Annotated in this window: 69 protein-coding genes; 10 read left to right on the plus strand and 59 right to left on the minus strand. The window is 33.6% G+C overall.

Annotation, left to right across the window (positions count from 1 at the left end):
* Positions 1 to 417: 417 nt before the first annotated feature.
* The 6 genes from L987_RS09030 to L987_RS09055 all read right to left on the minus strand — a co-directional run bounded on the left by L987_RS09030 (position 418) and on the right by L987_RS09055 (position 6,388).
* Positions 418 to 1,482, minus strand: a complete 1,065-nt coding sequence (locus tag L987_RS09030) for a P-loop NTPase (RefSeq protein ID WP_002482667.1) — start codon at positions 1,480 to 1,482, stop codon at positions 418 to 420.
* A 242-nt stretch (positions 1,483 to 1,724) separates the two neighbouring features.
* Positions 1,725 to 2,183, minus strand: coding sequence for a SepA family multidrug efflux transporter (locus tag L987_RS09035; RefSeq protein WP_011302632.1), 459 nt, complete (start codon positions 2,181 to 2,183; stop codon positions 1,725 to 1,727).
* 186 nt (positions 2,184 to 2,369) lie between these two features.
* Positions 2,370 to 3,707, minus strand: coding sequence for a multidrug efflux MFS transporter SdrM (gene sdrM / locus L987_RS09040; RefSeq protein ID WP_002482666.1), 1,338 nt, complete (start codon positions 3,705 to 3,707; stop codon positions 2,370 to 2,372).
* Between the two features lie 174 nt (positions 3,708 to 3,881).
* Positions 3,882 to 4,565, minus strand: a complete 684-nt coding sequence (gene trhA / locus L987_RS09045; protein WP_011302631.1) for a PAQR family membrane homeostasis protein TrhA — start codon at positions 4,563 to 4,565, stop codon at positions 3,882 to 3,884.
* A 16-nt stretch (positions 4,566 to 4,581) separates the two neighbouring features.
* Positions 4,582 to 5,769, minus strand: a complete 1,188-nt coding sequence (locus tag L987_RS09050) for a UTP--glucose-1-phosphate uridylyltransferase (RefSeq protein ID WP_011302630.1) — start codon at positions 5,767 to 5,769, stop codon at positions 4,582 to 4,584.
* Between the two features lie 115 nt (positions 5,770 to 5,884).
* Positions 5,885 to 6,388: a metal-dependent hydrolase gene (locus tag L987_RS09055; RefSeq protein ID WP_047504348.1), complete on the minus strand. Its 504-nt coding sequence runs from the start codon at positions 6,386 to 6,388 to the stop codon at positions 5,885 to 5,887.
* 175 nt (positions 6,389 to 6,563) lie between these two features.
* Between L987_RS09055 and L987_RS09060 the strand changes: the two genes are divergently transcribed.
* Both L987_RS09060 and L987_RS09065 read left to right on the plus strand, forming a co-directional pair.
* Positions 6,564 to 6,824, plus strand: coding sequence for a SunI/YnzG family protein (locus L987_RS09060; RefSeq protein WP_002482662.1), 261 nt, complete (start codon positions 6,564 to 6,566; stop codon positions 6,822 to 6,824).
* 248 nt (positions 6,825 to 7,072) lie between these two features.
* Complete coding sequence (locus L987_RS09065; protein ID WP_011302628.1) at positions 7,073 to 7,387, plus strand: heme oxygenase; 315 nt, start codon at positions 7,073 to 7,075, stop codon at positions 7,385 to 7,387.
* A 168-nt stretch (positions 7,388 to 7,555) separates the two neighbouring features.
* Here the strand turns inward: L987_RS09065 and L987_RS09070 are convergent, their stop codons facing one another.
* The 7 genes from L987_RS09070 to L987_RS09100 form a co-directional block, all read right to left on the minus strand.
* On the minus strand, positions 7,556 to 8,929 hold the full coding sequence (locus L987_RS09070; RefSeq protein WP_011302627.1) for a YjiH family protein: 1,374 nt from the start codon (positions 8,927 to 8,929) through the stop codon (positions 7,556 to 7,558).
* Positions 8,930 to 9,145: 216 nt separating this feature from the next.
* Positions 9,146 to 10,108: a FecCD family ABC transporter permease gene (locus L987_RS09075; RefSeq protein WP_011302626.1), complete on the minus strand. Its 963-nt coding sequence runs from the start codon at positions 10,106 to 10,108 to the stop codon at positions 9,146 to 9,148.
* A complete protein-coding gene (locus L987_RS09080; protein ID WP_011302625.1) occupies positions 10,105 to 11,139 on the minus strand; it encodes a FecCD family ABC transporter permease in 1,035 nt (344 codons plus the stop codon). Before L987_RS09080 ends, L987_RS09075 begins: the two co-directional genes overlap by 4 nt.
* Positions 11,140 to 11,151: 12 nt before the next feature.
* Positions 11,152 to 12,162: an ABC transporter substrate-binding protein gene (locus L987_RS09085; RefSeq protein ID WP_047504350.1), complete on the minus strand. Its 1,011-nt coding sequence runs from the start codon at positions 12,160 to 12,162 to the stop codon at positions 11,152 to 11,154.
* A gap of 94 nt (positions 12,163 to 12,256) precedes the next feature.
* Positions 12,257 to 13,318, minus strand: a complete 1,062-nt coding sequence (locus tag L987_RS09090) for an alanine/ornithine racemase family PLP-dependent enzyme (protein WP_011302623.1) — start codon at positions 13,316 to 13,318, stop codon at positions 12,257 to 12,259.
* A 3-nt stretch (positions 13,319 to 13,321) separates the two neighbouring features.
* Complete coding sequence (locus L987_RS09095) at positions 13,322 to 15,079, minus strand: IucA/IucC family protein (RefSeq protein ID WP_047504354.1); 1,758 nt, start codon at positions 15,077 to 15,079, stop codon at positions 13,322 to 13,324.
* Entirely contained in the window at positions 15,076 to 16,251 is a 1,176-nt protein-coding gene (locus L987_RS09100; RefSeq protein ID WP_047504357.1) for an MFS transporter, read from the minus strand. Before L987_RS09100 ends, L987_RS09095 begins: the two co-directional genes overlap by 4 nt.
* Before the next feature lie 102 nt (positions 16,252 to 16,353).
* On the opposite strand from L987_RS09100, the gene L987_RS09105 reads away from it, so the two are divergent.
* Positions 16,354 to 18,309 (plus strand): IucA/IucC family protein, encoded by a 1,956-nt coding sequence (locus L987_RS09105; RefSeq protein WP_047504360.1) that lies wholly within the window; start codon positions 16,354 to 16,356, stop codon positions 18,307 to 18,309.
* A 103-nt stretch (positions 18,310 to 18,412) separates the two neighbouring features.
* Here L987_RS09105 and L987_RS09110 read toward each other — a convergent pair whose 3' ends face one another.
* The 6 genes from L987_RS09110 to L987_RS09135 form a co-directional block, all read right to left on the minus strand.
* Positions 18,413 to 18,913 (minus strand): Asp23/Gls24 family envelope stress response protein, encoded by a 501-nt coding sequence (locus L987_RS09110; RefSeq protein WP_011302619.1) that lies wholly within the window; start codon positions 18,911 to 18,913, stop codon positions 18,413 to 18,415.
* A gap of 128 nt (positions 18,914 to 19,041) precedes the next feature.
* Positions 19,042 to 19,281, minus strand: coding sequence for a DUF2273 domain-containing protein (locus L987_RS09115; protein WP_011302618.1), 240 nt, complete (start codon positions 19,279 to 19,281; stop codon positions 19,042 to 19,044).
* A gap of 12 nt (positions 19,282 to 19,293) precedes the next feature.
* Positions 19,294 to 19,830, minus strand: a complete 537-nt coding sequence (gene amaP, locus L987_RS09120; RefSeq protein ID WP_011302617.1) for an alkaline shock response membrane anchor protein AmaP — start codon at positions 19,828 to 19,830, stop codon at positions 19,294 to 19,296.
* Positions 19,831 to 19,974: 144 nt separating this feature from the next.
* The gene (locus tag L987_RS09125; RefSeq protein ID WP_047504363.1) at positions 19,975 to 21,549 is read right to left on the minus strand and encodes a BCCT family transporter; all 1,575 of its coding nucleotides are present in this window, start codon (positions 21,547 to 21,549) and stop codon (positions 19,975 to 19,977) included.
* Positions 21,550 to 21,770: 221 nt separating this feature from the next.
* Positions 21,771 to 22,778: a zinc-binding alcohol dehydrogenase family protein gene (locus L987_RS09130; RefSeq protein ID WP_011302615.1), complete on the minus strand. Its 1,008-nt coding sequence runs from the start codon at positions 22,776 to 22,778 to the stop codon at positions 21,771 to 21,773.
* 20 nt (positions 22,779 to 22,798) lie between these two features.
* Positions 22,799 to 23,806, minus strand: coding sequence for an NADP-dependent oxidoreductase (locus L987_RS09135; RefSeq protein ID WP_011302614.1), 1,008 nt, complete (start codon positions 23,804 to 23,806; stop codon positions 22,799 to 22,801).
* Positions 23,807 to 23,955: 149 nt separating this feature from the next.
* Between L987_RS09135 and L987_RS09140 the strand changes: the two genes are divergently transcribed.
* Positions 23,956 to 24,948: an LLM class flavin-dependent oxidoreductase gene (locus L987_RS09140; protein WP_011302613.1), complete on the plus strand. Its 993-nt coding sequence runs from the start codon at positions 23,956 to 23,958 to the stop codon at positions 24,946 to 24,948.
* 50 nt (positions 24,949 to 24,998) lie between these two features.
* On the opposite strand, the gene L987_RS09145 is transcribed toward L987_RS09140, so the two are convergent.
* The 36 genes from L987_RS09145 to rpsJ all read right to left on the minus strand — a co-directional run bounded on the left by L987_RS09145 (position 24,999) and on the right by rpsJ (position 44,750).
* Positions 24,999 to 25,862: an alpha/beta hydrolase gene (locus L987_RS09145; protein ID WP_011302612.1), complete on the minus strand. Its 864-nt coding sequence runs from the start codon at positions 25,860 to 25,862 to the stop codon at positions 24,999 to 25,001.
* 217 nt (positions 25,863 to 26,079) lie between these two features.
* On the minus strand, positions 26,080 to 26,472 hold the full coding sequence (gene rpsI, locus L987_RS09150; RefSeq protein ID WP_002482644.1) for a 30S ribosomal protein S9: 393 nt from the start codon (positions 26,470 to 26,472) through the stop codon (positions 26,080 to 26,082).
* A gap of 19 nt (positions 26,473 to 26,491) precedes the next feature.
* Positions 26,492 to 26,929: a 50S ribosomal protein L13 gene (gene rplM / locus L987_RS09155; RefSeq protein WP_047504367.1), complete on the minus strand. Its 438-nt coding sequence runs from the start codon at positions 26,927 to 26,929 to the stop codon at positions 26,492 to 26,494.
* A gap of 204 nt (positions 26,930 to 27,133) precedes the next feature.
* Positions 27,134 to 27,937: a tRNA pseudouridine(38-40) synthase TruA gene (gene truA, locus L987_RS09160; RefSeq protein ID WP_011302610.1), complete on the minus strand. Its 804-nt coding sequence runs from the start codon at positions 27,935 to 27,937 to the stop codon at positions 27,134 to 27,136.
* A 6-nt stretch (positions 27,938 to 27,943) separates the two neighbouring features.
* Entirely contained in the window at positions 27,944 to 28,750 is an 807-nt protein-coding gene (locus L987_RS09165; protein WP_011302609.1) for an energy-coupling factor transporter transmembrane component T family protein, read from the minus strand.
* Entirely contained in the window at positions 28,740 to 29,603 is an 864-nt protein-coding gene (locus L987_RS09170; protein ID WP_011302608.1) for an energy-coupling factor transporter ATPase, read from the minus strand. The genes L987_RS09165 and L987_RS09170 overlap by 11 nt, the downstream gene beginning before the upstream one ends.
* Positions 29,600 to 30,409, minus strand: coding sequence for an energy-coupling factor transporter ATPase (locus L987_RS09175; protein ID WP_011302607.1), 810 nt, complete (start codon positions 30,407 to 30,409; stop codon positions 29,600 to 29,602). Before L987_RS09175 ends, L987_RS09170 begins: the two co-directional genes overlap by 4 nt.
* Positions 30,410 to 30,842: 433 nt before the next feature.
* On the minus strand, positions 30,843 to 31,211 hold the full coding sequence (gene rplQ, locus L987_RS09180) for a 50S ribosomal protein L17 (protein WP_002482638.1): 369 nt from the start codon (positions 31,209 to 31,211) through the stop codon (positions 30,843 to 30,845).
* Between the two features lie 18 nt (positions 31,212 to 31,229).
* Entirely contained in the window at positions 31,230 to 32,174 is a 945-nt protein-coding gene (locus tag L987_RS09185; RefSeq protein WP_011302606.1) for a DNA-directed RNA polymerase subunit alpha, read from the minus strand.
* A gap of 75 nt (positions 32,175 to 32,249) precedes the next feature.
* Positions 32,250 to 32,639, minus strand: coding sequence for a 30S ribosomal protein S11 (gene rpsK, locus L987_RS09190; protein ID WP_002482636.1), 390 nt, complete (start codon positions 32,637 to 32,639; stop codon positions 32,250 to 32,252).
* Between the two features lie 23 nt (positions 32,640 to 32,662).
* Positions 32,663 to 33,028, minus strand: coding sequence for a 30S ribosomal protein S13 (gene rpsM, locus L987_RS09195; RefSeq protein ID WP_011302605.1), 366 nt, complete (start codon positions 33,026 to 33,028; stop codon positions 32,663 to 32,665).
* 21 nt (positions 33,029 to 33,049) lie between these two features.
* Positions 33,050 to 33,163, minus strand: coding sequence for a 50S ribosomal protein L36 (gene rpmJ, locus L987_RS09200; RefSeq protein WP_002482634.1), 114 nt, complete (start codon positions 33,161 to 33,163; stop codon positions 33,050 to 33,052).
* 31 nt (positions 33,164 to 33,194) lie between these two features.
* The gene (infA, locus tag L987_RS09205) at positions 33,195 to 33,413 is read right to left on the minus strand and encodes a translation initiation factor IF-1 (RefSeq protein WP_001118443.1); all 219 of its coding nucleotides are present in this window, start codon (positions 33,411 to 33,413) and stop codon (positions 33,195 to 33,197) included.
* Between the two features lie 171 nt (positions 33,414 to 33,584).
* Positions 33,585 to 34,235: an adenylate kinase gene (locus L987_RS09210; protein ID WP_011302604.1), complete on the minus strand. Its 651-nt coding sequence runs from the start codon at positions 34,233 to 34,235 to the stop codon at positions 33,585 to 33,587.
* Between the two features lie 17 nt (positions 34,236 to 34,252).
* Positions 34,253 to 35,545, minus strand: coding sequence for a preprotein translocase subunit SecY (gene secY, locus L987_RS09215; RefSeq protein ID WP_047504372.1), 1,293 nt, complete (start codon positions 35,543 to 35,545; stop codon positions 34,253 to 34,255).
* Positions 35,545 to 35,985 (minus strand): 50S ribosomal protein L15, encoded by a 441-nt coding sequence (gene rplO, locus L987_RS09220; RefSeq protein ID WP_002482631.1) that lies wholly within the window; start codon positions 35,983 to 35,985, stop codon positions 35,545 to 35,547. Before rplO ends, secY begins: the two co-directional genes overlap by 1 nt.
* An 18-nt stretch (positions 35,986 to 36,003) precedes the next feature.
* Positions 36,004 to 36,183, minus strand: coding sequence for a 50S ribosomal protein L30 (rpmD, locus tag L987_RS09225; RefSeq protein ID WP_002482630.1), 180 nt, complete (start codon positions 36,181 to 36,183; stop codon positions 36,004 to 36,006).
* A gap of 16 nt (positions 36,184 to 36,199) precedes the next feature.
* Positions 36,200 to 36,697 (minus strand): 30S ribosomal protein S5, encoded by a 498-nt coding sequence (gene rpsE / locus L987_RS09230; RefSeq protein WP_011302602.1) that lies wholly within the window; start codon positions 36,695 to 36,697, stop codon positions 36,200 to 36,202.
* Between the two features lie 20 nt (positions 36,698 to 36,717).
* Positions 36,718 to 37,080, minus strand: coding sequence for a 50S ribosomal protein L18 (gene rplR, locus L987_RS09235; protein ID WP_011302601.1), 363 nt, complete (start codon positions 37,078 to 37,080; stop codon positions 36,718 to 36,720).
* Between the two features lie 31 nt (positions 37,081 to 37,111).
* Complete coding sequence (gene rplF, locus L987_RS09240) at positions 37,112 to 37,648, minus strand: 50S ribosomal protein L6 (RefSeq protein WP_002482627.1); 537 nt, start codon at positions 37,646 to 37,648, stop codon at positions 37,112 to 37,114.
* A 27-nt stretch (positions 37,649 to 37,675) separates the two neighbouring features.
* A complete protein-coding gene (rpsH, locus tag L987_RS09245; protein WP_002482626.1) occupies positions 37,676 to 38,074 on the minus strand; it encodes a 30S ribosomal protein S8 in 399 nt (132 codons plus the stop codon).
* Positions 38,075 to 38,105: 31 nt separating this feature from the next.
* Positions 38,106 to 38,291 (minus strand): type Z 30S ribosomal protein S14, encoded by a 186-nt coding sequence (locus L987_RS09250; protein ID WP_002482625.1) that lies wholly within the window; start codon positions 38,289 to 38,291, stop codon positions 38,106 to 38,108.
* 21 nt (positions 38,292 to 38,312) lie between these two features.
* Positions 38,313 to 38,852 carry a 50S ribosomal protein L5 gene (rplE, locus tag L987_RS09255; RefSeq protein WP_002482624.1) on the minus strand — a complete coding sequence of 180 codons (540 nt, stop codon included), beginning with the start codon at positions 38,850 to 38,852 and terminating at the stop codon, positions 38,313 to 38,315.
* Positions 38,853 to 38,877: 25 nt separating this feature from the next.
* The gene (gene rplX / locus L987_RS09260; RefSeq protein WP_047504375.1) at positions 38,878 to 39,195 is read right to left on the minus strand and encodes a 50S ribosomal protein L24; all 318 of its coding nucleotides are present in this window, start codon (positions 39,193 to 39,195) and stop codon (positions 38,878 to 38,880) included.
* Positions 39,196 to 39,236: 41 nt separating this feature from the next.
* Complete coding sequence (rplN, locus tag L987_RS09265; protein ID WP_002482622.1) at positions 39,237 to 39,605, minus strand: 50S ribosomal protein L14; 369 nt, start codon at positions 39,603 to 39,605, stop codon at positions 39,237 to 39,239.
* Positions 39,606 to 39,636: 31 nt separating this feature from the next.
* Positions 39,637 to 39,900, minus strand: a complete 264-nt coding sequence (gene rpsQ, locus L987_RS09270; protein ID WP_002482621.1) for a 30S ribosomal protein S17 — start codon at positions 39,898 to 39,900, stop codon at positions 39,637 to 39,639.
* Between the two features lie 26 nt (positions 39,901 to 39,926).
* Positions 39,927 to 40,136: a 50S ribosomal protein L29 gene (rpmC, locus tag L987_RS09275; protein ID WP_002482620.1), complete on the minus strand. Its 210-nt coding sequence runs from the start codon at positions 40,134 to 40,136 to the stop codon at positions 39,927 to 39,929.
* Positions 40,126 to 40,560: a 50S ribosomal protein L16 gene (rplP, locus tag L987_RS09280; protein WP_002482619.1), complete on the minus strand. Its 435-nt coding sequence runs from the start codon at positions 40,558 to 40,560 to the stop codon at positions 40,126 to 40,128. The genes rpmC and rplP overlap by 11 nt, the downstream gene beginning before the upstream one ends.
* Before the next feature lie 2 nt (positions 40,561 to 40,562).
* Entirely contained in the window at positions 40,563 to 41,216 is a 654-nt protein-coding gene (gene rpsC / locus L987_RS09285) for a 30S ribosomal protein S3 (RefSeq protein ID WP_002482618.1), read from the minus strand.
* Between the two features lie 24 nt (positions 41,217 to 41,240).
* Positions 41,241 to 41,594, minus strand: coding sequence for a 50S ribosomal protein L22 (gene rplV / locus L987_RS09290; RefSeq protein ID WP_002482617.1), 354 nt, complete (start codon positions 41,592 to 41,594; stop codon positions 41,241 to 41,243).
* A 28-nt stretch (positions 41,595 to 41,622) separates the two neighbouring features.
* A complete protein-coding gene (gene rpsS, locus L987_RS09295) occupies positions 41,623 to 41,901 on the minus strand; it encodes a 30S ribosomal protein S19 (protein ID WP_002482616.1) in 279 nt (92 codons plus the stop codon).
* A 64-nt stretch (positions 41,902 to 41,965) separates the two neighbouring features.
* Positions 41,966 to 42,799, minus strand: coding sequence for a 50S ribosomal protein L2 (gene rplB, locus L987_RS09300; RefSeq protein ID WP_011302600.1), 834 nt, complete (start codon positions 42,797 to 42,799; stop codon positions 41,966 to 41,968).
* 30 nt (positions 42,800 to 42,829) lie between these two features.
* Entirely contained in the window at positions 42,830 to 43,105 is a 276-nt protein-coding gene (gene rplW, locus L987_RS09305) for a 50S ribosomal protein L23 (RefSeq protein WP_011302599.1), read from the minus strand.
* Positions 43,105 to 43,728 carry a 50S ribosomal protein L4 gene (rplD, locus tag L987_RS09310; protein WP_002482613.1) on the minus strand — a complete coding sequence of 208 codons (624 nt, stop codon included), beginning with the start codon at positions 43,726 to 43,728 and terminating at the stop codon, positions 43,105 to 43,107. Before rplD ends, rplW begins: the two co-directional genes overlap by 1 nt.
* Before the next feature lie 26 nt (positions 43,729 to 43,754).
* Positions 43,755 to 44,414 carry a 50S ribosomal protein L3 gene (gene rplC / locus L987_RS09315; RefSeq protein ID WP_037537923.1) on the minus strand — a complete coding sequence of 220 codons (660 nt, stop codon included), beginning with the start codon at positions 44,412 to 44,414 and terminating at the stop codon, positions 43,755 to 43,757.
* 27 nt (positions 44,415 to 44,441) lie between these two features.
* A complete protein-coding gene (gene rpsJ, locus L987_RS09320) occupies positions 44,442 to 44,750 on the minus strand; it encodes a 30S ribosomal protein S10 (RefSeq protein ID WP_002482611.1) in 309 nt (102 codons plus the stop codon).
* A 358-nt stretch (positions 44,751 to 45,108) separates the two neighbouring features.
* Between rpsJ and L987_RS09325 the strand changes: the two genes are divergently transcribed.
* Complete coding sequence (locus tag L987_RS09325) at positions 45,109 to 45,495, plus strand: hypothetical protein (protein WP_011302597.1); 387 nt, start codon at positions 45,109 to 45,111, stop codon at positions 45,493 to 45,495.
* Positions 45,496 to 45,760: 265 nt separating this feature from the next.
* Here the strand turns inward: L987_RS09325 and L987_RS09330 are convergent, their stop codons facing one another.
* The gene (locus L987_RS09330) at positions 45,761 to 47,095 is read right to left on the minus strand and encodes an NCS2 family permease (protein WP_047504381.1); all 1,335 of its coding nucleotides are present in this window, start codon (positions 47,093 to 47,095) and stop codon (positions 45,761 to 45,763) included.
* 110 nt (positions 47,096 to 47,205) lie between these two features.
* Positions 47,206 to 49,344: a DNA topoisomerase III gene (locus L987_RS09335; RefSeq protein ID WP_011302595.1), complete on the minus strand. Its 2,139-nt coding sequence runs from the start codon at positions 49,342 to 49,344 to the stop codon at positions 47,206 to 47,208.
* Between the two features lie 123 nt (positions 49,345 to 49,467).
* On the opposite strand from L987_RS09335, the gene L987_RS09340 reads away from it, so the two are divergent.
* The 3 genes from L987_RS09340 to L987_RS09350 all read left to right on the plus strand — a co-directional run bounded on the left by L987_RS09340 (position 49,468) and on the right by L987_RS09350 (position 52,323).
* A complete protein-coding gene (locus L987_RS09340) occupies positions 49,468 to 50,340 on the plus strand; it encodes a GNAT family N-acetyltransferase (RefSeq protein WP_011302594.1) in 873 nt (290 codons plus the stop codon).
* Positions 50,341 to 50,537: 197 nt separating this feature from the next.
* Complete coding sequence (locus tag L987_RS09345; RefSeq protein WP_011302593.1) at positions 50,538 to 51,395, plus strand: RhaT/GlcU family sugar-proton symporter; 858 nt, start codon at positions 50,538 to 50,540, stop codon at positions 51,393 to 51,395.
* Between the two features lie 136 nt (positions 51,396 to 51,531).
* On the plus strand, positions 51,532 to 52,323 hold the full coding sequence (locus L987_RS09350) for a glucose 1-dehydrogenase (RefSeq protein ID WP_047504384.1): 792 nt from the start codon (positions 51,532 to 51,534) through the stop codon (positions 52,321 to 52,323).
* A 169-nt stretch (positions 52,324 to 52,492) separates the two neighbouring features.
* On the opposite strand, the gene L987_RS09355 is transcribed toward L987_RS09350, so the two are convergent.
* The gene (locus L987_RS09355) at positions 52,493 to 53,401 is read right to left on the minus strand and encodes an AEC family transporter (RefSeq protein ID WP_002482604.1); all 909 of its coding nucleotides are present in this window, start codon (positions 53,399 to 53,401) and stop codon (positions 52,493 to 52,495) included.
* Positions 53,402 to 53,550: 149 nt separating this feature from the next.
* Between L987_RS09355 and L987_RS13930 the strand changes: the two genes are divergently transcribed.
* Positions 53,551 to 53,727 carry an SE1832 family protein gene (locus L987_RS13930; protein WP_002482603.1) on the plus strand — a complete coding sequence of 59 codons (177 nt, stop codon included), beginning with the start codon at positions 53,551 to 53,553 and terminating at the stop codon, positions 53,725 to 53,727.
* 64 nt (positions 53,728 to 53,791) lie between these two features.
* Entirely contained in the window at positions 53,792 to 54,109 is a 318-nt protein-coding gene (gene mspA / locus L987_RS09360) for a membrane stabilizing protein MspA (RefSeq protein ID WP_011302591.1), read from the plus strand.
* Positions 54,110 to 54,454: 345 nt separating this feature from the next.
* Here mspA and L987_RS09365 read toward each other — a convergent pair whose 3' ends face one another.
* A complete protein-coding gene (locus L987_RS09365; RefSeq protein WP_047504387.1) occupies positions 54,455 to 57,628 on the minus strand; it encodes an efflux RND transporter permease subunit in 3,174 nt (1,057 codons plus the stop codon).
* Positions 57,629 to 57,671 lie beyond the last annotated feature (43 nt).

Below are 57,671 nucleotides of genomic sequence, written 5' to 3' on the forward strand. Positions count from 1 at the left end.
ATGTTGTGTTCGGAATTAACGTTGACATATTGCAATTCAGTTTTCAATGTTCATTTAAATAGTTGTTTCATTACTATACCATTTTTGTTAACAACTTGTCAACAAAAAATAATATTTTTTAAATGAGTAATTAACATTACTTTAATAATATTAAATTATTATTAAGATTATTTCAAGTATATTTTTTACACTTTTTATAATTTCTTTAAATAATGTTATTGCCGTTTTTAACGACTTTTAAATAATATCAATTCCTCAATGGAAAGTCAATATTTAATTTAAGATTTTGTGATTTCTTTCGTTCACTTATTTAGTAGCAATTGTTTGCCACAAGAAACTATTCTACCACCATTTTAAAAAATTGCAATAAAAAAATGGATAGAAATTAAAATAATCTCTATCCATTACTGAAATGACTTATTTTGTCGTTTTATCAATGATTTGTTGTGCCATGGATTGATAGATTTCACCGAGTCGATCATCAGCTTGATAAATTGAAGGTGCAAAGTCTTTTGGATTCCAAGATGGTTGTTCTAACGGGAGGTGTCCTAGCAAGTCAGTTTGTAGTTCTTCTGCAAGTTTTTCTCCGCCACCAGTACCGAATACATATTCTTTATTCCCTGTTTCTTTACTTTGGAAATAAGACATATTTTCGATTACACCTAGAATAGAATGTTCTGTATGTTTAGCCATTGCGCCAGCACGGGCTGCGACAAATGCTGCTGTTGGATGTGGCGTTGTCACTATAATTTCCTTACTTGAAGGTAGCATCGTATGAACATCTAATGCAATATCTCCTGTGCCTGGAGGTAGATCTAAGATAAGGTAGTCTAAATCTCCCCATCTAACTTCTACAAAGAAATTAGTTAACATTTTACCTAGCATGGGTCCTCTCCAAATCACTGGTGCATTCTCTTCTACAAAGAATGCCATTGAGATCACTTTCACACCATGACGTTCTACGGGAATGATTTCTTTGCCTTGTACACCTGGTTTCTCATCAATTCCCATCATATCTGGAACACTAAAACCGTAGATATCAGCATCTACTAAGCCTACTTTTTTACCTTCACGCGCTAATGATACTGCTAGATTAACAGCGACTGTTGATTTACCAACGCCCCCTTTACCAGAAGCAATAGCGATAAATTCTACTGGATTATCTTTTGACAGTAATCCTTCAATGGTTTGATTTTCGTTTTCGCCAGAGCCACGATATTGCTCAACAACATCACTCGGCAATTCTTCAAATCTGATGCCAACCGTGTTTGCTCCATTTTCCTTTAATACTTCTACAATAGCCATTTGCAAATCTAATTGCGGTTGTCCACCTAATTGCGCCATTGCTACTTTAACACTAACGTGTTCTATCTCTTCTTTAATAGTAACTTCTACTATTCCATCTGTTTCTTTTAATGGTACATCTATTATTGGATCTTTTAATTCTCCAACAAGTTCTTTAACTTGCGCTATCGTTAACACAAAGCGTCCCCCTCTTATTTAAATATCAATTATATTTTAACAAACAAAACTAACATTTGCTTCAAATAGCTTAATTTAAGTATAAATATAATTTGTTCAATAAAAAAGCAGTTAGCTCAATCTATTCTTAATATTAGAATAATAAGCTAACTACTTTCACTTTAGATCAATGTATTTAAGTTGTTTGGAATTCAAAATATGCAAGATCTTCCTTATGTTTAAGAATATAATGTTCACTTACATTATTTATTTTTTTGATTTAAATTTTTACTATCAGGATAAAATATTTCTTTACAGATGAATAATACGCCAATAATTAATACAATTACCCAAAAGTCGATGTCGATATAGGTATAATGTATGTGCACTATAAAATAAAACAACAATGTAGTTACTGAAAACGTAATTAATTGAAAGGTAAGTCCTTGAAAGTAAAGATTTTCAGGTAATTTTTTTCTAAAATAATCCATTAAATTTTCTACAATGAATAAATTGAAATAGCCTAATACAATATAACTACCGTAATATATCAAGTTATCGTAAAAACTTTTATTATAACCAAAATATGCAAGATGAAAGTAGATTAAAATTCTACTTAATCCGTATAAACCAAATCCTAAAAAAGTTAAAAAAATCGCACCAGAAATAATAAATACAGAAAGCACAATAAGCGTTGTTAATAAATATCTTAAATATTTCATAGCTTACTGTCCTCCCTTTCTTAATCAATCATTGACTATATAAACATATATTTTCTTATATGTGATATGAATGCATTATATATCTTACCATTATAACTTTATATGACCAAACGACAGAAATTCAACCTACTATATTATCATTTGTTATTCATTTTAAACAAAAACACTTAGCAATGTTAAAACATGTTAAGTTAATGTATCTTGTTTTCGATATGTGATGGACCATAATATTATAAGTATAAACAAGATGACAAAGCTCAAAATTACAATGTTATGAATATGCAAACCAATAATTGGAATAGATAACGCATAGACATAGCCCATAATTGTCGATCCGACTGAATTACCCAGGCTCTTAGTCAAAGTGTATAATGACATCATACGCTTCATATTTTTAGGAGAGGTTTCTTCTTGTGTGATAACACTATCTTTAGTATAAACTGTACCAAAGCTTATACCTGCTAATAACAAACTACAAGCAATAAAAATTGGAGAGTTAGTTCCTATAAATACTAAAATGCCACAAAGCATTAAACATGTAAATGCAAATATATATAATGCCTTCCTAGTCATTTTTGCTTCTATTTTATCTAAATTAAAATTCAATACTAGCCACGCAAACGAAATTGGAAAAATAACAAACCCACTTTGTAATGGAGATAAGCCAAGATCTTCTTGTAAATAAATTGGCATATAGAGGTTATAACCCATAAGTATAATTGCATATGCAAAATCAGTAAAAAATATTAAAACAATTGTTTTATTAAATTCTTGCACTGGTATAAAAGGTGTTTTTATTGTCTTTTCATTTCTATATAACACAACACCGACAACCGTAGCTAATATGATTGAAATGATATTTAAATAAATATTGGCTGTATACATCACTGCAAATATTAAAAAGAATACAAAAGTATAAAATAACGATAAGCCTTTTACATCTAATTTAGCACTAGTTGATGTACTTTCATTCTCGAAATGAAATGTAATCACTACAAGTATGATTGCAATAATTGAAATTGGAATATTCACGAAGAATAGCCAATGCCATGTAGCAAACTCTAAAATACCGCCACCTAAAACAGGTCCTATAATACTGGATATCCCCCATACACTTCCAACGATTCCCATGATTTTATAGCGTAAAGGTATCTCAAATGCCAGTTTTGGGACAATTTGGCTTAATGCCATCATGACACCTGCACCCAATCCTTGAATAAAGCGAGAGATGATTAACATGGTAAATGTGTCACTTAGCCCTGAAAATAAACTTCCTATTGTAAATAACATAAGCCCTAATAATGTAATATATATAATTTTAGTACGATCTAACAATTCTCCAACAATCGGGTTTGCAATAACAATTGCAATAAAATACACAGCAAATATCAATGAAATAGATGACGTTACGTTTAAATCATTTTTTATAGTTGGCAATGCTAAGGAAACGATTGAAGTTTCTATTGCAGACATAAACATAATTAATATTAACGCAATAATAATGCCTAATGATTTTATATTCATATATAACTTCCTAACCCTTAAATTTTGTAACAATATCAATATCTACTTAACCATTATTTATTTATAAGTTCAACACATTTTTCAAAAACGCTCTTCAGTGCATACAACATTTAAACATGCCATAAAAAAAGCTGCTAACAATGTCAATGAACACTGTTAACAACTTTAATTATCTTACATAAAATACATGATAGCTACAAAGTGAAATACGGATGCAACTATAATGAAGAAATGCCATATCATATGAAAATACGGACGGTTTTTTTGAGCATAAAACCAAGCTCCTATTGTATAGGCAAGTCCACCAAACAATATAAATAACATAAATAGTAAAGATGAATCAAAAATAATTGTTGGCAAAAATAGTACACCAATCCATCCCATAACTAAATACATAATCAAACTTAACTTATGATTAACATTTTTTGCTAACGATTTGTAAAGAATGCCCCAGATTGTAATGCCCCACAAGACAACCATGCTAGACCAGCCAATCCAACCACCGACCAAAGTAAGACATATCGGTGTATAAGTACCTGCAATCGCGACATAAATCATACTATGATCGATTATTCTTAATATGAATTTATGTGATGATTGATTTGGCATGGCATGATATACCGTTGATGAGATAAACATTAAAAAAATACTTATTACATAAACAGAGACACTAAAGGCACCTAACACACCATATTCAAGAAAACTATGTATCGCTGCATAAGGCAATGCACATAATGCTATAAAAGCAGCCACTCCATGTGATACTGAGTTGCCAATTTCTTCCCCAAAAGTCAGGGGAATAATATCTTTAAATGTTTTAACCAGTTTATTATCTTCAGCTTCTACTGAATGAGACATGAGTGTAACCACCTTTTTATATCATATTCATGCGTTTTAAATCAGCCGTAGCCGTTTCAACACTATCTTTACCTTCTTTATTCTTAAGTGGAGAGAATTCTTCCTCTCTAGGTACCTGTAATGTTACAAAACTATGCGCATATTGGAAGATATCAAAATAAAATAGTTCAAACTTTAATGTCGGTAGTTCAATTACACCAAAGTCTTCATCTAATTGTTTTAAGTTTTTAATCGCTAAATGATATGGTAAGTCGTTATCAACAACATTATTGATAAACGCCAGTTTAAATGAGTGGATTCCAATATTAGCATTGTTAAACTCATTAGCTATTTCTGGATCTAATTCTGAATATTCTAGAACCGTGTCTTTTTGATTCGCATTGACTAACCTACCAACACTTTCCCCATCCTTGGGTTGTATGGACTTAGTAGTGATGTCCATACTTTTCTGAAATGTGTATCCTGCAAATAATGGATCTAATACTTTAACTAACACATTATCAATATTATTTAAGAAAATATATTCGACGCCATTTTCAGTCATTTCATCTAAATAACCTGATTTTGCTAATGATTTAAATACACCACCATTACCGTTTGGCGTTTCAAGAATATTACTATCCACATCCAATACCAGTTTACCCTCCTCTGACAAAGCGACAATATTATCTTGCATAAAGAAGTGTACATGATCTCTGTCGTAACCAAAATAATTTTTCGACTCGAAATATAGTTGTGTTTCTTTATCATTAATTTTACTTGTCATAATATACCAGTCGATATACTGACCTGTTTGTTCTTTTAATGCCAATAATTGTTTCGCTTGAATTTCAAACAAACTCGTATCTTCAATTTCAAATGAACCTTTTGGACCTTTGTAGCCTAACCTTGTCCCTTGACCACCAGCCATTAATAAAACTGCAAATTTGCCTTTTTTAATCGCATCAAGTCCAATTTTTTCATATTGTTCGATTTCATCAACTGTAAATTCGCTTTTCACGTCATATTTGACTTCATTAACAGAAGAAACATCATCAATTACCTTTTTATTCAAGTATAAATCATTATATAAATTTCTAATATCAGCTAAATTTAATGATTCAAGTTTTTCAGATAAGTGTTCTTTCTCATTTGAACTCATTAATTTTTCAAACTCAATGAGATGTTCTTGATTAAACTTTTCTAGTGTTTTCTTATCTAACATGCTCTCTCTCCTTAATATCCCTTTAATCAGATATAATTTATACCTTTTTTATAATATGGATATATCATTTCACTATATGTACTTTATATTATTATGATTCTTAGGACAACCATAATTATAACCAATTCAAGAATAGATTATTAAAAAATGGCTGAAAAATCACATAAATTGCGCCAATGGTCAATGCACTTGCCAATGAGATATCAACTAGCCCACCAGTTTTAAATACAACTAGGAATTTCACATTAATTGGTATCGGATAAAATAACTTAACACCTCTTGGCGTTAGCATATCTAGTATAACATGTGAAAGCAATCCTAGAATAATCGTAACTAAATAGTATGATGGCGTTTGTATGACATATAGTAAACAAACAATAATTGCGATGAATGACAATGAATGTGTGAATGTCCTGTGCCCAAATATCATTCTAATGAAAAAACTAATCAGTTTAAATCGTCTTCCTATCTTGCTTTGGGGATGACAAATATCAGGTAATAAACTTGATATGACTGCAAGCGTAATAACTGTGATCGAAGTAAACAAATCTGTATGAAAATATTCTATAGTTAAAGCCCCGACTAATAAGCCGCATGATGCATGTGTTTTACCTGTCATTTTCACTTCTCCTTATCATTAATATTTTAGCATAATCACACGATTAATGCGAACATACTTTCGTAAAAACATATGAGTATAACCTTTTTTGAAAAAGTATCACACAATCTCTTGAAAACGATTGCAATATATTGTATGATATATCTACAAATTATTTAAAGGATGTGTTCGAGTTATGGCAATGACAGTAAAAAAAGATAACAATGAAGTAAGAATTCAGTGGAGAGTTGCAGATATCAAAATTCCAACAAGTGAAATTAAGAACATTTCACAAGATCAAAATATCCATGAAGTACCAAAACTCGATAGAGATAAAGTTTCGAGAATCGGTTCTACATTTGGAAAAACGAACCGCGTTATCATCGATACTGATGACCATGAATACATTATTTATACGCAAAATGATCAAAAAGTTTATAATGAAGTTACCAAGTAATTCATACAATAACTTCACTTAAATAAAATTAATAAAAAGAGGTATAACGAGTAAATTTAAATTTTACTCGTTATACCTCTTTTCTTCTATAACAAATGACCTAATGAGATTTTCACTTTGCTATAAATAGCTTGAACCATTTACTGCCTTTCAATTGTAATCTGCTCGCTATTAATAAGCGTTCTCAATTACCTTCTTAAATCAACAATGCTATAATATATTTATATTAATGAAAGAAGGTGCGCAGCATGTACGTTGTAACAAATCGAATCGATGTTAAAAAAGGCTTCGCAGAAAAAATGGCACCAAAGTTTACTCAAGGTGGTAAAATCCAAGAATTAGAAGGTTTCCAAAAAGTTGAAGTTTGGCTTATTGATGATGAAGCAGATTACGATCAAATGTATATCAATACTTGGTGGGATTCTGAAGATGACTTTAAAGGTTGGTTGAAGAGCGATGCTTTCAAAGAAGCACATGAAGGTAAATCAAAAACTAAAAGTGACGATTCACCTATCCTAGGTAATAAAGTAGTTAAAGCAAATGTGATTTCAGAGCTCTCATAACTCTGACGTTATATTAGCGATACCAGTACCGGTAGTTTTTACAGTTCATACATTATATGACAAATTAAAAATAGCCATAAAGTATCTATATTGATAGATTGCTTTATGGCTTTTTGTATGACAATACTTTAGTAATACAATGTGATATTTAATCTGTAAAGGCGCCTATTAATTGAAATATAAATGTGCCATCAATGAAATAATAGGTAACGCAATGATCGTTCTAATTAAGAAAATAACGAAAAGCTTAAAAATACTCACAGGTATCTTTGATCCTAAGATCACACCGCCTACTTCTGATAAGTATATTAATTGAGTAATACTTAATGCACCAACTACAAATAAAGTAATATCATTACCTACACCTTCAATTAAAATAGATGGTAAAAACATATCGGCAAATCCAATTAATACAGTCTCTGAGGCTTGTACAGCTTCAGGAATTTGTAGTAATTCTAAAAATGGTACAAATGGTTTACCAATAATTGAAAATAAAGGCGTATATGTCGCGATAATTGTAGCTAATGTCCCTACACTCATGACTACTGGCAAAATAACGAACCACATATCAATCACTGTTTTAAAACCTGATTTGAAAAATAATCTAAAACCAGGTGCTTTAATACCAGTTTCTGTAGCCATGTCAAATCCATGTCTTAATGGCGTTTTGTTTTCTGGTAGCTGCTCAGTTCTCATTTCCTCAGAAACTTCTTTTGCATATTCATCTTTAATAGATTTTAAAGGCCAAATCCTTGGTAAGATAAATGCACACACTAAACAAGAAATAATAACCGTTAAATAAAAATAGAAGAAATGGTTTTGCATGTGCACAGTTTCTGCAACAACAATTGCAAAGGTAAGAGATACAACACTAAATGTAGTTGCAATCACTGTTGCTTCACGTCTTGAGTAGAATCCTTCTTCATATTGTCTACTTGTAATTAAGACACCTACCGTACCATCACCAATAAAAGATGCTAAATTATCTACTGTAGAACGACCCGGCAATGTGAATAACGGTCTCATAATAGGTCTAAATACTGGTCCTAGTAATTCCAATAATCCATATTCCATAAGCAATGGTAAGAATAGTGCAGCAAAGAAAAATACCGTAACCAACGTCGGTAGTAAACTTTCAAATACAAGACCACCTGTGTCTGCAGAATATATGACTTCAGTGCCGACTTTTAAATATGTAATCCATACAAATACAACTGCTAATATTCTCAAAATGAGCCATCCGATTTTAACATTAAATGCGTTGTACATTAATCCTTCCGGTGCTAATTTATTTTTCAGTACTATAGAACATAATACAGATAAAATGCCTGATAGTGTAATAATAATCACAATAATTAAAGGCATTGCACCTCCGATAGTGTCTTTCAAAAGTCCAGCTAAAAATGCAACAGGTAAAGTTGTTTGTTTTTCACCATCTTCAGTCACGCTTATTGGCATTAAGAATAAAATTATGCCAATTAAAGACATGATAATAAACTTAAGTCGACCACGTACAATCTGGGCTTTACTATATTGATTCACTCTATTCACCCCTTAGGTGTATTAATTTGATTTTATTTTTAAAAACAACAGCTATAATTATAACGTATAATGTATAAATATGTAAATCGGTAATTTTTGTCTATTTACTGTCATTTTAAAAAAGTAGAATCGATTCTATAAGCATAGAATTAATTCTACTTTAAATGAAAGCGATTACTTTTGCAATTTACATCCTATTTCTTTACTTAATTTAAATTAAATTTTTCTTAATAAAAATAAAAAGTATGGTACACCTACAATTGCCACAATCACCCCTACTGGAATATCAAGGGGCGGATGGACGCCTCTTGCAATGCAATCACTGATTGAAAGGAGTAAAGCCCCAATCAACCCTGACATTAGCGTAATATGAATGTGTTTATGACCTACAATTCTTCTTGCAATATGCGGCGCTATCAATCCTAGAAAACTCAATCCACCCACAATTGAAATAGATGCACCGGCTAAAATGACAGCTAATAATAGAAGAATCATTTTAATTTTTTTCACTTTTGTCCCTAATGCCGTTGCAATATCATCACCTAATGACAAAATATCGAGTTGATGACAATAATATAGAATAATCGGAAGTGCGATGATAAACCAAGGCAAAATAACCCAAACATTCATCATACTGTGACCATACAAACTACCTGTTAACCAAACTAATGCCGTATTTGCATCCATTGGATTTCGAATTAATAAATATTGCACAATTGCTGTACAAATCGCACCAATTGCTAAACCTATAAGTGCAAGTTTTGAGCCTTGAACATTAAACTTAGATATCAATACAGTTAATATGATACTAATACACAATGCTCCTGCAAACGAACCAAAAGGTAGTATAAACAACGGTGCAGAAGGAAACAACATAATAATTGTTACAGCAGATAAACTGGCACCTTTTGTAATACCAATAACATCTGGAGACGCTAGGGCATTTCTCACGACACCTTGTATCAATGAGCCAGATATTGCTAAACTACTACCAACAATTATTGCTAGAAACATTCGAGGTATTCTATATTCATTTAAAATAAAATTATCATGATTAAATAAACTTTTAACCGCTTCAATTGGATTCATAAATACAGCACCGATAGACAATGATGCGATTGCAGAAATTATTAACAAAACTGTTACGATGCTATAACGCAAAGTTAATTTACCCATCATAATCTATCGACTCCTTTAATTGTTATTAATAAGAAGTATAGTGCGCCTACAAATGAAGTCACGATACCAACTGGTGATTCAAATGGAAAAGCAATTAATCGACTTAAAACATCAGATAACAATAGTAAATCTGCACCAATCACCATTGTCAGTGGAACCATTAATCTATAATCTGCACGTATATAGTGTTTTACAATATGAGGTACAATTAATCCTACAAATCCAATTGGTCCTGCAATTGAAACGGATGCCCCTGCAAGTACAATGACCAATAAACCAGTGGCTATTCTTACTAATTTAACATTTTGTCCTAAAGACGTAGCTAAATCTTCACCAAGTTCCATGATTGTTAGTTGCTTAGCAATCGCAATGGCCCCTATAAATGCGAGCACAAACCATGGTATGACACCTATAATTTGTGGCCATTGTATTGTAGATAATGAACCCACAAGCCAAAACATTACCGTTGAAGTTGCATCTTCATTTAAAAGGATAATGCCTTGAGTCAAGCTAGAAAAAAATAGATGGATTGCCATACCAGCTAGTGCTAGTTTAACTGGCGTCATGCCCTTAGTGGATCCAGATAGAAAATATACTGTAAGTCCGCCTATAAATGCGCCTACAAATGCAAGTATGGTTGCGTATTCAGATAAAGCAGGTACAATCATAGTGATAAAGACGATAACAAATGAAGCACCGGCATTCACGCCAAAAATTTGAGGTGATGCCAATGGGTTTCTCGTCATTGCCTGCATTAACAGACCTGCTACACCCAGGGCAGCACCAATGAATAAGGCTGCCAACATGCGTGGCATACGCACATTATGTATTAAAAATGTTTGTTTCGTGTCGGTATGATGCCATATGTAATCCATGAAATCGTTAAACGTAATATGCGACGACCCTACACTTAAATTGAAGTATATAATGACAAAAAGCGCACACACACTCACAATAAATGTGAGTGCTGTGCGTTTTTTTGTTTTTTTCTCTATTAATTTGGTTGGGTCAATGCTATTTGATTTAGTCATTTACCTGTCACCCTACTTTTGTTGATTATCCTTTTTTTCCTCTTTAGAAATATCTACTAGTTGCTTAGCAATTTCCTCAGAAGAAATAATGCCACGTGCACGTGCCCATGTATTTCGATCTACTACAGAAACACGATTATTTTTCACTGCATCTAAATCTTGCCAAACTGGATTATTTTCTTGTTTTTTAAGATTTGGATCGTTTTCACCTTTGTCTGCCATAATAAACATACGTCCAGGATTAATATCTGACAATACTTCGGCATTTAATTGTAAGTAAGGTCCTTTTAAGTATTTAGATAAGTTATCTGTTTTTGTTTTATTTAATGCATTATTAAAGCCTAATTCTTTTAATAATTGACCTACGTATGTGTTTTCAGGATGTGCAAGTAATCCTGATTTCGCTACTACTGCAGGTAACACGGGTTGTTTTTTATCCATAGTAATTTCTTTACTATATTTATCCATTAATTCATCGTGTTCTTTAAGTCTTTCTTTACCTTTATCTTCTTTACCGACTGCTTTAGCAATTGTTTTAAAGGCTTCTATATTATCTTTATAATCACTATCAAAGCTTGGTAACATAATCGTTGGTGCAATTTTTTCTAAATCTTTTTGAATACCTTTATGTCTATTCGTATCTGCAATAATGACATCCGGTTTTTGGTTGCTGATTTCTTCTAAGTTCGGTTGTTTACGTGCGCCTACAGATGTATAATCACCAATTTCTTTTCGTATTGGTTCCAAAATTCTATTCTTGTCACCATCATCAGCTACGCCTACTGGTTTCACATTTAAAGCAGCTAATTCATCAACAAATGAGAATTCAAGTGCAACAACACGTTTAGGATCTTTGGCAACTTTAGTAGTACCTCCATCATGTTTAATCGTCACACCATCTTTATTGTCATCACCTTTATCCGATTTACTCGAATCATTATCACTGACACTACCACAGGCAGCCAGTATGACTAGTGTTAAAGTTAAAAACAGGATACCCATAATTTTATAACTATGTTTCATCGTTTTCCCTCCTTAGATATGTATAATTACATATTTAATTCTATTGATAATGATTATCGGTGTCAATAAAAACTTTTAGTCTTTTTATTAAAGCTTAAAAACGATTTGATTTTTCAACATTAAAATTGTTACACAAATTTTCTATGATCTCATCGTGATGATAAGCTTTTTTTAAATTAACCATATACATACTATGGGCTAATGCTTTATAACCTAAACTGAATTGTATTTTATCACCTACTTGATAGTAATCTTGATTCAATAAATCAAGCATGACATGATCACTCGTAGCACCTGCAATGCTTATATGGTGATGTAACGGTTGGATATCTTCAACAGCTGTATCTAAATTTCCTATATCCACAATCGCTTGTAAGTATTGATGTCCGGTAGCAATATTCATTCGAGGTTTAATTTCTACAATTTCCGCTTCTAAGGTTATTGCATTTTGATATAAAGAAGCTATGGATTGATTTGTTGTTGTTTCTACACCTCTAAATAAAGTTTCACCTATTCTTAACTCATTAATTCTGCCAAAATCTCTATAAAGCATTTGGGGAATCATACTCGAATTGCCACCTGAAATAATTGAAAATTTCATATTTGTCTCACGTTCCACTGAATCTACAAATTGATTGATTAAAGCCACATCTTCTTCTGTAGGTATGACTGATTGAAAACACATAAAATTAAACGCAAGACCAACGATGGACACATGGTGCATGTACAAGATTTCATTAATATAATCAATGATGTCATAAGTAAGAATGCCCTCTCGGCCGTCTTTCCAATCTACCATCAACAATATTTTATGTTTCGTACCTTTTTCCCTAGCGATATCATTTAATCGTCGAATCGTTGTTATTTCAGTTTGGATACTGATATCCGTTTGCTGCACGACATCGTTTAATTCGCTTCGACTTGGCGTCCTAATCATCATAAAAGATAGATCTTCATTTTTACTTTTAGTAATGTTCTCAATACGGGCATCTGCAAAGTGTGTCAATCCGATTTCTTTGAGTGTTTCTACAATTCTATTATCACCACCAACACACTTAATTACGGCTGTAAATCGTATATGATTTTGATTAAAAATAGACGATAGCACTTGAGCATTGTATTTTATTTTTGATAAATTTATTTTTACTTGCGCCATACGTTACACCTCTTTATATATCGGATTCCTCAAATCTATTGTTACATATTGTTTCACTTTGCTTTCCATTCTCATTCTTAATAAAGCTTTAACAGTAATTGTCGGCCCAAATAGCACATTTCTTAATTTTTGGGCATGTGGTTTATGGGGATCAATTGCTTGTTCTACAATTTCACTTACAATCTCAAATAGCTGTGTTTCTTCAACCCCATCATATTGAGAAAAATGATGAATCAGTTCCGCAATTTGATTTTGAATTACAGCATGTTGAAATTTAGCAATGACTGATTCTATATTTTCTGCTATTAAACTTTTATTTGTAAGCGTGATATTGGGCAATTTTTGTTGTAATGTTGATAAATCAATTCTTGAACCACCTAAATCTCTAATAATAAATTGCATTTGATAATTAGGACCTAAATTAACAATTGTATTTTGCATATGTGCTTCTAACGCAATACCATAATCTTGTATATAGGCTACTAAAGGATCAATCAATGTTTTGGTATAAACACTGAGAAATTTCTTAATCGTATCCTCTGTAATTTCATCATTAATCCAATTCAAATAACTATCTACTGTTATTTGGTTATCAACTGGATTTCTATTGACTAAACTCGCTGTCACTATAGTTGTACCATTATCAGCCAAATAGGGTTGATGTCTGACAATACAAGCCAAATGACGTGCAATATCAGGCTCCGTCTTAGCATGAATACCAAACGGCTCCATAGAAACATGCAGTTGAGGATATATATCTAGCATATCCTGTAATTCATAACTGAGTTTAGGCCCATCTACCGTTGTCACACTAGACACTGTACGTACTGCACTTGTGGCTTGTACATCAACTGGTAACTTGATATGGTAAGGTTTCCCTATTAATTGCATCGTTCTAAATGATAGTGTTGCTTTTGCTTCAACTTCAAAAGGTGTTGGTAATAAATACTTAGATTCAATCCATTCTGCAAATTGATGCGGAATAACCTTTTCATACTGCCAAGGGTGTACAAACATTAAACTATAATCATTTAATTCCAAGTCGTGAACATCCAAGAAGGCTTTTAATTTATAACGATATTCAGGAACAATCTCATCTAAAATGAAGTCCGTATCGTTTTCCATAGATGTTATGACACAATGTTGTTTATGTATAAGCATGATTGGCAAACCAATTATTTTTTCAAATTCTGGTGCATATTGTTTAATCTCTGCTTCTGATAAAGGTAACTTCGTCTTTGATAAAGGGTGTGTTGGATGACCTTCGATGACAAGACTTTCTGAATAACTTAAGTCATTAATTTGTTCAGTATCTGCCATATGTTGAAGCCATGAAAAGAAATTAATTGTTTCAGGCATTTTTGAAAATTTAAGTGTTGCATGAATTAGCGATTGTCTATGATTAAAGTGTTCATACGTTAATGCGAACCCTTCTCTACTGGATAGCAATTCTTCAGTTAATCTTTGACTAATTGGAATATCAAAATGAGTATCCAGTACAGTTAAAAGTTGTTCTAATGAAGCAATCTCAGTCTCTACTTTACCTTTGATATAGGAGATAGCACCATAAAATTCATATCTTTCCATAGCACTTTTTCTAGATTTTTGTAATTTCAACACTTGGCCATGAATTTGCAATTCAACAAAATGCTCATACTCGTTAAAAAACATGTTTTCAGGAAAAATTTGTTCTTTAATAATTGCATTAAAAATACGATATTGTACATTTCTATCTGCTAACTGCCACGTTTGATGCATCATACAATACTGCCTCCATTTTTTCTTTGTCTACTAATCACACTAAATACGAATGCGATGATAAATGTACTTATACCCATGATGACGAAAGTTTCAATAATCCCGATAAATTCTGCCAAGAAACTCATGACCATTGCGCCTAAAGGAATCATCCCTCTGTCCATCATTACGACGCTGAGTATTTTACCTCTATGTTCTGCTTTCACTCTATGTTGGAAGTAAATTCTATTTGTAGTGCGTGCCCATTGGCTAAAAAGACCTATAAAGAATATAGATGTAAATAACAACCAAATTTGACTGCTAATTGTACAAAGCAGTGATACTCCGAATAAAATCGAACTCACGTAATACATTTTCACCATTGATACTTTCTCTAAAATATTAGGTAAAATCATGGTTGCAATAATACCACCTATCGCACAACACGTCATAGCACTCCCCAAAATAGTCACTTGGTTGGGAAATGTTTTATCCGTTAATACTGGTAATAACGTTGTATAGGTAAATCCAGTTGCCATAATCAATAATGACGTCACAAAGATTCTAGATCCTTCTAAATTTTCTTTAAAATATGTCATCACATATTTTATGCTTACATCTGTATTTTCCTTAGCTATTATATGCTCACTAAAGTTCAATGGCAAACAAAGTATGAGTGATACAAGATAGCAAAACGCTTGAACGCCAAAACTTATTTCTGCATTGTAAGTAGCCATGATAAAACCTGCGATGGCGGGTCCAATCGATCTACAAATATTAATAATAAATGAGTGATAAGCAACAGCCTGAGTCGTCGTTAATCTTTGAGTTAAATCTGGTAGCACTGCTTGACGTACTGGTGTTTCTATAGCGCTCATTATTCCCCGCCCAAGCGCATAAATTAAAAATACAACAATAGGTAGTTTTGCATGTTGAAATGTTAAAATACATAGTATAGTAGTTAATATGCAAGACGCTGATACAGTTATTTTTAAAAGATTACCTTTTTCATATTTATCTGCCAAACTGCCCGCCCATACACTTATGAGCAAAATGGGTACGAGTCGGAAAAAATTAATTAATCCGAGATAAATTGCGTTATGATATAAAGTAAATACATACCAATTCAGCGTAATTTGTCCAATCCAGTTCCCTAAAAACAGTAAGAATGAACTTGGAAAAAAATACTTTGCCATGTAATTCCTCCTGTTTTTAATTGATAATAATTATCATTATCGATAATATGGATTATACAAATATCTTATACGTTTGTAAAATAATTTTTTTAGAGGTGCATTATGAATTCCAAAATAAACGACAACAATTTAATTAATAAACTTACTAATGATGAACAATATGCGCTGTCTTATATACAATCTGTAAACCCTACTTGGGCAGAGGCATTTAATTCTATATTAATAGAAAGTCGAGATAAAATTTCACAAAGATTGATAACTTCAATGCATCGGGAGAATTTAGTTAATTGCCGAGATTACAGTGAAATCATTGATACTAAACAGTTATCTTTCACAATAGCCACACCACATACGAAAGTATTAACAATTTCATTCCCACATGCACAAAGAAAGTTATATGCACCTATTTTAGGACAACATGCCTTCGACAGAATTAATGTGACAGGGCCATTTTATTTTGAACAAAATAATGAATATCATCGTATATTACATCCAAGTGAAATATTATCGTGTATTTTATTAGAAGCACCTCACTTAGATAATGAGGCAAGTATGCAGTTCAAAGAAGATATGGATAATAGCGTAGCTAATATGGCCATAGCATTAAGTTATCAGGCGTATACACTGACTGATGATAGCGAACCATTGTGTGAACTCATTTACGCATCGGCCGATCCGTATTTAAGGTCTGAGCAAGCAGTTGTCGAAGGTCATCCATTACATCCAGGTGCCAAATTACGTAAAGGTATGACACCTGAAACTGCAATTGCTTATTCTTCTGAATTTGCAAATAACATCAAATTGCAATTTATATTAATTCATAAAAATATCGCTAAAACACATGCTTTAAATAATAATTATAATGACTTAGTCTACAATTGCTTTGATGGTTTACATGATTCAGCAGTTAAAATACTCGGTAATGACAAAGTTGATAATTACTACGCGATGGCTGTACATCCATGGCAATATGATGAAATTTTAAAACAAGATTATATTCAAGAACTTGAAAAAGGACTCATTATCCCTGTTGACTACGAATTAGATTATTTTGCAGGTTTATCATTTAGAACGCTGATGCCTGAATTACCAGAAACATTACCACATATCAAGTTATCCACTAATGTTCACATTACTGGTGAAATTCGTACTTTATCTGAACAGACAACAATTAATGGGCCACAAGTTACAAGAATATTAAATAATATTAAAAGCACAGATAGTCTCTTTAAAAATATTAAGGCAGATACGATTGATGAGCTCGCAGGTATACATTTTTATAATCCGCAAGACGCCGAATCGATACAAACCATTAAAAGTGAACAATTAGGTACACTATTTCGTGAAAACATTTATAAATCTATTCAAAGCAATACCATACCGATGATTCCATCAAGTCTTGTTGCTAACTATATCAATAATAGTGAAACACCTATATGGACATTAATTAAAAAATACAAAAAAGCACATCAATTCGAGAGTTATGATGAGGCGAGTATCCAATGGATGCAATCGTATGCTCAAGCATTAATAGATTTAGCATTACCGTTATATGTAAAATATGGCATCGCTTTAGAAGCTCACTTACAAAATTCAATTGCGACATTTAAACATGATGGTTCTATAGATAAGCTCTATATTAGGGATTTTGAGGGATTACGTATTGATGAGTACTATCTAAATAGCATGGGTTATTCTACCGATACATTTCATGAAAAGTCATTAATATTAACTGATCAATCTCAAACCGTATTTAACAAAGTCTTCTATTCAAGTATCCAAAATCATCTCGGTGAACTCATCGTATCCATAGCTCAGGCTAGTGAAAGTAAAGACTTGGAGACTTCAATTTGGTCTATGATTAGCAATATGCTTCATGAAAAACTTCAAGTAATCTCACAAACTATGGATAATACGACTAGAATCAAATCAATTGAATCCATTTTATTTGCTTCGAAAATTGATTATAAATGTGTAACGACAATGAGATTAGAAGATGAAGCAGACTATTATACGTACATCAAAGTCGATAACCCACTTTACCGTCCGCTAGATTAAAGTAAAAATAGATTGAATGAATGCGTTTATATTAATTTTAAATACGAAAAAAGTACCGATAAAGCCTAGGCTTTATCGGTACTTTTATTAGATTCTCAATTAATTATTGTAAACCTTTGTCCTCATTGTTTGAGCTTTGGCTTTTTTCATTTTTTTGAGACCATTCTTTTTTAGTCATTACATCTTCAACGCGCATGTTAACTTCAACTACGTCAAGACCAGTAATATATTTAACTTGTTCTTTAACTAAGTCAGTTACTTTACGGAAGATTTTTGGAGCTGATTCGCCATATTCTAAAACAACTTTTAAGTCAACAGCAGCTTGTTTTTCACCAACTTCAACACTAACGCCTTGTGATACATTGTTGTTGCTACCGAATGAGCTAGAAATGTTGTCGACAAATCCGCCTTTCATTTCTAAAATACCACTAACTTCACGTGCTGCAATACCAGCAATTTTTTCAATTACTTCATCAGAAAATGATAATTTATTAGTGAACTCAGGTTGTTGATTTTGTTGCTCTTGTCTTTGTTCTTGTTCTTTCTCATTTACACCTGTTTGGTTGTCATAAGCTTGTTTAGCTTTGTTGTTATCTACTGCCATAATACATTCTCCTTTGTTAAATAAAATTTATTTTATAAATACTTAATAATCACTACTACTTTGTTAAATAAAATTTATTTTATAAATACTTAATAATCACTACTACTTTGTTACATCATTTTAATCGATTAACTCCATCGATTAAGAAAATTTAAAAAGTCTTGCTTACGGTCTTTAGTATACCCGATTCCTATTCCAATCAAACATAATACTAAAATTAAAATTGTACTCCAAAAACCTAAAGTTAGGAATAAAATCGCAATGATTAAGAATGCCAAGAAGCCGATAATTCTCCATTTAAAAGTTTTGAAAAAATCAACCACTTCTTGTGTAGAATCTTGTCCATTTTGGTTATTATTGTTAGCCATGATAACCCTCCCTTACAACACACGTTTGCCTGAAGTTTTTTGATCTCTAACGTTAACCTCTAATTTAGAAACAGGTAGTTCTGTAAAATGCTCAACATTTTGCTTGATGTCATTTCTAATTTCTTCTGTTAAAGATTTAACCTGAACATCGCCAGGAACAAAGAAATCTGCTTTTAAAGCAATGTGAGATTTCTTCTTCTTGTTATAAAGTTTAGCAATGACGTTTGGTTGACGTATTTGATCATATTGTGTAAGTGTATCGTAAGCTGATTTTTCAACCGCTTTTCTAGACACATAAATATGACCATCTTCAAAATCTTTATAAAGTCCAGGTTTTCTATACGTAGGTTTAAACAAGCTGAATACTAAAATGAGACCAATAATAATAAGTAATGCGGCTAATCCAATAAGTGTTGGTTCAAACCAGTTAAACTGAGTAAAATAATCTTGATACTGAGTTATTCTGGAATCTTTAATATACATAAAGAGTAAAAAGCCAACAATTACTACGATTAAAAGGCCAAGGATAAAATTCTTAAGTCGTTTCACCTCGTATGACACCTCCTATGCTTTGATAATATGTACTTGTCATACAGAATAAATACCCTTAAAAAAATTCTTAGAAACATTTTTATTGAATTTTATTTTTAACAATTTTGGCAAAACAAATTGGGACTCACTATTAAATTTTGCTTATTTACTATTTTGTTCAAATTTATCTTCCTGATTTGCTTTACGATATTGTAAAAGCTTATCATCTGAAATCATTAATTTATTACTAGGCCTTGGGTTTTCAATAGATAATGATTTAAAAAGTGACCAAATCATAAATATAATAACAATCGAGAATGGCAAGGCTGCGATGATTAATAAGTTCTGAATAGATTGCGTGCCGCCAGTATAGATCATAATCATAGCGAATAATGCTAAAATAATGCCCCAACTTACTTTAACAAAACCTGAAGGATTGATACTGCCCTTCGAACTAAGCATACCTAAAACATACGTAGCTGAGTCAGCTGAAGTTACAAAGAAAATCATAATAATGACTAATGTCACTATACTGAGTACAAACCCTAATGGAAAATGTTCTAACGTCGCAAATGTCGCTGTTTCGGTTGCTTCTTTTGCAATATTGGCAATTCCATTTTGTTGTAAATAGATGGCAGACGCACCAAAGACTGCAAAAAATAAGAAACAAACAACTGCTGGTACAAATAGTACCCCCAGTATAAATTCTTTAATCGTTCTACCTCTAGAAACACGTGCAATAAATATACCTACAAATGGTGCCCATGAAATCCACCATGCCCAATAGAATATCGTCCATTGTTGTAGCCATTGGAATTTTTCTCCGCCTGCTTGTGGGATACGTAAACTCATATTAAAGAAATTCGCAATATAGTCTCCCAATGAATTGGTAAACGTATTTAAAATATTCAATGTTGGTCCGACACAAAATAGAACAAGTAATACAATAAAAGCTAAAATCATATTTATATTACTTAGATTTTTGATCCCTTTATCAATACCAGACCACGCTGACCATGTGAATAATACGGTTGCTATCACAATAATAATGACTTGTGTTACAAAATTCGACGGAATATCGAATAAGAAATGCAAGCCTTCATTGATTTGTAAAGCACCAAATCCCAATGTTGCTGCTACACCTGTAACTGTGGCAATGATAGCTAAGACATCTATCGAACCACCTATAGGTCCTCTCATCATTTTAGTTCCTAAAATAGGTGTTAGTGTAGCACTTACTAAACCTGGATAACCTTTATGAAAATTAAAATAAGCAAATACAAGTCCAACTATGCCATATACAGCCCAAGCATGAACGCCCCAATGGAAAAATGAGAATTGCATAGCTTCATTTATGGCGGTTTGTGTACCTGCCTTATGTAACGGTGTTAAAGTGAATGCATGGCTAATAGGTTCTGCAGTTGTCCAAAATACTAAACCGATACCCATACCCGCACTAAATAACATGGCAAACCATGATTTTAAAGAGAATTCAGGATCTTCTCCTTCTTCCCCTAAAGTAATAGATGAATACCTTGAAAATAATAAATAAACACAAACAATCAAAATAAATAATACAAGTAATAAATAATACCAGCCAAAATTGACTGCAATAAAATTCGTAATATTTTGCGTAACCATTTCAAGTTGCTTAGGTAAAACTGCACCATACACCACAAATAGCGTACAGATTAGTAATGCTACCCAAAATACCACTGTTAATTTATTTAGACGCATATCAAATTTACACACTCCCTATACTTTATGTATGATACATACCCTATCTTTTTGAATATATTCGTATACAGCGAACAGTGTTACAGATAATTAAATATTAATAATCACGCTTCAAAATTAAAAAAACATCTTTTAAATTAACCATTGCTAAGTGGCCTAATTTAAAAGATGTTTATAATACGTTTATATTGCATGTTTAAATAAAATGACTTTGTTTACACTTATAGTTTAATAACCAGTTTGCCTATCATTCCTTGGTTTTCAAGTTTAACATGCGCCTCGTATAAATGATCGACAGTTAAACCTTCAATCACTTCTGTAACAGTTGGTTTATAAATACCCGCTTCGATTTTTTCAGTTATATCTGTTAAATAATCACGATGTATTTGCATATCTTCTGTTTCATGAATTGGACGGGCTGACATGAATTCATGTGTGAATGTAATACTTTTAGGTTTGAGTAAGTTTAAATCTTGCTTATTGTTAAAGGCTACAATCGTAACTATCGTGCCTCTAGGTTTTACTAATTCAATCATCTTTTCATAGTACATATCCGTATCAAATGTACAGAAGATATAATCTACTTCACTTATTTCATATTTCTTGAATTCTTCAGCTAAATCATTTTTATGGTTAAGCACAATGTCTGCACCCATATCTTTGGACCAATTAATTGTTTCTTCACGTGATGCTGTTGTAATAACATTTAAACCGTAATGCTTTGCAATTTGCGTAGCGATACTTCCTACACCGCCTGCACCATTAATAATTAAGATAGATTTACCTTTGTTTTCTTCTGGATTAAATGAAATTTTAAAAGCATCAAATAATGTTTCATATGCTGTAAGTCCTGTTAAAGGCAAGCTTGCCGCTTCCACATTTGATATATTCTTTGGTTTTTTAGCTACTAATCGTTCATCTACTAATTGCAAAACTTGGTTAGACCCTTGATATTTTGGAGATCCAGAATAATATACCTCATCACCAACATTAAAATGGCTTACATCTGGTCCTACCGCCTCAACAATACCTACACCATCATAGCCCAATATGCGTGGTGCATGCTCTACTGGTGTTTTTCTTATTTTTGTATCTACCGGATTCACACTGATTGTTTTAACACGAACCAGTAATTCATATTGCTTTGGTTGTGGCGTTTCAGTATCAAACTCGTAAAATAAATTACCTTCATCTAAATTAAAATTTTTATCTGCACCAATCGCTTTCATAACATGCATCTCCTTAATAATTAGTTATTATCCGAAACTTGAACGACTTGTTTACCAAAGTTATCACCTGTAAATAAGTTTCTAAAGGCTTCTGGTACATTGTCGAATCCTTCCATTACTGAAGTTTTTGTTTTAATCTTATCTTCTTGTACCCATTGCGCAAGTTCTTTACTTGCATTAGCAAAATCATCGGCATAATTTGCCACGATAAAGCCTTGCATTAAGGCCTGTGATTTAATAATAATTGGCTGAATACGTGGGCCATATTCTATTTCTGTATTATTGTAACCTGAAATAGCACCGCACACAGGTATACGTGCAAATTGATTTAAGTGTTTCATTACTTCATCTCCGACAGTACCGCCAACATTTTCAAAGTAAACATCTACACCATTAGGTACTGCTTTGGACAGTGCTTCTGAAAAGTTATCTGCTTTATAGTCAACAGCCTCATCAAATCCTAAAGAGTCAGTTAAGTAGTTCGTTTTTTCTTTGCCACCAGCAATCCCCACTACGTGTGCGCCTTTTAATTTAGCTATCTGACCCACTACTGAACCTACCGCACCTGAAGCGGCTGATACTACAACCGTTTCTCCTTCTTGGGGTTGTCCAATTTTTAATAAACCATGATATGCCGTTTGTCCCGTCATACCTAGTACACTTAGATATAAATATAAAGGGATATTCGTTTGCGTAACCTTAATGGCATGCTTTGCTTTTACATTCACAACTTTTTGCCAAGGGAAAGTACCTGTAACAATGTCACCTTTATTGAACCCATCCGCATTGGATTCAGTTACTTTACCAACGATGTGACCATTCATTGGTTCATTTAATTGGAATGGTGTAATATATGATTTACTATCATCCATTCGACCTCTCATGTATGGATCTACTGAAATATAGAGCGTCTCAATTTGTATTTCTTCACTATCTGGCATACCAACTTCAACTGTTTCATACTTGAATACATCATTAGAAGGAATACCTTCTGGTCTTTTGGCTAATACGATTCTTTCTGTTTTCATTATATTGCCTCCATTCACTCTTTTCTTATATTCTATAGAGATAGTTTTGTTCTATCAATCAAATCGCTTATTTAACCTTATCCGCTCATGTTATGATTTGGCTATATTATACAAATTAAACTTAATATTGAAGATTGGGGAAATCTATTGTGAAACTAAGTATATTAGATTATGTTCCAATATTTGAAGGACGTAGTGCAACAGACGCAATCAATCACGCTGTAGCTTTAGCACAATTATCCGAACAATTAGGTTATCAACGTTATTGGATTGCAGAACATCACCAAGTATTGTCTGTTGCTTCTAGCGCACCTGAAATGCTAATGATGTCTTTATTAGAAAATACGACATCGATTAAAATTGGCAGTGGCGGTATCATGTTGCCTCACTATAGTGCCTATAAAGTCGCTGAAATATTTAAAGTTATGGAAGCACGCCATCCTAACCGTGTAAACATAGGTACTGGTCATTCTCCAAGTTATAAAAATGTCAATCAAGCACTAAATGAATTTAAATCAGAGCAACCTGACTACTTAACGCAAATTAAAGATTTAATACATTATTTTAATGATGACACAGATAGTAACCACCGTTATAAGGATTTACGTGCCACACCGATAATAGAAACCAAACCGGATATGTTCATCTTAGGTACAAGTAAAACAAGCGCTACACTTGCGGCTAAACAAGGGCTCTCTTTTGTCATTGCCAACATGGGGCAAAATAAAAATCAAATACAATCAGTGATTAATCATTATCGTTGGTTGTTCAAACAATATCACCCAGCAAAACAGTCATATGTAATTATGTCTTCTTTCGTCATAACAGCTACCGACGCAAGTCAGCGTGAGTCATTAGCACATGCTTTTCATCTATGGTTACTGCGAATTAACTACTTGGATCAACCTAAATTTTATCCGTCGACCTCTTATGCAGCACAACGAAAATATTCGTCCCGCGAATTAGAAAAAATAGAACAACATCAAAATAGAGTTATCGTAGGTTCTCCAGATGAAGTCATCTCAAAATTAAAATTAATGATGACAGATTTTGATATTGACGAAATCATGATTCAACCACACGTATTTGGTGAAGAAAATCGTAAATCATTATTAAATTTATTATCTAAAGCTAATGCTTAAATAAGCCAGTGCTACCAACATGATGATTGGGTAGACACTGGCTTATTTTGTTAATGCTTTTCATTTCCCCATAAAAATGTGTTGATTTTATCTATGACAGTTTGATTATCATGTAATTCACTATGCTCTGCTTGAGGGCCCGTCACTTTAAAGGTTTCATAACTTGCTATGTGATCTCCTAGTAAATATTCCAACGATTTTGAAGATACATTTGTTACACGTCCATCTGAATGTGTGCCATTGCCAATATCACCATAAATATTTAACACATGAGCATCTTTAGGATATTCATGCTTCATTGGTAATATATCTTTATAATCTTTTAACATTAAATTAGGTTTTCCTTGATTGTTCAATGTTATATTTAAATCTAAACCATTGATGTCTACTTCGCCGTTAAAATTTCCTGCTAAACTAACTTGTTTATTTAGTTTTGGTAAATGCAGATCATCACCATAATTCAACATATAATAACTGAAAGATTGATTACCCATGGAGTGTGCTACAAAATTAAATTTATTAAAATGATACTGTGTCATGGTCGCAATGATGACATTTCGAATCCACTGTGCATTTTTGTTTAAATCTTTATTTGTATTATCTTCTAAAATAATGTCAATGATTGGATTTTTCGCATTAAAATTTAAATCCCCTTCAAATGTCACCATTCCATTTCGAGATACCCTTGCCCTAACAACATCTTTTTCATTATCTGATTGGTGAGCAGCGTTCACTAATAACTTCATTGAGTTTCCTGTACCTGCATAACCATGTAAATAAAACGTGGGTATATGACTACGATCGTTATGACTAATTTTTCTATTGTCGTTAAATTTAAAAATTGAAATTGTAATGATGACAAATAAAATAATCATCATTACGATAGTTGTATATATCGCTGTTCTCTTTTTCATATTCGTACTCCAAATTAAAAAATTGTGTACTACTATTATAGATTAAATGACTCAAATAAGCATCATTTAGTAGTCATTGTGATATCTATAATAAATAAAAAAAGCTCCAGCTTATGCTGGAGCTTTAAAACGATGATTAATTTGAACACAAATTGCTGTTGCAACTCGTGTACCAAATCTGTAAGCGAACAATAGATTCGCAACAGTTTCGGTAATATTAACGTTTTGAGAATTGTGGTGAACGACGAGCTTTTTTAAGACCTGGTTTTTTACGTTCTTTCATACGTGGGTCACGAGTAAGTAATCCAGCGCGTTTTAAAGAACCTCTGTATTCAGGATCAGCTTCTAATAATGCACGAGAAATTCCGTGACGGATTGCTTGAGCTTGTCCAGTAAATCCTCCACCTTGAACGTTAACTAATACATCATAGTTACCTTTAGTTTCTGTTACATCGAATGCTTGGTTAATGTCTAAAATTAATGATTCGAATGGTAAATAGCTACGTACATCGCGACCGTTTACAGTAATATTACCTTCGCCTGGTACTAAACGTACACGTGCTACTGAGTTTTTACGACGGCCTGTGCCTCTATATTCAACTTGTGCCAATGTAATTTCCTCCTTTTAATTAACCACGTAACTCGTAGTTTTCTGGTTGTTGTGCAGCGTGTGGATGTTCAGCGCCACCATATACAAATAATTTTTTACCTTGTTTTTCACCTAAACGAGTGCTTGGTAGCATTCCTTTAATTGAATTTTCAAGTAAACGTTCTGGGTTATTCGCTTTTAACTCACCAGCTGAAATTGATTTAATTCCACCTGGGTGGTTAGAGTGACGATAGTACATTTTATCGCGCTCTTTATTACCAGTGAAATGGATTTTTGAAGCGTTGATGACGATTACGTAATCACCTGTATCAACGTGTGGTGTATAAGTTACTTTATTTTTACCGCGTAAAATAGCTGCTACTTCTGATGATAAACGACCAAGTGTTTTACCTTCAGCATCAATAACATACCATTTGCGCTCAATGTTTGATTCATTAGCCATAAATGTTTGACGCATATAATTGTCCTCCTAGAATGAATAAATGTTTCTCGTTTAATAGTTTATACTTTTTAAAACTTAGATTTCATTTATTTTATTAATTGTTTGTTTCTACGTGCTTCTATATCGTGTTACACAATAAGATTCCGGGGCTTATCGTGGGTGATATAAAACAATACCGTTAGTAATCGTATAATTTTTCTGTCGTTTTGTCAATCTAATTTAAAGATTTTGTGATGATTTTTTTTGATGTATTTTTATATTATTACCAAAGTCTTGAATTAATTCATTGGGTGTTAAATAAATCTTCTCTAAGTACAATCCTTCAGCCGGTGCGGTAAAGGGAACTTGATTACGATCTCTTGCTTCTAATAACTGTGGGACCTCTTGTGGTTCTCTCTTGCCTTTACCCACTTCTATTAAAAATGCAATTAACACACGTACCATATTATATAGGAATCCAGAGCCTGTGACAATATAGTCAAAGCCACTTTCTGTCTTTTCTATGCGACTTTCATATAATGTTCTTATCTTACTTTCAACCTCAGTCTTCTGAGAACAAAAGCCTGTGAAATCATGTGTGCCTATAAAATGTTGCGCTGCCATATTCATCTTTTCAATATCTAACTGTTCAGGCACATAAGTTTTTAATCCACAAAGAAATGGATCTTTATGGGCTGATTGATAAATCTTATAACGATAAGATTTTCCAACGCAATCATATCTACAATGAAAATCATCATTAACAAAAGAAACATCATTGACATAAATATCATCTGGTAGCGCACGGTTCATTGCATATTGCCATTGCTGTTCTGGAATATTTAATTCTGTATCAAAATGAAAATACTGTTCAATCGCATGTACGCCTCTGTCGGTTCTACTACTTGGATGTATTCTTACCTCATGCTTATGCATGCGTTTTAATATCTTTTCAAATTGCTGTTGAATGGTTCTTCCGTGTTGCTGAATTTGGAAACCAAGAAACTGGCTCCCTTGGTATGAAATATTAACTAAGACTCGCATCTGTTATTACACTCCTAAATATTTTAAACCAAATAATATAATGGCAATGGGTATAATCAAAATTAATGTAATTGTATCCTTAAACTGCCACTCTAATCTGCGATAGCTGGTACGTATTTTTTGAGTATCGTACCCTCTTACTTCCATGGCTATAGCTAAATCTTCTGCTCTTTGGAAAGCTGAAATAAATAATGGGATAAGTAAGGGTATAAATGCTTTGATTCTGTTAATAAGTCCACCTGAACTTATTTCTGAACCACGTGATTTTTGCGCTAAAATAATTTTATCTAATTCATTCATTAATGTTGGTATAAATCTAAGTGCAATGGACATCATCATACTCAATTGATGTACTGGTATTTTAACAATTTTAAGCGGTGATAATAATCGTTCGAACGCATCAGTCAAATCTATCGGACTTGTACTTAAGGTCATAATCGTTGATATCATGATAATAAACATCAGTCTAAGTACAATATAGATACCTTCTAGAATACCCTGTATATCTATAGAAATAAATCCTATTTCAAATATGCGTGAACCACCTTTAGTTAGAAATAAATGCATAAGAAAGGTAAATATTAAAAATATCCATATTGGTGTTAATCCCTTAATTAAGAACCAAAATTTTATATGTGCTAATTTCATAATGCTAATTATCAAAATAAATAACCATAAATATGTTCCAAATGAGTGTGCAAAAAATATTAACACAATAAATAAAAATACAAATATTAATTTAGCTCTAGGATCCAAATGATGGATAATTGTATTTAAAGGAAGATAGCGTCCAATTATAAACTTATCTTTCATCTTCTTGCCACTCCTTATACATATCAATAAATTCATCTTCTGTTAATGCTATTTTATTGAAATAATATTGATATTTATCCTCAATATCTCTTTGCAATTTTACAACATCTGGAACATCTAAATGCAATTGATTAACATAATTCGTATCACTAAACAACTTTCTAGGTGAGCATTCTTCGACGAGTTGACCTTGTTTCATTATTTTTATTTCATCCACATATTTTGCAACATCATTCATTTCGTGTGTCACAAGTATGATTGTTTTATTTTGTTCTACTTGCAGTTTTTTAATCATTTTCATTATTTGATCTCTACTTTTTGGATCAAGTCCAGCCGTAGGTTCATCTAATATAACGATATCTGGATCCATAGCCAATATAGATGTTATAGCAATTTTTCGCATCTGACCACCAGACATCTGAAAAGGTGATTGCTGCAATATATCTCTACTAAAACCAAAATCGATTAATAGCTTATATGCACGTGCTTTCACTTCATCTATAGGCATATTAAAGTTTTTTGGACCAAACAATATTTCTCTTTCTACTGAATCTTCAAAGAGTTGTGATTCAGGAAATTGGAACACAACACCGATACGCTTACGAATTTGTTTCAATACTTTATCCTTAGTTTTATGGGTAATGGTTATATCATCGATTTGCAATTTACCGGTAGAAGGTTTAAGTAAACCATTAAAATGCTGGATTAATGTCGATTTACCAGAACCAGTTTGACCTATGACTGCGTAATATTTCCCTTGTTGAAATGTAGTTTCAATATCCCTTAAAGCTACATGTTCAAATGGGGTACCCTTTTGATATACATAACTTACTTGACTAAATTTGACTGTCATATTTTTTTTACCAGCCCTTCATAAGTTATAAAATCCGTGCTCCCCAACAAAGTACGTGCCATGCGAATAGAAAAAGGTAAATCTAACCCAATTTCCGTCAAACCGTCTCCATCATTAAATACATCATGCGGCTTACCTGTTTGATATACTTCACCATCATTTAAGACAACTAAATAATCTGCTTCTGCAGCTTCAGTTAAGTCATGTGTAATAGAAATGATTGTAACCTCTTTTTCTTCTTTCAAGCGATGGATTAAACTAATAAGTTCTTTTCTTCCTGCAGGATCTAACATAGACGTTGCCTCATCCAATATAATTACATCTGTATTTAGTGCAAGAACACCAGCAATTGCAACCCGTTGTTTTTGACCACCAGAGAGTGACTGTGGCTCATAATCTGCTCTATCTAACATTTCAACGTCTTCCAACGCTTTGGGCACTATACGTTGCATATCGTCATATGAGACGCTATTATTTTCAAGTCCAAAAGCGACATCGAACGCTACTGTAGAACCCACAAACTGATTTTCTGGATTTTGAAAGACAATGCCTATATGCTGTCTCAAATCACTCAAATTTTGTTGGTTAATACATTGATTACGAAAATAAATATGCCCATCACTAGGTTTTTCAATACCGACCATTAATTTTGCAATCGTAGATTTACCAGAACCATTATGACCAACAATTGAAGTCCATTTCCCTTTTGGAATGCCAAAAGATACATCATTTAACGCAAGTGGCTCATCACTATTATATTTAAATCTAACATGGTTAAATGTAATAATATTGTCATGCGTATCCATATCTCTAGCCTCCCAATTAATCATAACGCTTTTTATATACCTTATCTATTTTACATGAAAAGGTAATCTAAAGAAAGTTTAGATAGTTAATCATTGTGACAAAATCAATCCGTATTCTAATTTAAAAACGTGTTTAAGTTGCAATAATTAATGTTTACTATTGCTCGCAATTGCATAAGATTCCCTAAATTACTTTGGAATTATGGTTCAGTCGATTACTATTGCTCCGCAATTGCATAAGACCCCCTAAATTCCTTTGGAATTAAGGGGGTCTAATAATATAAAAAAGCGCGCACCCCATCATAATTTTTGAGTTCACGCTTTAAAGTTTTATTTAGTTTTGATGGGGTACTCTGAGCTAGACAATATTTGTATGTGGCAAACATTATCGTTGCACTCATTTGCTTTATATATAGTAGTACATGTATTTAAATTAAACTAATTCAATAATTACTGATTCAGCACCATCGCCGCGACGAGGACCTACTTTAAGAATACGAGTGTAACCGCCTTGACGTTCTGTATAACGTTCAGCAACTTCACCGAATAATTTTTGTAATGCAGTTTGTACTGTTTCATCTTCGTTTAAGATTTCAACATTACGTAAAGTTTTAGCTGCTTGACGACGTGAAGCTAAATCGCCTTTTTTACCTAAAGTGATTAATTTTTCAACAACACTACGTAATTCTTTTGCACGCGCTTCTGTAGTTTCAACACGTTCACTAACGATAAGTGAAGTAGCTAAGTCACGTAACATCGCTTTACGTTGATCAGAAGTACGACCTAATTTTCTGTAACCCATGAGTTAACCTCCTTTATATTAATCTTCTTTTCTTAAACCTAAACCTAGGTCTTCAAGTTTATACTTAACTTCTTCTAAAGATTTACGACCTAAATTACGTACTTTCATCATATCTGCTTCAGATTTATCAGCTAATTCTTGAACAGAGTTGATACCTGCACGTTTTAAGCAATTGTATGAACGTACTGATAAGTCTAATTCTTCAATAGACATTTCAAGTACTTTTTCTTTTTGATCCTCTTCTTTTTCAATCATGATTTCAGCATTTTGTGCTTCATCAGTTAATCCAACGAAGATATTCAAGTGTTCAGTTAAGATTTTTGCAGCTAATGAAACTGACTCTTGTGGTGTGATTGAACCATTTGTCCAAACATCCAATGTCAATTTATCAAAATCACTACTTTGACCCACACGTGTGTTTTCTACAGTGTAGTTAACACGTTCAACTGGAGAATAAAGTGAGTCGACTGGAATTACACCAATTGGTAAATCACTAGTTTTGTTTTGTTCTGCTAATGCGTAACCTCTACCCTTGTTAGCAACTAGACGGATTTTTAAATGTCCACCTTTTGAAACTGTTGCAATTTTAATCTCAGGATTTAAAATTTCAACATCACTATCATGAGTAATGTCACTTGCAGTTACATCGCCTTCATCTTTAACATCAATTTCTAAAGTTTTATCTTCTTCAGAATAGATTTTCAATGCTAGTTTTTTGATGTTCATAATAATTGTAGATACATCTTCAACGACATTGTCTATTGCTGAGAATTCGTGTAATACGCCTTCGATCTCAATGTACTTAACGGCTGCACCTGGTAATGAAGATAGTAGGATACGACGTAAGGAGTTTCCTAGTGTAGTACCGTAGCCACGTTCTAGTGGTTCAACAACGAACTTACCGAATTTAGCATCTTCACTAATTTCAATTGTTTCAATTCTAGGTTTTTCGATTTCAATCATTTACAAATATCCTCCTTGTTTACGTCGATTGATTTTTACTGTATTTCTCAGTGACCTGCGACAATAACAATAAAATTATACGCGACGACGTTTTGGCGGACGACAACCATTATGTGGTACTGGAGTAACGTCACGGATTGCAGTTACTTCTAATCCAGCTGATTGTAACGCACGGATAGCTGATTCACGACCAGGACCTGGACCTTTTACAGTAACTTCAACAGATTTTAAACCATGTTCCATAGCTGTTTTTGAAGCAGTTTCTGATGCCATTTGAGCTGCAAATGGAGTTGATTTTTTTGAACCTTTAAATCCTAATGCACCTGCTGATGACCATGATAACGCATTACCAAATTCATCAGTAATAGTTACGATTGTATTATTGAATGTTGAACGGATGTGTGCCACACCATTTTCAATATTCTTTTTCACTCTACGTTTACGAGATACTTGTTTACGTGCCATTTAAATTTTGCCTCCTTTACCTATTATTTTTTCTTGTTAGCTACAGTTTTAACTGGGCCTTTACGAGTACGAGCATTGTTTTTTGTTTTTTGTCCGCGAACTGGTAATCCACGACGGTGACGGATACCACGGTATGATGAGATTTCCATTAAACGTTTAATGTTTAAGTTTTGCTCACGACGTAAGTCACCTTCTACTTTATAGTTGTCAACAATTTCACGGATACGACCTAATTCATCATCAGTTAAATCTTTAACGCGTGTTTCTGGTGATACGTTAGCTTCTTCAGCAATTTTGTTAGCTGTAGTAGTACCGATACCATACACATAAGTTAATGAAATAACAATACGTTTTTCACGTGGAATATCTACTCCTGCAATACGTGCCATAATTATTTACACCTCTCTTTATTAACCTTGTCTTTGTTTATGTTTTGGGTTGCTACAAATTACCATTACTTTACCTTTACGTTTAATGACTTTACATTTTTCGCAAATTGGTTTTACTGATGGTCTTACTTTCATTTTTAAACCTCCCTATATTATGGAGTGACGATTATTTATAACGATACGTAATTCTTCCGCGTGTTAAATCATACGGAGACATTTCTACTGTTACTTTGTCGCCAGGTAGAATACGAATATAATTCATTCTAATTTTACCACTTACGTGAGCTAAAATTTCATGACCATTTTCTAATTCTACTTTAAACATTGCATTTGGTAAAGTATCTAATACAGTACCTTCTAATTCAATTACATCCTGTTTAGCCATTAATTAACTTCCCCCTTTATGAAATAGTCGGTTATCGTCAAAAATCAACTCTAACCATACGTGTCTATAAGTGTTGTTAATCAGTTTAACAAATATAATGAATTACGTAATCGCATTGTCACTCTTATTTAATTATACCTTTGACATTACATAGACCGTACAAAGTTGATCTTATTTTAAATCTTCTAAGATATCAATGACGTCGTTTGTAACGACTTTAATATCTCTAGAACCATCAATGTTTTTCAAAACATTTTTATTATCATAGAATTCTAAGATAGGTTTAGATTGTTTTACATTGACGTTTAAACGATTAGCAACTGTTTCTGGGTTGTCATCTTCACGTTGATATAATTTACCACCGTCAAGATCACAAATACCATCAACTTTTGGAGGATTGAATACAAGATGATAAGTTGTTCCGCATTTCTCACAGATTCTACGACCAGTGAGGCGGTTCATTAATTCTTCTTCAGGTACCTCTATATTGATAACAGCATCAATTTCTCTATCTAATTCTTTCATGATATTACTTAATGCTTCAGCTTGTTCAATAGTACGAGGAAAGCCGTCAAGTAAGAATCCTTTTTTCGCATCGTCTTCAGATATTCTATCTTTAACGATACCCACAGTAACTTCATCAGGGACTAATTCTCCACGATCCATGTACGATTTAGCTTCTTTACCTAAATCCGTTTCATCTTTAATCGCTTTTCTGAACATGTCACCAGTAGATATGTGTGGAATTGGGAATTTCTTAACAATTTCACTCGCTTGAGTTCCTTTACCTGCACCAGGTAAACCCATTAAAATGATATTCATAAATGCCCTCCTACAATTTATCTACCACCAAAGCCTCTATAATCTTTTTGGCTCACTTGAGCTTCTAGACTTTTCATTGTTTCAATCGCTACACCAATTACAATTAGTAAGCTCGTACCACCAACCTGAATAGACTGTGGTAAGCTCATTACTTTCGTTGCAATAATTGGCAGAATCGCTATTACAGCTAAGAATATTGATCCGACAAAAGTTAAACGATAGAGAACTCTAGTAATATATTTTTTGGTTTGTTCGCCAGGTCTAATACCTGGAACATAACTTCCTTGTTTCTTCAGGTTATCTGCCATCTTTTCAGGATTAACTTGTACAAATGCATAGAAGTAAGTAAATGTTATGATGAGTACAACGTACACAATCATACCAATGTTATTCGATGGATTTGCCACGTCTGATACCTTTTGCGCCCAACTTGCGTCAGGGAAAAACAATGTCAATGTTCTTGGTAACAAGAAGAATGCCATTGCAAAGATAACTGGGATAACACCTGCAGAGTTAACTTTCAAAGGTAAATATGTTGCTTGTGAACCTAATCGTTGTGCTGATTGTTTCTTCGCATATTGAATTGGAATTTTACGAATAGCTTGTAGTACATATATTGCACCAACCGTTAATAATATCATTCCAATAATTAAGCCAATTACTTTCAACCAAGCCATAGAAGTATCATCTTGGCCAACAAAGGCCTGTTGATAAAACTGGATTAGTGATGAAGGTAATGAAGACAAAATACCAGCGAAGATGATAATGGAAATACCATTACCAACACCGAATTGAGTGATTTGTTCACCTAACCATATTAAGAATGCTGTTCCAGCTGTTAAAACAACAGCGATTAATAAATAACTAAGAATCGATTGATCCATGATCAATTGACCTTTTAAATAATTATTAAATTGGAAAGCCATCCCAATAGATTGGATAAAAGCAAGTACAATAGCAAAATAACGCGTTACGTTATTAAGTTTCTTTCTACCTGCATCACCTTGTTTTGCCCACTCTGAAAACTTCGGAACAATATCCATTTGTAATAACTGCATTACGATTGACGCAGTAATATAAGGCATTATACCCATGGCAAAGATAGAAAAGTTCTTCAAGGCTCCGCCACCAAATGTATTTAACAAGTCAGTGACACCTTGAGAACCTTGTTGACTGTCAAAAGCAGCTGGGTTAACACCAGGTGCTGGAATATAAGTACCTATTTTAAAAATAACTAACATTGCGAGAGTAAAAAAGATCTTGTTACGAACTTCTTTTGTTTTAAAGAAGCTCACAAGCGTTACAAACATTAGATCACCTCGTGTGCTCCGCCTTTTGCATCAATAGCTTCTGCTGCAGATGCAGAGAACTTGCTAGCTTTAACTGTTAGTTTTTTATCAAGAGAACCAGTACCTAGTATTTTAATACCAGATTTTTCACTCTTAACTACACCAGATTCTACTAATAAAGCAGGAGTTACTTCAGTACCATCTTCAAATTTATTAAGTTGGTCTAAGTTAACAATAGCATATTCTTTACGGTTGATGTTAGTAAAACCTCGTTTTGGTAAGCGACGGAATAATGGTAATTGTCCACCTTCGAAGCCTGGTCTTACACTACCACCTGAACGCGCTTTTTGTCCTTTTTGTCCACGACCACTAGTTTTACCGTTACCAGTAGCTGCACCACGTCCAACGCGGTTACGAACTTTACGAGAACCTTCTGCTGGTTTTAACTCATGTAATTTCATATCGGCACCTCCTTAAAATTATTTTTCTTCTACTGTCACTAAGTGACTTACTTTGTTGATTTGCCCACGAATAGCAGGGTTATCTTCAACAACTACTGAAGAGTTTGTTTTTTTCAAACCTAAAGCTTCAACAGTTTTACGTTGTGTTTCTGGACGACCTATAACACTACGAGTGAGGGTAATTTGTAATTTAGCCATAACTTATTTTCCCTCCTTAATTGTATAATTCTTCTACTGATTTGCCGCGTAATTTCGCAACATCTTCAGCATTTTTAAGGTTTTTTAATCCATTGATTGTAGCACGAACCATGTTAATTGGTGTATTTGAACCTAAAGATTTACTTAAGATATCAGTGATACCCGCTAATTCTAATACCGCACGAACAGGGCCACCTGCGATTACACCAGTACCTGGTGCAGCTGGTTTCATAAATACACTGCCTGAACTGAAACGTCCAGTAATTGTGTGAGGTGTTGTACCTTCAACACGTGGAACTACAACTAAATCTTTTTTAGCTGCTTCAACTGCTTTTTTGATTGCTTCAGGTACCTCTTGTGCTTTACCAGTACCGAAACCAACGCGACCGTTCTTATCTCCAACTACTACTAATGCAGTGAAACGGAAACGACGACCACCTTTTACAACTTTCGCAACACGGTTAATTGTAACAACGCGTTCTTCAAATTCTTTCGCTTCTTCTCTACGAGCCATGTAAATGTCCCTCCTTTAAATTAAAATTCTAAACCATTTTCACGAGCTGCATCTGCTAAGGCTTTAACACGGCCATGGTATAAATATCCTCCACGGTCAAATACAATTGTTTTCACGCCTTTTTCGCTAGCTCTTTTAGCTACAGTTTCGCCAACTTTAGCTGATAATTCAACTTTTGATCCAGATTCATTTGCTAAATCTTTTTCTTGAGTTGAAGCTTGTGCTAATGTTTTACCACTTACATCATCAATGACTTGTGCATAGATGTGTTTATTTGAACGATAGATGTTCAAACGTGGTTTTTCTGCTGTGCCAGCTAATTTATTACGTACACGCGCATGTCTTTTAAGACGCACTTTGTTTTTATCAATTTTGCTGATCATCTTAATACTCCTTTCTTCTGAAAGTTATTTATTATTTACCAGTTTTACCTTCTTTACGGCGAACGTATTCACCTTGGTAACGAATTCCTTTACCTTTATAAGGTTCTGGAGGTCTTACTGAACGAATGTTTGAAGCGATTGCTCCAACTTGTTCTTTAGAAATACCAGCAACAGTTACTGTTGTGTTTTTCTCAACACCGAAAGTAATACCATCATCAGCTTTAATTTCAACTGGGTGAGAGTAACCAACGTTTAAAATTAAGTCATTACCTTGCATTTGAGCACGGTAACCAACACCAACAAGTTCAAGTGTTTTTTGGTATCCTTCTTTAACACCTTGTATCATATTGTTAATTAAAGCACGAGTTGTACCATGTACTGTTCTATCATCTTTAGAATCAGTTGGTCTTACAACTTCTAAAGTGCTTTCGTCTTGTTTATATGTCATTCTTTCATTCATTGTTCTTGATAATTCACCTTTAGGACCTTTAACAGTGATTGTGTTACCTTCAACACTTACTGTTACGTCGCTAGGGATGTCAATAATTTTTTTACCAACACGACTCATGTTATCGCACCTCCTTATTATTTATTATTACCAAATGTAACCTAGGATTTCTCCACCGATGTTACGTTTTCTAGCTTCTTTATCAGTTACAACACCTTCAGAAGTTGAAACTAATGCAATACCTAAACCATTAAGTACTTTAGGTACTTCGTTAGCTTTAGCATATACACGTAAACCAGGTTTTGAAATACGTTTTAAACCAGTGATAACACGTTCATTGTTTTGACCATATTTAAGGAATAAACGGATAACCCCTTGTTTATCGTCTTCAACGTATTCTACGTTTTTAATGAAACCTTCACTTTTTAAAATTTCAGCAATTTCTTTTTTAATGTTTGAAGCAGGTAATTCTAATTTATCGTGACGCACCATGTTTGCGTTTCTTACACGAGTTAGCATATCTGCAATTGGATCGTTGATTGTCATTGATTGTTGCCTCCTTTCAGACTATTTTCTATTACCAGCTAGCTTTACGAACGCCAGGGATTTGGCCTTTATAAGCTAATTCACGGAAACAAATACGGCATAATTTAAATTTACGATATACAGAATGTGGACGACCACAGCGTTCACAACGAGTATACTCACGTACTTGGAACTTTTGTTTTTTTTGTTGCTTAGCAACCATTGAAGTTTTAGCCACTTAATTAGCCTCCTTTAGAGATTATTTGTGAAATGGCATACCGAATTGTGATAACAATTCACGAGCTTCCTCGTCAGTGTTAGCAGTCGTTACGATAACGATATCCATTCCTCGTACTTTATTTACTCGGTCATAGTCAATTTCTGGGAAAATTAATTGTTCTTTAACACCTAAAGTGTAGTTACCTCTACCATCGAATGCAGTTTTAGATACACCTTGGAAGTCACGTACACGTGGAAGTGAAACAGCAATTAATTTATCTAAAAAGTCATACATTCTTTCACCACGTAGTGTTACTTTCGCACCGATAGGCATACCTTCACGTAAACGGAATGTTGCTACTGATTTTTTAGCTTTTGTAATTAATGGTTTTTGACCAGTGATAGCTTGTAATTCTTCTACAGCATCATCTAATACTTTAGTATTTTGAACAGCGTCACCGACACCCATATTTACAACGATTTTTTCTATTTTTGGAACTTCCATTACTGAACTGTAGTCAAATTGCTTAACTAAGTTTTGAGTAACTTCAGAATTGAATTTTTCTTTTAAACGGTTCACAGTGGATCCTCCTTTCAATTAATTATTAATTATTAGATTTGATTTCTTCGCCAGATTTTTTAGCGATACGAACTTTTTTACCATCTACGAATTTATGACCTACGCGTGTTGGTTCATTCTTTTTAGGGTCTAATAACTGTACATTAGAAACATGGATTGCTGCCTCTGTTTCTAAGATTCCACCTTCAGGATTAAATTGAGTTGGTTTTTGGTGCTTTTTAATTATATTGACACCTTCCACAACGACACGGTCTTTTTTAGGTTCAGTTGAAACAACTTTACCTTCTTTACCTTTGTCTTTACCTGCGATAACTTTTACGTTGTCACCTTTTTTGATATGCATGTGTGGCACCTCCTTAAATTTATATATTTACAAATGTTTTATTAAAGTACTTCTGGAGCTAATGATACAATTTTCATGAAGTTGCCTTCACGTAATTCACGAGCAACAGGTCCAAAAATACGAGTACCACGTGGGCCTTTGTCGTCACGAATGATGACACATGCATTTTCATCAAATTTGATATATGAACCATCGTTACGGCGTACACCTGATTTAGTACGAACTACAACAGCTTTTACTACTTCACCTTTTTTGACAACGCCACCTGGTGTAGCATTTTTAACACTTACAACGATAACGTCACCAATGTTAGCTGTTTTACGACCAGATCCACCTAATACTTTAATTGTAAGAACTTCACGCGCACCAGAGTTATCTGCTACTTTTAATCGTGTTTCTTGTTGGATCATGAGTTAAACCTCCTTTATCTTCACTATTTAATTAAATAATTACTGATTCTTCAACAATTTCTACCAAACGGAAACGTTTAGTTGCTGATAAAGGACGAGTCTCTTGTATCTTAACTGTGTCCCCTAATTTAGCTGAGTTGTTTTCATCATGAGTTTTGTATTTTTTAGAGTATTTTACTCGTTTACCATATAACTTGTGTGTTTTGTATGTTTCAACAAGTACAGTTATCGTTTTATCCATTTTATCGGAAACGACTCTACCTACATAAACTTTACGATCATTTCTTTCGCTCACTTTAGTAACCTCCTCTTTCAATTGAATTATTGATTCGCTTTACCTTGTTCAATTTCTCTTTCACGAGCAACAGTTTTTAGACGTGCAATCGTTTTTCTTACTGTGCGAATACGTGCAGTTTCCTCTAATTGACCTGTAGCTAACTGAAAGCGTAGGTTAAAAAGCTCTTCTTTTGAAGATTTGATTTGTTCTTCGATTTCTGAAGTGGTTAAGTCTCTAATTTCCTTAGCTTTCATTTGTTTCACCACCCAATTCTTCACGTTTTACAAACTTAGTTTTAACTGGAAGTTTGTGACTTGCTAAACGTAATGCTTCACGCGCAACTTCTTCGTTTACGCCTGCGATTTCAAATAAAATTCTACCTGGTTTTGCTACTGCAATCCAACCTTCTACTGCACCTTTACCAGCACCCATACGTACTTCTAAAGGTTTTTGAGTGTAAGGTGTATGTGGGAAGATTTTAATCCAAACTTTCCCGCCACGTTTCATGAAACGAGTCATTGCAATACGAGCTGATTCGATTTGACGAGATGTGATCCAAGACGTTGTAGTTGCTTGCAAACCATACTCACCAAATGTTACATAGTTACCGCCTTTAGAACGACCAGTAGTTTTAGGACGATGTTGACGACGATATTTTACACGTTTTGGTAGTAACATTACTATTTTCCTCCTTCACTAGTGTTCTTAGTAGGAAGAACTTCTCCACGATAAATCCATACTTTGACACCTAATTTACCGTAAGTAGTGTCAGCTTCTGCATGTGCATAACCAATGTCAGCACGTAGTGTATGAAGTGGAACAGTTCCTTCTGAATATTGTTCAGCACGAGCGATGTCAGCTCCGCCTAAACGACCTGAAACTTGTGTTTTGATACCTTTGGCACCAATTTTCATTGCTCTTGTAATAGCTTGTTTTTGTACACGACGGAATGAAGCACGGTTTTCTAATTGGCGTGCAATATTCTCAGCAACTAATTTAGCATCTAAATCAACTTTTTTGATTTCGATAACGTTGATGTGTACTTTTTTGTTTGTTAATGAGTTTAATTTGTTACGTAATTTTTCAATTTCTGAACCGCCTTTACCGATAACCATACCTGGTTTACCAGTATGAATAGCGATGTTGATACGATTAGCAGCACGTTCAATTTCAACGTGTGAAACTGATGCTTCTTGTAATGCGTTATCAATATACTTACGGATTTTTAAATCTTCGTGTAATAATGATGCGAAGTCTTTTTCTGCATACCATTTAGCTTCCCAATCACGGATTACACCAACACGAAGTCCGATTGGATTAATTTTTTGACCCACAGTGTACCCTCCTTAAAAAATATATTAAGCTTCTTTAGCTTCTTCTTTACCGTCACTTACGACGATTGTAATGTGGCTTGTACGTTTGTTAATCGCACTTGCACGACCTTGTGCACGTGGACGGAAACGTTTTAATGTTGGTCCTTCATTAGCATAAGCTTCTTTAACTATTAATTCATCAGTGTTCATGTCATAGTTATGTTCAGCATTAGCTAAAGCGGACATTAATAATTTTTCTACTACTGGTGATGAAGCTTTGTTTTTTAATTTTAAAATTGCAATAGCTTCTCCAGCGCTCTTACCTCTAATTAGATCTAATACTAATCTAACTTTACGAGGTGCGATTCTTATTGTTTTAGCAACCGCTTTTGCTTCCATTCGAATTTCCTCCTCTACCTGTTAGAAATTATCTTCTAGTTTTTTTGTCGTCTGCAGCGTGTCCTTTGAAAGTACGAGTTGGTGCGAATTCTCCTAATTTATGACCAACCATATCTTCTGTTACGAATACAGGCACATGTTTACGTCCATCATATACAGCGAATGTATGTCCGATAAAATCAGGGAAAATAGTTGAACGACGTGACCAAGTTTTGATTACTTGTTTTTTCTCGCTTCCGCTTTGAGCTTCAACTTTTTTCTTTAGATGATCGTCAGCGAAAGGTCCTTTTTTAATACTACGAGCCATAGTGGCGCCTCCCTTCTTATTGTGTGCGTGCAGCTATTAAGCCGCACACGCAAATAAGTTATTTTTATTTTTTCTTACGTCCACGAACGATAAGTTTGTCTGAAGATTTTTTACCACGACGAGTTTTCTTACCAAGCGTAGGTTTACCCCAAGGTGACATTGGAGATGGTCTACCGATAGGTGCACGACCTTCACCACCACCGTGTGGGTGATCGTTAGGGTTCATTACAGAACCACGAACTGTTGGGCGAATGCCTTTCCATCTAGAACGTCCTGCTTTACCAACGTTTACAAGTTCATGTTGGATGTTACCAACTTGACCAATAGTAGCACGGCAAGTTGAAAGAATCATACGTACTTCGCCAGATCTTAATCTGATTAATACATATTTACCTTCTTTACCAAGTACTTGTGCACTAGCACCAGCTGAACGAGCAATTTGTCCACCTTTACCAGGTTTTAACTCGATGTTATGGATTACTGTACCTACTGGAATGAATTGTAATGGTAATGCATTACCTACTTTAATATCTGCTTCTTCACCGCTTTCAAGAACTTGACCTACTTTTAGGTTTTTTGGAGCGATGATATAGCGTTTTTCACCATCAGCATAAACTAATAATGCAATGTTTGCTGAACGGTTTGGATCATATTGTATTGAATCAACTTTAGCATTGATTCCATCTTTATTACGTTTGAAGTCAATAACACGGTATTGACGTTTGTGTCCTCCACCGTGGTGGCGAACTGTCAATTTACCTTGGTTATTTCGTCCCGCTCTTTTCGGTAGCGGTTGTAATAATGACTTTTCAGGTGTAGTTTTCGTGATTTCAGCGAAATCTAAACTAGTCATATTACGACGACCATTAGTAATTGGCTTATATTTTTTTAGAGCCATTGTCGTTTACCTCCTTATTGGTAATGTTTTTTAGTTGAAAAGATCAATTGATCCTTCTTTTAATTTAACGATTGCTACGCGTTTTTTGTTTGTATAGCCTTGGTAACGGCCCATACGTTTTTTCTTTGGTTTGTAGTTAATGATGTTTACATTATCAACTTTTACATCAAAGATTTCTTCAACAGCGATTTTAACTTGTGTTTTATTAGCACGAGTATCAACGTCGAATGTGTATTTGTCTTCAGCCATAGCAGCTGAAGATTTCTCAGTGATTACGGGGCGCTTAAGAACGTCTCTTGCTTCCATTATCCGAGCACCTCCTCAACTTTTTTAGCAGCTGATTCTGTAATTACTACACTGTCAGCGCTTGTGATATCTAGAACGTTTAAACCTTGAGCTGTAGTTACTTGAACACCAGGGATGTTACGTGCTGATAAAGCAACATTCACATCTTCAGATTCTGTTACTACTAATACTTTTTTAGGTTGTTCTAAATTAGAGAGTACAGTTTTGAACTCTTTTGTTTTTGGAGCATCTAGGTTTAATGCATCAACAACAGTTAAGCCTTTCTCTTGTACTTTGAAAGATAATGCTGAGCGTAATGCTAAACGGCGCATTTTCTTAGGCATTTTGTATGAGTAGCTTCTTGGTGTTGGTCCGAATACGATACCACCACCACGCCATTGTGGAGCACGGATTGTACCTTGACGCGCACGTCCTGTACCTTTTTGTCTCCATGGTTTACGTCCACCACCACGTACTGCTGAACGGTTCTTAACAGCGTGAGTACCTTGGCGTAATGAAGCACGTTGTAAGTTAATTGCTTCAAAAAGAACGTTGTTGTTTGGTTCGATTGCAAATACTGCATCGCTTAGTTCAACTGAACCTGATTTAGTTCCATCTACTTTTAATACATCATAATTAGCCATTATGCAATTCCTCCTTTCGTTGTATATTATTTATTACCTTTGATTGATGATGTGATTTCTACAAATCCTTTTTTAGGACCAGGTACATTACCTTTTACTAAAATAACATTGTTTTCAGCGTCAATTTGTACAACTTCTAAGTTTTGAACTGTTACAGTGTTACCGCCCATACGTCCAGGCATTTTTTGTCCTTTAAAGACTCTTGAAGCATCTGATGCCATACCTACAGAACCTGGGGCTCTGTGGAAATGAGAACCATGTGACATTGGACCACGTGCTTGATTATGACGTTTAATGGCACCTTGGAAACCTTTACCTTTAGATACGCCTGTTACATCAATTACGTCTCCAGCTTCAAATGTATTAACTGAGACTTCTTGACCTACTTCGTATTCATCAACATTAACGTTTCTGAATTCACGAATGAAGCGCTTAGGTGCTGTGCCTGCTTTTTTAGCATGTCCTTCAGCTGGTTTGTTAGCATATTTGCTTGATCTGCTATCTTTTTTATAAGCTTGTTTGTCTTCATAGCCTACTTGGATAGCGTTGTATCCATCAATCTCTTCAGATTTCTTTTGTAATACAACGTTTTGGCTTGCTTCTACTACTGTTACAGGGATTAAATCACCATTTTCTCCGAAAACTTGTGTCATCCCGATTTTTCTTCCTAAGATTCCTTTGGTCATCGAAAGTCCACCTCCTAATTTTTTCTATTATAATTTGATTTCGATGTCTACGCCAGATGGTAAGTTTAAGCCCATAAGAGCATCAACTGTTTTTGGTGTAGGGTTAACAATATCGATTAAACGTTTATGAGTACGTTGTTCGAATTGCTCACGTGAATCTTTATACTTATGCACGGCACGAATAACAGTATAAACTGATCTTTCAGTCGGTAACGGAATTGGTCCAGAAACATCTGCACCAGAACGTTTCGCTGTTTCAACAATTTTTTCTGCTGATTGATCGATTACTCTGTGATCATAAGCTTTTAATCTGATTCTGATTTTTTGTTTTGCCATAATTTTCCCTCCTTATATCGTCTACATTTAAGTGATAGACTTCTCCACGAAAACTATCTCACACAGCGCCATGGCAAAGCGGCCGGGTGTGTCAGTAACCTTTCGCTTCATCGCGTGTTCTTAAAGTCCAACATTAGATATGATACATGATAAACAGTGATTTATCAAGCTTTTCTGCAAAAGTTTTGAAACTTTTTGTCTAACACATACTTTGTTATTGTACTTTATTAGGAAACGCACTTCAACCTCTTTTGTAATTTTTTTAGTTCTTTGTAAAATTTTTATTAATCTCTCTTCATATTATTATTCTAATAGTTTACTTTCCTTTATAATTAAAAACAGTTAGGTGGTGAATTATATGAAACGTGGTATACGTATGACATTGTTAGTATTATCTGTCTTACTCATAGTTAGTGAATTGGTTTACGGAATTCCATTCTTAGGTGGAAGCATTGTTTTAAGTTTTGGTTGGCAGCCTTTACTTATTAACGCGCTACTCTACTTTATAATGATGATTATATTAATAGTAGATAAACAAAATTCTATTAAGCCGATGATGTTTATTCCTTTATTAGGTGTGATTGGTTCTTTCTTGGCTTTCATTCCACTTGTTGGTATGGTGATCCATTGGATTTTATTCTTTTTAATGCTATTTTTCATTTTCATTTTATTATCTACACCACTATATGTACCAAACAAATACGCAAAGGTAATTTATACGGAGGATCGACGTAAGAATCATTAATTATTATCGTAGGATACCTGCCCAACTCAAATGTAATTAGCGCAATCCAACGGTATATGTCATAAATTCTTCTAAGCATTTTGATCTGGTTATCCGCTTAAACTACTATAACTTTAAAATGTATATAATGAAGAAACTCGATTTTAGTTATTTATGTAAGAACAAAACTAATTCCTAAACACTTATACTTTCATTCAAATAATAAAATTAAAAGCACATTGTTCAATGTCTAAATGACAGAACAATGTGCTTTTATTTCGTTTTGTTATCCGTGAACAAAGATAAAGTACAATATAAATAAAATCATCAGTGCATACATTATTGGATGTACTTCTTTATGACGTTTTGAAATTAACATTGTAATTGGATAAAAGATAAATCCACAAGCAATACCTGTTGCAATAGAATAAGATAAAGGCATCATAATAATCGTTACAAATGCTGGAACTGCTACTTCGAATTTTTTCCAATCAATTTCAGCAAAGTTAGCTGCCATTAAGACACCTACTACTACTAACGCAGGCGTAGTCACCGCACTGGTTACTACCTCCATCAATGGACTAAAGAAAATAGCTAACAAGAAACAGAAACCTGTAACCACACTCGCAAAGCCGGTTCTTGCACCTACTGCCACACCTGAGCTTGATTCAATGTATGAAGTCGTCGTAGTTGTACCAAAGATCGCACCAACGATTGTTGCTAGTGAGTCAGAGAACAACGCACGTCCTGCTCGTGGTAATTTATTATTTTTCATAATCCCAGCTTGAGTTGCCACAGCAACGAGTGTACCAGCTGTATCAAAGAAATCAATGAATAGGAAAGTTAATATAACGATTAAAAATTGAACCGTTAATAATTGACTAGGATCCTTAAATGCTTCAAACGCAGCGCCAAACGTCGGTTCAATACTAGGTACTTGTCCAACGATACCACTAGGTGTATGTATCAGCCCTGTGAACATACCTACGATAGATGTTAAAACCATTCCTATAAAAATCGCGCCAGGTACTCTAATAGCATAAAGTATTACTGTCACAACGATACCGAAAATAGTAAGTAATACAGGTCCGTCTGTGATATATCCTAATGTAACTAGTGTAGAATCATTTTTAACAATTATACCTGAACTTTGTAAGCCGACAAAGGTAATAAATAATCCAATCCCAGCCGAGACAGCCATTTTCATTTGATAAGGTATGGCATTGATGATGACCTCTCGAAGCCCCGTCATCGTTAACACTGCGAAAACTAATCCTGAAAATAATACGCCTGTAAGTCCGACTTGCCATGGTATACCCATTGTTAAAACAACAGTAAATGCGAAAAATGCATTTAATCCCATACCAGGTGCTAATGCAATCGGATACCTTGCTATTAATCCCATAAATAACGAGCCTACAAACGCCGCTAATGCTGTAGCTACAAATATTGCGCCTTGGTCCATTTTCATATTTTCAGAAACACCATCGACGCCGGCTAAACTAAGTACTTGAGGGTTAACAGCTAAAATATAAGCCATCGACAAGAATGTTGTAAGCCCGCCAAGTATCTCTTTCTTATAGTTTGTTTCGTGTTTATCAAACTTGAAGTACTTTTTCACGGTTAGTTCTCCTTTTTTTAAAATACTTACATATTTTAATACCAAACGAACTATTTTACAATAGCAAACACGAACCTTACTTAAATTTTTTAACTATTTGTTCGAATTATTTAGAATTTTAAACCCTTCAAAGCATCTTGAAACGGGTTATTTTCAATACCTTCATCATTATTCATATATTTTTTCAGATCTTTTTTATTTACTTTATCTGATTTTTTATTTTTGTGTCGTTTATCCATTTGAGCTTGTGTTTCAGTATGTCCACAAACACAACGATATACTGCGTCTTTGCCTCGACCAAACAGCGTCATTTTTTTATGACAGTTTGGACAACGTGCGTTTGTTTTACGTTGTACATTTTTTTTAGTTTTACACTGTGGATCCTGACACACTAACATTTGGCCATTTTTCGTCTTGACTTTAATCATAAATTTGCCGCATGTAGGACATTCAGTCGTTGTTAGGTTGTCATGTTTATAATTTTGTTCACTTTCTTTAATCTCATTGACTACCTGATTTGTAAAAGCTTTCATTTCAGAGATGAATTGGCTCGCATTATATTTCCCTTGTTCTATGAGTAGAAGTTTTTCTTCCCATTCTGCTGTTAATAATGGAGAAGTGAGTTTTTGTGGCGCTAATTCCAATATTTGTTTCCCTTTTGACGTAACTTTTATTTTACCATCACGAGCTTCAATAGCGTTCATATTAAATAGCTTTTCTATGATATCCGCTCTCGTTGCAACCGTACCTATACCGCCCGTGTCTTTTAATGTTTTATCGTGTTTTTTATCGCTTAAATCAAAGAATTTTTGTGGGCTTTCCATCGCTTTCAAAAGTGATCCTTCATTAAAATAAGGTGGGGCCGTTGTCTCATGTTCTTCTATTAGAATTTTAGTTACATTAAGCTTTGTACCCTTCTGTAACTGATCTATCTGAGTATTTATACTTTCTTTATTTTCATAAATTGCTTTAAACCCTAATTTAGTAGTTACTTTGTCCTTAAAAGTAAATGTATGCTGCCCTACTTTGAGTTCAATGGCGATTGCTTCGTATTCGTGTGGCGGCATTAGGTTTTCTAAATATCTCTGAGCAATCATCATATAAATTTTAGATTCCCTTTGGCTAAGTTGATTGATATCTGGACGCACTTCTGTGGGAATAATTGCATGGTGATCAGATACTTTATTATTATTAACAAATCTTTGTTTTGATGAAAATGTTTGTGACATTTGTGCTTTAGCCATATCTTTTAATGAAGTGGCCATAATCGCTTTCAATCTATCTTTGAGCGTATCAACCATATCATCTGTTAAATAGTTAGAATCAGTACGTGGGTAAGTTACTAACTTATGACGTTCATACAACGTTTGCAAGGTATTCAAAGTTTCTTTTGGTCCAAGATGAAATCGTTTATAAGCATCTTGTTGTAAATCCGTTAAATTATATAATTGTTGTGGATATGCTTTTTTATGTGTCTTGCTAATCGATGCAATGTGCCCGGATTGCCCATCGATTGCTTTTTTTATACTTTCCAAAACAGTTTTATCAGGATGCGACTGTGGCTTAGTACAATGGAAAGTTAAACCAGCCGCATTGAGTTTCATTGTATAATAGGTCTGAGGTTTAAAGTGATTGATTTCATTTTGTCTCATTTGAACTAATTGTATGGTCGGAGTCTGTACACGACCCAATGAGAGTTGTGCATCATATTTTGTAGTCAGTGCACGTGTAGCATTAATACCAACTATCCAATCTGCTTCACTTCGTGCTAAGGCAGCATGATATAGATTATTAAACTTACGTCCATCTTGCAGTTTATTGAAACCTTCTTTGATTGCTTTATTGGTTACAGAACTAATCCATAAACGCTTGGTCGGTTTTTTATTATGCGCTTTATCCAATATCAAACGAGCAACCAGTTCTCCTTCTCGTCCTGCATCTGTCGCAATAATAATATCTTTTACTTTATTATTATTAATTAATGATTGCACTGTCGAAAATTGTTTTCTCGTTTTACTTATCACAATTGTTTTCATTTTATTGGGTATAATCGGTAAATCATTCAATTTCCATTCTTTATAACTTGCATCATATTGTTCTGGTGTCGCATTTGTTACTAAATGCCCTAATGCCCATGTAACAATATATTTATTATTTTCAAAATATCCATTACGTTTTTCATTAATGTTTAGCGTATTGGCAATGTCTCTACCAACTGAAGGTTTTTCAGCTATAATCAGTGATTTCATAATTTCGCCCTTTCAAATTCAGTATTATATTTATTGTAACATGTATGTAGCACATCAAAACTTCCATTTACATCGAAAAGTTCTTATAATTAACTTAATAGATTATTATACGGAGGTATTGTTATGAAAATTGTTCAATTAAATAACTATGATCAAATTGTAAAGTTTATAAATGAAGCCGATTATCACTACACATCGTACTTATACAAGCTGCCACAAGCACACGATGATGTTGAAGCAACGATTAGACAATCCTTAGAGGATCCAGGCGTATTTGCACAAGTTGATGACCAAGCACAAATTGAAATGCTCATGCTTGCATTTAAATATGAAGAAAATAAATATAAAGTGCTCGGTCCTTTTGTCAGGAAATCACTTTCACTCACTGAAGAAAATTTTAAAACTTTATTTGAAGCTTTGGTTCAAAGCAAACCGGATACTGCGAATTTTAATTTTTCATTCGAGGAAACGGAACAAGATTACATGCCTTTTATGAAAGAAATTGAAGCTTCCTATAGTTTTACGGATTATCATCTCATATCTACACAAGATATAGGTAAAATTGATCATGCTCAAAACATTACTACCTACCAACCTGCTTATTATCGACTATTCGAGAAGTTACACCATGATACCTTTAAACACGATGTGATGACTGCAGAAGAAATCATTGAATCGTTAGATAGTCACAATAAATTATTTATATTTATGTCTGAAGGCTTATTAAAAGGTTATCTTTATTTACAAGTTTTTGAAAATACGAAAAAAGCTGAAATCAAATATTTTTCTTCACACACTGACTATAGATTTATGGGTATTGCTTTTGATTTATTATCCTATGCACTTCAATATACATTTTCAAATTATGATGTTGATAAGATTTATTTCAAAATTCGCAGTAAAAATAATACACTCGTGGAACGATTTCATGAATTAGGCTTCAACATCAATTATGAATATAAAAAATTCAAATACGTTGCTGCACATATTGGCTGATTTTTAATTAAGAAGCAAGCAAAACAAGTTCGTTAATACACAAATAAAATGTATGTTTAAAACATAATAAACAAAGAAATCGCTCTTTTTAATTTAATATTTTTTACTAACGTAATATTTTGTTTTAAACTAGATGTTCAGGAACAACCAAAGATGGTTATTCTCGAGGGACAATATAATAGAAAGAGTGAGTATATATGGATTTGTTAATTGCGTTATTGCCTGCATTATTCTGGGGTAGTGTTGTTTTAATTAACGTGCTTGTTGGTGGTGGCCCATATAATCAAATTAGAGGGACAACATTAGGTACATTAATTATCGGAATTATTTTACTACTTACAGGTAATGCAAAATTTGATGACCTCGCCGTCATTATTGTTGGTTTAATCTCAGGTGCATTTTGGGCGCTTGGTCAGGGTTATCAACTTAAATCAATTAGTCTAATTGGTGTTTCAAAAACGATGCCAATCTCTACTGGTTTACAATTAGTTGGTACGACATTATTCAGTGCTATTTTTCTTGGAGAATGGAGTACAGGGATTCAAGTTACATTAGGTTTAGTTGCTATGGTGTTATTAGTAATTGGTATCGCATTAACTTCAATTAAAGGTAAAAATGAAGCTTCAGGCGGTAACAATAAATTCGGCAAAGCAATTCCTATATTGATTATTTCTACAGTAGGTTACGTTGTTTATGTAGTCGTAGCACAAATTTTTGGTGTAGATGGAATGAATGCCCTCTTCTTCCAATCAATAGGTATGGCTATTGGCGGTTTAATACTTTCTGCTAAACATGAGACATCAGTAAAAAGTACTATGTGGAATATTATCCCAGGTGTCATTTGGGGAATTGGTAATTTATTTATGTTCTATTCACAACCTAAAGTTGGTGTAGCAACAAGTTTCTCATTTTCACAATTATTAGTAATTGTATCTACACTTGGTGGTATCTTCTTACTAGGAGAAAGAAAAGACAAACGCCAAATGATTGGTATTTGGGCTGGGATTGTATTAATAATCATTGCAGCCTTTATATTAGGTAATTTAAAAGGTTAGGCATCATTTAATATATTACACATCATTAAGTTTAGAACATCGACATAGCGTTCAGCGTTAATTGTACTATTCCAAATTAACAACACGTCTGTTCTAAACCTTTTTGTAGGAATAACTTTTAAGGAGGCTTCAATATATGTTTACAGATTTAGAAAATAAAGTAGTTGTGATTACAGGTGGTAGTAGCGGTATTGGTAAAGCAATGGCAGAACAATTCGGTAAAGAAAAAGCAAATGTTGTCATTAACTATCGTTCAGAAAGTAGCTTAGATGCTGTTGCCGAATCTATAAAACTAATAGAAGACGCTGGTGGTAAAGCGATTAAAGGATATGCTGATGTTTCTAAAGAGGCAGACGTCGAACAATTAGTCAAAACTGCAGTTGATACATTTGGTACTTTAGATATCATGATTAACAATGCTGGTTTTGAAAAACCAATTCCTACGCACGAAATGCCCTTAGATGAGTGGCAAAAAGTCATTGATATTAATTTAACCGGTGCATTCATAGGTGCTAAGGCCGCTGTTAATCAATTTTTAAAAGAAGATAAACCAGGTATTATCATTAATACATCAAGTGTTCACGATAAAATTCCATGGCCAAACTATGTGAATTATGCTGCAAGTAAAGGCGGTTTAAAATTAATGATGGAAACAATGTCAATGGAATATGCACAGTATGGCATTCGCATTAACAATATATCTCCTGGTGCTATCGTAACAGAACATACAAAAGAAAAATTCTCAGATCCGCAAACGCGTGCAGAAACACTTGAAATGATTCCAGCCAAAGTTATTGGCGACGCACAACAAGTGGCTAATGTTGCAAGATTCCTTGCTTCAGATTTAGCAGACTATATTCACGGTACAACAATATATGTTGATGGTGGTATGACAAACTATCCTGCATTTATGGGTGGTAAAGGCTAATCTCATTGCTACCAACAAAAGACAGAAAGCGAACGCTATCATGCGCTTTCTGTCTTTTTATTTATCTATATATTAATTGTATAAATTAATACTTATTAAGAAACAAAACACGACCAATAATCGTTTTATATTGATCGTGTTTCTTTTTATTATTAAATTTTAGAGCACTTTAAACAAACAACATCTGATAAATATACAAGATAATAATACTAATCACGATTGTTAAATTAGTAACCATCCCTACTAGAGGCAATGTTTTATATTTAAACTGAATTGAATAAGGTATAATCGCTACACCTACTGGTAAGAGCCATGCTACTTGTAATGTAGTCTTTATCATTTCATCATTCACTGGCAAGAAAAAGTGAACAAGTAAGCCAGCAATGATACCAAGACCATAATGCGCTACTAAATACTTAATAGCAATTGGTAAAAAGCGTTTATCTATACTAAAATTCAACATTAACCCTAGAAGTATCATTGATAATGGCATATTTGCACCTGATAACACAGAAAAGAAATCAATGACTGGGTCTGGAAAATGAATATTCATCATATTTAAAATAAACATAATAATATATGTCATAAGTGGTACAGACTTCAATAAATTTTTTCCTAAATATTTAAAATCAAAACTGTCTCCACCACTGCTAAAATAGCTTCCTACAAAATAAGTCACACCAAACATAATGATTGCGCCACCAATATCGGCCATACCAAAATAAATCATCCCAGTTTCTGGCCAAATCGCCTCAACCAGAGGGTAAGCAAATAAGCCAATATTTAAAGAAGCCATCATCATACCTGTTGCACCACGAATTTGATTATCATATTTTATAAAGAACCATACAATTATTACTTTTGTAATGACACCATATAAAATCATCATAATAGGTAAAATAGATAACGAGACATCCAATTTAGCTTCATTCAAATTCACGATAACTAAAGAAGGCAACGTGACATTTAATACTAATGTCGACAGTACTTGGCTATCATTCGCTTTAAAGTAATTGATTCTTTTAAGCGTATAACCTAATGCAATGAGTAAAATAATTATGATAAATTGTTGTGTCACAATAATCCTTCTTTCACTAAGTTATTTCATTTTCATTCTATTTTCATACCTTAACATATAAAATGGTTATTTTAGAAGCTTTCAATTTCATGTTATAATTCAATTCAAACTGGTGTAGGCGTTTTCTACCCGCAAAGGAGTGTACGCTAATGGATTTGAATGAAAAATTAGCTGAACTAAAATATGATTATGTTCGATTACAAGGTGACTTAGAAAAAAGAGAATCTGTTAATCAACAAGTCGATCCTTTAGTAAAGCAACTTGAAGAAATAGAAAAAGAAATTGCATCTGTACGTTCAGAAATTAGTCAAAAAGAACATAAATAACATCCTAGTAAATATTTTTTTTACATGCTAAGATTAAAGGTGAACATAGAAAGGATGTAACAATATGCTACTCTATCTTATCTTTTTACCAGTACTCTATCTAATCGTGTGTTACATAAGCATATTTAGAATGGATACGATTATCACGCGTATTTTGCGTATTATAATGGCCTTGCTCTTATTATTTGTTGTTGCAATTACGACATTATCATTCCCTGCAATTAATTGGTGGGTTTTCATCATATTGTTATTATTAGTTGGTAATGTTGAAATCACTGCTTTCAAACATAGTAAGAAAGACCAAAAAGCGGTTCAAATCTTAAATATCATCAGTATTATATTATTTATAATCTATGCTATTTTAACATTAGTTTTATATTAATTGGTAATTCTGATACTCAAAAATATTTTAGCTATACGCTGTTTAATTAAAAGAGTCTGGGACATAAATAGTTGTCTCAGACTCTTTTTCGTTTAGGCAGTTGATGACTGAATTGAAATGTAAAGTCTCACTGGTTTAAAGAACTACTTTTTCAATTTATGAAAATCAGTAGTTCTTATGCATAAGCCAAAGCTTATGTATTCTGCATAAAATTCTAGGAGACTTATGCATCGGCTTTAGCTCAGATAAACATTTCAATCCTAGTCATCCTTGCCTTGATTGCATAGGTGGGACTACGAAATCTCTATTAAAAAATTTGATTTCTGTCCCAGTCCCCTATTTTTTTTATTTATTATGTTTTTGTCGATTCTCTATTTTACGTTTAAGGGTAAACAATATTTCATATATAACCGGAACAACAATCAATGTTAGCAATGTAGATGAAATTAATCCACCTACAACCGTTGCAGCCATACCTTTTGAAATAATGATTGAACTATCTTCACCAAATAGCATTGGGGCTAGAGCACCGATTGTAGCAAGTGCCGTCATTAAAATTGGTCTGATACGCGTGCCACCCGCTTCTAATAACGCTGCTTTCATTTCAAGCCCTTGTTTTTCCTTATTAATCACTCTATCAATCAATACAATCGCGTTCGTTACTACGATCCCAATCAGCATTAACATACCTATCATACTTGGTACCGATATTGTCTCTCCCGTTATAACTAAAGCCACTACTACACCTATAATGGTATATGGTAATGAAAATAGAATTGTGAAAGGTGCCAGTGCGCCTTTAAATGTCAATACAAGCACTAGATATACAATGATAATAGCTGCTAACATAGCCATCGCTAATTGTGTTATGGCATTGCTAATATCTTCATTTGCACCACCAACGTTAACTTTTACATTGCTTGGTGTATCGATATGATTTACTTTCGACATTATTTTCTGTGATGCACCACCTACGTCATCATTTGTAATTTTAGCTGAAACGGTTGCGATTTCATCTCCAGCCTTCGTTTCAATTTTGTTTGGCGTTGTCGATTCTTCTAACTCAGCAATATCACTTAATTCCACAGACTGACCTGTGGGAGATTGCAACTCTGTGTTTTCTAACTTATCTTTTGACCAATCTGTTTGCTTATCTTCCTTAATTTTAACATCTATGGACTTCCCTTTTTCTTTAACAGTTGTCACACTTTCCTCAGGTGTATTCTGATTCAAGGTCATTGCTAACTGTGAAGCAGATAATCCATAACTTGCTGCCTTATTCTGATCTATTTTAATATTATATTGATCATAGGTTTGTGTTAAATCTGATTTAACATTTGCAGTCCCACTGACATCTTTTATTTCATCTTCAACTTTCTTCACTGTACCTTTAATTGATTCTAATGATGGACCACTAACAGTAATTTCTAAAGCATTATTACTGCCACCAGTACCCATATCTTGATTTGACCACTCACCAGGATGTTTGTATGTTTCAATATGATGTAACACCTTATCGGGTTCTTCATCAAAATGAGTTGTGTTCGAATCGTACTCAACCATAATCGCCATACTATTAGAGTTACCAGTTGGATCATTAGGTGTTGGACCGCCAACTGAATATTGAACTGTACGCACTTTATCTTTACTATTCAGATATTTTTGTACTTGCTCTGCATGGTCTAATACCCCTTTTTGCGTTTCTCCTGGTTTAGGCGTATAAGTTAATGCCATATATTTATCTTCACCCGTAGAAATAAAGCTAGTTCCTAGTTTGGCAGCCCCAAGTCCAATACTTGCAATTAATATAATTGTACTGACAATAATGACTATCCATTTATGATTTAATGACCAGTTCAAAACGGATTTATACTTTCTACCGATAAATCCTAATGATGTTTCCTGTTTATGCTGTATTACACCTTTTTTAAAGAAAGTAGCACTTAATGCAGGAACAATCGTAATAGATACAAGTAATGAAGCTAGTAAACTAAACGCGATTGCCAGTGCAAATGGTCTAAACATTTCTCCTACAGAGCCACTTACAAAAGCTAATGGCAAGAACACGACAATTGTAACAATCGTCGATGACATGATTGGTTTAAATACTTCGCTTGTAGCACTTACAATGAGTTGATCACCTTTAAGTGCTTCTGATTTATCAGATAATCGTCGGTAAATATTTTCAACAACAACGATAGAATCATCAATAACACGACCTATCGCAACAGTTAATGCTCCTAACGTTAAAATATTCAATGAAACATCTGATAATTTCAACGCAACCATTGCAATTAAAATGGACATGGGTATAGATACAATTGAAATGGCAGTCGTTCTGATATTTCTTAAAAATAATAGAATTACGATAATCGCTACAATGGTACCTAGTGCAGCTTTCTCAATCATTGTATACAATGCATCTTCTATTGGTTTTGCTGTATCCATCACTTTTGTAGCAACCATTTTCGGATTGTCTTTTATAAATTGATCAATTTCTTTTTTTGTATCTTTGGCAACTTGAACAGTGTTTGCATCTTGTGCTTTTGTAATTTGAACATTAACTGCATCTTTACCGTTTGTTTTAGATATAGATGCCCGCTCATCGCCTGCAGATACTTGTGCAATTTCTTTTAATTTTACGGATGGTACTTCAGAATCACTTGATTGGCTACTCGATGCTGTAGTTGCAGATTGGGAAGCAGAAGCTTGTTGCTCAGCACCTTGACTTGACGCTCCGTCATCACCTTGAGATTGACTATCTCCTGTTGCTGCAGATAACGGAATGTCTAAATTTTCAAGTGCTTTAACGGATGTAAATTGACCATCAATAACGACAGATTTCTCAGTATCATTAAATTGAAATAGGCCTAATGGTGTTTCACTTGTAGCACTTTTCAAATACTGTTGAACACGCTCTTTAGTTAACCCACTTGCTTCTAATTTATCTTGGTCAAATTTTATTGATACTTCTCGTGACGTCTGCCCATTAAGTTGCGCATTTTGGACCCCCTCAATTGTTTGAAGTTTTGGTAATAACTGATTATTAATTTTTCGTGTTGTATCTTTTAAATCATTATCATTGGTAGTAAATGAATAAGCAACTATTGGAAAAGCATCCATAGAGCTTCTTGTTAACTCCGGCTCTTCAACATTCTCTCCAAATTTTATTTTATCTAACTCTTTTTTGAGGTCGTTCTCTGCTTTATCTAAATTAGTACCTTCATTATATTCAACCGTAACCATTGATGCATTCTGTATAGATTGAGCATTAACATTCTTAACACCTGCCATCGATCTAATTTGATCATCAATCTTATCACTTACATCTTCTTTTACTGTTTCTGGTGTAGCACCTGGCATGGAGGTTTGTACGGTAATCATTGGTGGCTCTACGTCAGGTAATAATTCTAATTTCATTTTGCTACTGGCATAAACACCGCCCAATATAACTAACAAAACCATTAAAAATATTGCAAATTTATTTCCTAATGAAAACTGCAACAATTTTTTTATCATGTATTTTTCTCCTCTCACATATCCCTTTAACAGTTCTAATTTA

Source organism: Staphylococcus sp. ZWU0021, assembly GCF_000798895.1.
Taxonomy (GTDB): Bacteria; Bacillota; Bacilli; order Staphylococcales; family Staphylococcaceae; genus Staphylococcus; species Staphylococcus saprophyticus.

Excerpts from the sequence above, each read along its gene's own strand:
- rpmJ (WP_002482634.1), bottom strand. The coding sequence starts at position 33,163 with ATGAAAGTAAGACCATCAGTAAAACCAATTTGCGAAAAATGTAAAGTC.
- L987_RS09110 (WP_011302619.1), bottom strand. The coding sequence starts at position 18,913 with ATGGCAGTAGATAACAACAAAGCTAAACAAGCTTATGACAACCAAACA.
- L987_RS09210 (WP_011302604.1), bottom strand. The coding sequence starts at position 34,235 with ATGAATATCATTTTAATGGGTTTACCTGGTGCAGGTAAAGGAACTCAA.
- truA (WP_011302610.1), bottom strand. The coding sequence starts at position 27,937 with ATGCGAGTCTTAGTTAATATTTCATACCAAGGGAGCCAGTTTCTTGGT.
- L987_RS09335 (WP_011302595.1), bottom strand. The coding sequence starts at position 49,344 with ATGAAATCACTGATTATAGCTGAAAAACCTTCAGTTGGTAGAGACATT.
- L987_RS09340 (WP_011302594.1), top strand. The coding sequence starts at position 49,468 with ATGAAAATTGTTCAATTAAATAACTATGATCAAATTGTAAAGTTTATA.
- L987_RS09165 (WP_011302609.1), bottom strand. The coding sequence starts at position 28,750 with ATGAAAGATAAGTTTATAATTGGACGCTATCTTCCTTTAAATACAATT.
- L987_RS09325 (WP_011302597.1), top strand. The coding sequence starts at position 45,109 with ATGAAACGTGGTATACGTATGACATTGTTAGTATTATCTGTCTTACTC.
- L987_RS09055 (WP_047504348.1), bottom strand. The coding sequence starts at position 6,388 with ATGACAGGTAAAACACATGCATCATGCGGCTTATTAGTCGGGGCTTTA.
- rplV (WP_002482617.1), bottom strand. The coding sequence starts at position 41,594 with ATGGAAGCAAAAGCGGTTGCTAAAACAATAAGAATCGCACCTCGTAAA.
- L987_RS09130 (WP_011302615.1), bottom strand. The coding sequence starts at position 22,778 with ATGAAAGCGATTGGTGCAGATAAAAATTTTAATTTAGATGAAGGTAAT.
- L987_RS09100 (WP_047504357.1), bottom strand. The coding sequence starts at position 16,251 with ATGGCAAAGTATTTTTTTCCAAGTTCATTCTTACTGTTTTTAGGGAAC.
- L987_RS09170 (WP_011302608.1), bottom strand. The coding sequence starts at position 29,603 with ATGACAGTCAAATTTAGTCAAGTAAGTTATGTATATCAAAAGGGTACC.
- secY (WP_047504372.1), bottom strand. The coding sequence starts at position 35,545 with ATGTTTGTAACGCTTGTGAGCTTCTTTAAAACAAAAGAAGTTCGTAAC.
- L987_RS09085 (WP_047504350.1), bottom strand. The coding sequence starts at position 12,162 with ATGAAACATAGTTATAAAATTATGGGTATCCTGTTTTTAACTTTAACA.
- L987_RS09365 (WP_047504387.1), bottom strand. The coding sequence starts at position 57,628 with ATGATAAAAAAATTGTTGCAGTTTTCATTAGGAAATAAATTTGCAATA.
- L987_RS09145 (WP_011302612.1), bottom strand. The coding sequence starts at position 25,862 with ATGAAAAAGAGAACAGCGATATATACAACTATCGTAATGATGATTATT.
- L987_RS09125 (WP_047504363.1), bottom strand. The coding sequence starts at position 21,549 with ATGCGTCTAAATAAATTAACAGTGGTATTTTGGGTAGCATTACTAATC.
- L987_RS09095 (WP_047504354.1), bottom strand. The coding sequence starts at position 15,079 with ATGATGCATCAAACGTGGCAGTTAGCAGATAGAAATGTACAATATCGT.
- rplF (WP_002482627.1), bottom strand. The coding sequence starts at position 37,648 with ATGAGTCGTGTTGGTAAAAAAATTATTGACATCCCTAGCGACGTAACA.
- rplN (WP_002482622.1), bottom strand. The coding sequence starts at position 39,605 with ATGATCCAACAAGAAACACGATTAAAAGTAGCAGATAACTCTGGTGCG.
- rpmD (WP_002482630.1), bottom strand. The coding sequence starts at position 36,183 with ATGGCTAAATTACAAATTACCCTCACTCGTAGTGTTATAGGTCGTCCA.
- rpsJ (WP_002482611.1), bottom strand. The coding sequence starts at position 44,750 with ATGGCAAAACAAAAAATCAGAATCAGATTAAAAGCTTATGATCACAGA.
- rplW (WP_011302599.1), bottom strand. The coding sequence starts at position 43,105 with ATGGAAGCAAGAGACGTTCTTAAGCGCCCCGTAATCACTGAGAAATCT.
- sdrM (WP_002482666.1), bottom strand. The coding sequence starts at position 3,707 with ATGAATATAAAATCATTAGGCATTATTATTGCGTTAATATTAATTATG.
- rpmC (WP_002482620.1), bottom strand. The coding sequence starts at position 40,136 with ATGAAAGCTAAGGAAATTAGAGACTTAACCACTTCAGAAATCGAAGAA.
- rplB (WP_011302600.1), bottom strand. The coding sequence starts at position 42,799 with ATGGCTCTAAAAAAATATAAGCCAATTACTAATGGTCGTCGTAATATG.
- L987_RS09080 (WP_011302625.1), bottom strand. The coding sequence starts at position 11,139 with ATGACTAAATCAAATAGCATTGACCCAACCAAATTAATAGAGAAAAAA.
- L987_RS09115 (WP_011302618.1), bottom strand. The coding sequence starts at position 19,281 with ATGGCTAACAATAATAACCAAAATGGACAAGATTCTACACAAGAAGTG.
- L987_RS09050 (WP_011302630.1), bottom strand. The coding sequence starts at position 5,769 with ATGTTAGATAAGAAAACACTAGAAAAGTTTAATCAAGAACATCTCATT.
- rpsM (WP_011302605.1), bottom strand. The coding sequence starts at position 33,028 with ATGGCACGTATTGCAGGAGTAGATATTCCACGTGAAAAACGTATTGTT.
- rplR (WP_011302601.1), bottom strand. The coding sequence starts at position 37,080 with ATGATCAGCAAAATTGATAAAAACAAAGTGCGTCTTAAAAGACATGCG.
- L987_RS09065 (WP_011302628.1), top strand. The coding sequence starts at position 7,073 with ATGTACGTTGTAACAAATCGAATCGATGTTAAAAAAGGCTTCGCAGAA.
- rplO (WP_002482631.1), bottom strand. The coding sequence starts at position 35,985 with ATGAAATTACATGAGTTAAAACCAGCAGAAGGTTCTCGTAAAGTTCGT.
- rplC (WP_037537923.1), bottom strand. The coding sequence starts at position 44,414 with ATGACCAAAGGAATCTTAGGAAGAAAAATCGGGATGACACAAGTTTTC.
- rplM (WP_047504367.1), bottom strand. The coding sequence starts at position 26,929 with ATGCGTCAAACATTTATGGCTAATGAATCAAACATTGAGCGCAAATGG.
- L987_RS09350 (WP_047504384.1), top strand. The coding sequence starts at position 51,532 with ATGTTTACAGATTTAGAAAATAAAGTAGTTGTGATTACAGGTGGTAGT.
- L987_RS09090 (WP_011302623.1), bottom strand. The coding sequence starts at position 13,318 with ATGGCGCAAGTAAAAATAAATTTATCAAAAATAAAATACAATGCTCAA.
- L987_RS09035 (WP_011302632.1), bottom strand. The coding sequence starts at position 2,183 with ATGAAATATTTAAGATATTTATTAACAACGCTTATTGTGCTTTCTGTA.
- L987_RS09185 (WP_011302606.1), bottom strand. The coding sequence starts at position 32,174 with ATGATTGAAATCGAAAAACCTAGAATTGAAACAATTGAAATTAGTGAA.
- rplP (WP_002482619.1), bottom strand. The coding sequence starts at position 40,560 with ATGTTACTACCAAAACGTGTAAAATATCGTCGTCAACATCGTCCTAAA.
- rplD (WP_002482613.1), bottom strand. The coding sequence starts at position 43,728 with ATGGCTAATTATGATGTATTAAAAGTAGATGGAACTAAATCAGGTTCA.
- rpsS (WP_002482616.1), bottom strand. The coding sequence starts at position 41,901 with ATGGCTCGTAGTATTAAAAAAGGACCTTTCGCTGACGATCATCTAAAG.
- L987_RS09105 (WP_047504360.1), top strand. The coding sequence starts at position 16,354 with ATGAATTCCAAAATAAACGACAACAATTTAATTAATAAACTTACTAAT.
- L987_RS09060 (WP_002482662.1), top strand. The coding sequence starts at position 6,564 with ATGGCAATGACAGTAAAAAAAGATAACAATGAAGTAAGAATTCAGTGG.
- L987_RS09075 (WP_011302626.1), bottom strand. The coding sequence starts at position 10,108 with ATGATGGGTAAATTAACTTTGCGTTATAGCATCGTAACAGTTTTGTTA.
- L987_RS09175 (WP_011302607.1), bottom strand. The coding sequence starts at position 30,409 with ATGGATACGCATGACAATATTATTACATTTAACCATGTTAGATTTAAA.
- rplQ (WP_002482638.1), bottom strand. The coding sequence starts at position 31,211 with ATGGGTTACAGAAAATTAGGTCGTACTTCTGATCAACGTAAAGCGATG.
- L987_RS13930 (WP_002482603.1), top strand. The coding sequence starts at position 53,551 with ATGGATTTGAATGAAAAATTAGCTGAACTAAAATATGATTATGTTCGA.
- rpsK (WP_002482636.1), bottom strand. The coding sequence starts at position 32,639 with ATGGCACGTAAACAAGTATCTCGTAAACGTAGAGTGAAAAAGAATATT.
- mspA (WP_011302591.1), top strand. The coding sequence starts at position 53,792 with ATGCTACTCTATCTTATCTTTTTACCAGTACTCTATCTAATCGTGTGT.
- rpsH (WP_002482626.1), bottom strand. The coding sequence starts at position 38,074 with ATGACAATCAACGATCCAATTGCAGATATGCTAACTCGTGTAAGAAAC.
- rpsE (WP_011302602.1), bottom strand. The coding sequence starts at position 36,697 with ATGGCTCGTAGAGAAGAAGCGAAAGAATTTGAAGAACGCGTTGTTACA.
- L987_RS09135 (WP_011302614.1), bottom strand. The coding sequence starts at position 23,806 with ATGAAAACAGAAAGAATCGTATTAGCCAAAAGACCAGAAGGTATTCCT.
- L987_RS09345 (WP_011302593.1), top strand. The coding sequence starts at position 50,538 with ATGGATTTGTTAATTGCGTTATTGCCTGCATTATTCTGGGGTAGTGTT.
- infA (WP_001118443.1), bottom strand. The coding sequence starts at position 33,413 with ATGGCTAAACAGGATGTAATTGAATTAGAAGGTACTGTATTAGATACT.
- trhA (WP_011302631.1), bottom strand. The coding sequence starts at position 4,565 with ATGTCTCATTCAGTAGAAGCTGAAGATAATAAACTGGTTAAAACATTT.
- rplX (WP_047504375.1), bottom strand. The coding sequence starts at position 39,195 with ATGCATATCAAAAAAGGTGACAACGTAAAAGTTATCGCAGGTAAAGAC.